At 71.3% G+C, this 55,426-nt stretch carries 53 protein-coding genes (2 of these 53 only partly in view); 28 read left to right on the top strand and 25 right to left on the bottom strand.

The features are described 5' to 3' along the window. Positions 1-319, top strand: the final stretch of a protein-coding gene (locus ABD331_RS50570; protein ID WP_344492891.1) for a flavin-containing monooxygenase. The gene continues 1,133 nt to the left of window position 1, outside the view; 319 of the gene's 1,452 nt are visible here — the last part of the coding sequence; the start codon falls outside the window, past its left edge; its stop codon occupies positions 317-319. Here ABD331_RS50570 and ABD331_RS50565 read toward each other — a convergent pair. Then, entirely contained in the window at positions 309-2,036 is a 1,728-nt protein-coding gene (locus ABD331_RS50565; RefSeq protein WP_344492889.1) for a gamma-glutamyltransferase family protein, read from the bottom strand. The two genes, ABD331_RS50570 and ABD331_RS50565, sit on opposite strands and share 11 nt — an antisense overlap. A 95-nt stretch (positions 2,037-2,131) precedes the next feature. Between ABD331_RS50565 and ABD331_RS50560 the strand changes: the two genes are divergently transcribed. Together ABD331_RS50560 and ABD331_RS50555 are read left to right on the top strand one after the other, a co-directional pair. After that, complete coding sequence (locus tag ABD331_RS50560; protein ID WP_344492887.1) at positions 2,132-3,238, top strand: sensor histidine kinase; 1,107 nt, start codon at positions 2,132-2,134, stop codon at positions 3,236-3,238. Then, entirely contained in the window at positions 3,235-3,882 is a 648-nt protein-coding gene (locus ABD331_RS50555) for a response regulator transcription factor (RefSeq protein WP_344492885.1), read from the top strand. The genes ABD331_RS50560 and ABD331_RS50555 overlap by 4 nt, the downstream gene beginning before the upstream one ends. On the opposite strand, the gene ABD331_RS50550 is transcribed toward ABD331_RS50555, so the two are convergent. After that, positions 3,863-5,296, bottom strand: a complete 1,434-nt coding sequence (locus tag ABD331_RS50550) for an FAD-dependent oxidoreductase (protein WP_344492883.1) — start codon at positions 5,294-5,296, stop codon at positions 3,863-3,865. The genes ABD331_RS50555 and ABD331_RS50550 overlap by 20 nt on opposite strands. 52 nt (positions 5,297-5,348) lie before the next feature. Between ABD331_RS50550 and ABD331_RS50545 the strand changes: the two genes are divergently transcribed. The 6 genes from ABD331_RS50545 to ABD331_RS50520 all read left to right on the top strand — a co-directional run bounded on the left by ABD331_RS50545 (position 5,349) and on the right by ABD331_RS50520 (position 9,514). Next, positions 5,349-5,552: a helix-turn-helix domain-containing protein gene (locus tag ABD331_RS50545; protein ID WP_080042755.1), complete on the top strand. Its 204-nt coding sequence runs from the start codon at positions 5,349-5,351 to the stop codon at positions 5,550-5,552. Further along, complete coding sequence (locus ABD331_RS50540) at positions 5,549-6,019, top strand: Clp protease N-terminal domain-containing protein (RefSeq protein ID WP_344492881.1); 471 nt, start codon at positions 5,549-5,551, stop codon at positions 6,017-6,019. Before ABD331_RS50545 ends, ABD331_RS50540 begins: the two co-directional genes overlap by 4 nt. Positions 6,020-6,066: 47 nt before the next feature. Next, positions 6,067-6,843 (top strand): class I SAM-dependent methyltransferase, encoded by a 777-nt coding sequence (locus ABD331_RS50535; protein ID WP_344492879.1) that lies wholly within the window; start codon positions 6,067-6,069, stop codon positions 6,841-6,843. Between the two features lie 117 nt (positions 6,844-6,960). Next, a complete protein-coding gene (locus tag ABD331_RS50530) occupies positions 6,961-7,161 on the top strand; it encodes a hypothetical protein (RefSeq protein ID WP_344492877.1) in 201 nt (66 codons plus the stop codon). 2 nt (positions 7,162-7,163) lie between these two features. Then, positions 7,164-8,075, top strand: coding sequence for an urease accessory protein UreH domain-containing protein (locus tag ABD331_RS50525; protein ID WP_344492874.1), 912 nt, complete (start codon positions 7,164-7,166; stop codon positions 8,073-8,075). Positions 8,076-8,128: 53 nt separating this feature from the next. Further along, on the top strand, positions 8,129-9,514 hold the full coding sequence (locus tag ABD331_RS50520; RefSeq protein WP_344492871.1) for a tetratricopeptide repeat protein: 1,386 nt from the start codon (positions 8,129-8,131) through the stop codon (positions 9,512-9,514). Here the strand turns inward: ABD331_RS50520 and ABD331_RS50515 are convergent, their stop codons facing one another. From ABD331_RS50515 to ABD331_RS50505, 3 genes are all read right to left on the bottom strand, one after another. Continuing rightward, positions 9,515-9,883 (bottom strand): VOC family protein, encoded by a 369-nt coding sequence (locus ABD331_RS50515; RefSeq protein ID WP_344492869.1) that lies wholly within the window; start codon positions 9,881-9,883, stop codon positions 9,515-9,517. A gap of 61 nt (positions 9,884-9,944) precedes the next feature. Beyond that, complete coding sequence (gene ald, locus ABD331_RS50510) at positions 9,945-11,054, bottom strand: alanine dehydrogenase (protein WP_344492867.1); 1,110 nt, start codon at positions 11,052-11,054, stop codon at positions 9,945-9,947. A gap of 52 nt (positions 11,055-11,106) precedes the next feature. Then, the gene (locus ABD331_RS50505) at positions 11,107-12,489 is read right to left on the bottom strand and encodes an aspartate aminotransferase family protein (RefSeq protein ID WP_344492865.1); all 1,383 of its coding nucleotides are present in this window, start codon (positions 12,487-12,489) and stop codon (positions 11,107-11,109) included. 253 nt (positions 12,490-12,742) lie between these two features. On the opposite strand from ABD331_RS50505, the gene ABD331_RS50500 reads away from it, so the two are divergent. Beyond that, on the top strand, positions 12,743-14,098 hold the full coding sequence (locus tag ABD331_RS50500) for a dipeptidase (protein ID WP_344492863.1): 1,356 nt from the start codon (positions 12,743-12,745) through the stop codon (positions 14,096-14,098). A gap of 180 nt (positions 14,099-14,278) precedes the next feature. Here ABD331_RS50500 and ABD331_RS50495 read toward each other — a convergent pair whose 3' ends face one another. Both ABD331_RS50495 and tgmC read right to left on the bottom strand, forming a co-directional pair. After that, positions 14,279-15,433 (bottom strand): AAA family ATPase, encoded by a 1,155-nt coding sequence (locus ABD331_RS50495; protein WP_344492861.1) that lies wholly within the window; start codon positions 15,431-15,433, stop codon positions 14,279-14,281. Positions 15,434-15,481: 48 nt separating this feature from the next. Then, complete coding sequence (tgmC, locus tag ABD331_RS50490) at positions 15,482-16,705, bottom strand: ATP-grasp peptide maturase system methyltransferase (RefSeq protein WP_344492859.1); 1,224 nt, start codon at positions 16,703-16,705, stop codon at positions 15,482-15,484. Positions 16,706-16,775: 70 nt separating this feature from the next. Here tgmC and ABD331_RS61170 point away from each other — a divergent pair, with 70 nt between their 5' ends. Genes ABD331_RS61170 through ABD331_RS50480 form a run of 3 tightly spaced genes read left to right on the top strand, consistent with a single transcriptional unit; the run spans position 16,776 to position 17,651 of the window. Continuing rightward, positions 16,776-16,901 (top strand): Scr1 family TA system antitoxin-like transcriptional regulator, encoded by a 126-nt coding sequence (locus tag ABD331_RS61170; protein WP_425566251.1) that lies wholly within the window; start codon positions 16,776-16,778, stop codon positions 16,899-16,901. A 22-nt stretch (positions 16,902-16,923) separates the two neighbouring features. Further along, a complete protein-coding gene (locus ABD331_RS50485) occupies positions 16,924-17,118 on the top strand; it encodes a DUF397 domain-containing protein (protein WP_344492857.1) in 195 nt (64 codons plus the stop codon). A gap of 53 nt (positions 17,119-17,171) precedes the next feature. Beyond that, positions 17,172-17,651: a hypothetical protein gene (locus ABD331_RS50480; protein ID WP_344492855.1), complete on the top strand. Its 480-nt coding sequence runs from the start codon at positions 17,172-17,174 to the stop codon at positions 17,649-17,651. Here the strand turns inward: ABD331_RS50480 and ABD331_RS50475 are convergent. Further along, entirely contained in the window at positions 17,615-18,100 is a 486-nt protein-coding gene (locus tag ABD331_RS50475) for a carboxymuconolactone decarboxylase family protein (RefSeq protein WP_344492853.1), read from the bottom strand. The two genes, ABD331_RS50480 and ABD331_RS50475, sit on opposite strands and share 37 nt — an antisense overlap. A gap of 177 nt (positions 18,101-18,277) precedes the next feature. On the opposite strand from ABD331_RS50475, the gene ABD331_RS50470 reads away from it, so the two are divergent. The 3 genes from ABD331_RS50470 to ABD331_RS50460 all read left to right on the top strand — a co-directional run bounded on the left by ABD331_RS50470 (position 18,278) and on the right by ABD331_RS50460 (position 21,665). After that, on the top strand, positions 18,278-19,219 hold the full coding sequence (locus ABD331_RS50470) for an RNA polymerase sigma-70 factor (protein ID WP_425566250.1): 942 nt from the start codon (positions 18,278-18,280) through the stop codon (positions 19,217-19,219). Positions 19,220-19,312: 93 nt separating this feature from the next. Then, complete coding sequence (locus ABD331_RS50465; protein WP_344492851.1) at positions 19,313-20,404, top strand: MerR family transcriptional regulator; 1,092 nt, start codon at positions 19,313-19,315, stop codon at positions 20,402-20,404. A 34-nt stretch (positions 20,405-20,438) separates the two neighbouring features. Then, positions 20,439-21,665, top strand: coding sequence for an MFS transporter (locus ABD331_RS50460; protein ID WP_344492849.1), 1,227 nt, complete (start codon positions 20,439-20,441; stop codon positions 21,663-21,665). Here ABD331_RS50460 and ABD331_RS50455 read toward each other — a convergent pair whose 3' ends face one another. Then, entirely contained in the window at positions 21,666-22,481 is an 816-nt protein-coding gene (locus tag ABD331_RS50455) for an MBL fold metallo-hydrolase (protein ID WP_344492847.1), read from the bottom strand. It abuts the gene before it with no gap. Then, a complete protein-coding gene (locus ABD331_RS50450; RefSeq protein WP_344492845.1) occupies positions 22,475-23,068 on the bottom strand; it encodes a dihydrofolate reductase family protein in 594 nt (197 codons plus the stop codon). The genes ABD331_RS50455 and ABD331_RS50450 overlap by 7 nt, the downstream gene beginning before the upstream one ends. Before the next feature lie 70 nt (positions 23,069-23,138). Between ABD331_RS50450 and ABD331_RS50445 the strand changes: the two genes are divergently transcribed. Beyond that, positions 23,139-23,633, top strand: a complete 495-nt coding sequence (locus tag ABD331_RS50445) for a winged helix-turn-helix transcriptional regulator (protein ID WP_344492843.1) — start codon at positions 23,139-23,141, stop codon at positions 23,631-23,633. Here the strand turns inward: ABD331_RS50445 and ABD331_RS50440 are convergent. Further along, complete coding sequence (locus tag ABD331_RS50440; protein WP_344492840.1) at positions 23,518-24,369, bottom strand: polyprenol monophosphomannose synthase; 852 nt, start codon at positions 24,367-24,369, stop codon at positions 23,518-23,520. The genes ABD331_RS50445 and ABD331_RS50440 overlap by 116 nt on opposite strands. A gap of 174 nt (positions 24,370-24,543) precedes the next feature. Here ABD331_RS50440 and ABD331_RS50435 point away from each other — a divergent pair, with 174 nt between their 5' ends. Both ABD331_RS50435 and ABD331_RS50430 read left to right on the top strand, forming a co-directional pair. Beyond that, the gene (locus tag ABD331_RS50435) at positions 24,544-25,230 is read left to right on the top strand and encodes an RNA polymerase sigma factor (protein ID WP_344492837.1); all 687 of its coding nucleotides are present in this window, start codon (positions 24,544-24,546) and stop codon (positions 25,228-25,230) included. A 3-nt stretch (positions 25,231-25,233) separates the two neighbouring features. Then, positions 25,234-26,187, top strand: a complete 954-nt coding sequence (locus ABD331_RS50430) for a CU044_5270 family protein (RefSeq protein ID WP_344492833.1) — start codon at positions 25,234-25,236, stop codon at positions 26,185-26,187. Between the two features lie 48 nt (positions 26,188-26,235). Here the strand turns inward: ABD331_RS50430 and ABD331_RS50425 are convergent, their stop codons facing one another. Next, the gene (locus ABD331_RS50425; protein WP_344492829.1) at positions 26,236-27,000 is read right to left on the bottom strand and encodes a TetR/AcrR family transcriptional regulator; all 765 of its coding nucleotides are present in this window, start codon (positions 26,998-27,000) and stop codon (positions 26,236-26,238) included. A 92-nt stretch (positions 27,001-27,092) separates the two neighbouring features. Between ABD331_RS50425 and ABD331_RS50420 the strand changes: the two genes are divergently transcribed. Continuing rightward, positions 27,093-27,491: an ester cyclase gene (locus tag ABD331_RS50420; RefSeq protein ID WP_344492826.1), complete on the top strand. Its 399-nt coding sequence runs from the start codon at positions 27,093-27,095 to the stop codon at positions 27,489-27,491. Between the two features lie 790 nt (positions 27,492-28,281). On the opposite strand, the gene ABD331_RS50415 is transcribed toward ABD331_RS50420, so the two are convergent. From ABD331_RS50415 to ABD331_RS50405, 3 genes are read right to left on the bottom strand one after another with little or no spacing between them, the layout of a single operon-like run. Further along, on the bottom strand, positions 28,282-28,872 hold the full coding sequence (locus ABD331_RS50415; protein ID WP_344492823.1) for an ArsR/SmtB family transcription factor: 591 nt from the start codon (positions 28,870-28,872) through the stop codon (positions 28,282-28,284). 49 nt (positions 28,873-28,921) lie between these two features. Then, positions 28,922-29,425: a pyridoxamine 5'-phosphate oxidase family protein gene (locus ABD331_RS50410; protein WP_344492820.1), complete on the bottom strand. Its 504-nt coding sequence runs from the start codon at positions 29,423-29,425 to the stop codon at positions 28,922-28,924. A 54-nt stretch (positions 29,426-29,479) separates the two neighbouring features. Continuing rightward, complete coding sequence (locus ABD331_RS50405) at positions 29,480-30,025, bottom strand: cysteine dioxygenase family protein (RefSeq protein ID WP_344492816.1); 546 nt, start codon at positions 30,023-30,025, stop codon at positions 29,480-29,482. Between the two features lie 104 nt (positions 30,026-30,129). Between ABD331_RS50405 and ABD331_RS50400 the strand changes: the two genes are divergently transcribed. The 3 genes from ABD331_RS50400 to ABD331_RS50390 all read left to right on the top strand — a co-directional run bounded on the left by ABD331_RS50400 (position 30,130) and on the right by ABD331_RS50390 (position 38,149). Further along, positions 30,130-30,990, top strand: coding sequence for a LysR family transcriptional regulator (locus ABD331_RS50400; protein WP_344492813.1), 861 nt, complete (start codon positions 30,130-30,132; stop codon positions 30,988-30,990). Positions 30,991-31,011: 21 nt separating this feature from the next. Then, on the top strand, positions 31,012-31,638 hold the full coding sequence (locus ABD331_RS50395; protein ID WP_344492810.1) for a LysE family translocator: 627 nt from the start codon (positions 31,012-31,014) through the stop codon (positions 31,636-31,638). A 100-nt stretch (positions 31,639-31,738) separates the two neighbouring features. Further along, positions 31,739-38,149, top strand: a complete 6,411-nt coding sequence (locus ABD331_RS50390) for a tetratricopeptide repeat protein (RefSeq protein WP_344492807.1) — start codon at positions 31,739-31,741, stop codon at positions 38,147-38,149. A 51-nt stretch (positions 38,150-38,200) separates the two neighbouring features. Here ABD331_RS50390 and ABD331_RS50385 read toward each other — a convergent pair whose 3' ends face one another. Continuing rightward, the gene (locus tag ABD331_RS50385) at positions 38,201-38,809 is read right to left on the bottom strand and encodes a TetR/AcrR family transcriptional regulator (RefSeq protein WP_344492804.1); all 609 of its coding nucleotides are present in this window, start codon (positions 38,807-38,809) and stop codon (positions 38,201-38,203) included. Between the two features lie 85 nt (positions 38,810-38,894). Here ABD331_RS50385 and ABD331_RS50380 point away from each other — a divergent pair, with 85 nt between their 5' ends. Further along, entirely contained in the window at positions 38,895-39,638 is a 744-nt protein-coding gene (locus tag ABD331_RS50380) for an SDR family NAD(P)-dependent oxidoreductase (protein ID WP_344492801.1), read from the top strand. Positions 39,639-39,799: 161 nt separating this feature from the next. Here ABD331_RS50380 and ABD331_RS50375 read toward each other — a convergent pair whose 3' ends face one another. From ABD331_RS50375 to ABD331_RS50350, 6 genes are read right to left on the bottom strand one after another with little or no spacing between them, the layout of a single operon-like run. After that, complete coding sequence (locus ABD331_RS50375) at positions 39,800-40,660, bottom strand: alpha/beta hydrolase (protein WP_344492798.1); 861 nt, start codon at positions 40,658-40,660, stop codon at positions 39,800-39,802. A gap of 30 nt (positions 40,661-40,690) precedes the next feature. Further along, complete coding sequence (locus tag ABD331_RS50370; protein ID WP_344492795.1) at positions 40,691-42,277, bottom strand: acyl-CoA synthetase; 1,587 nt, start codon at positions 42,275-42,277, stop codon at positions 40,691-40,693. Further along, a complete protein-coding gene (locus tag ABD331_RS50365; protein WP_185109891.1) occupies positions 42,277-43,425 on the bottom strand; it encodes a thiolase domain-containing protein in 1,149 nt (382 codons plus the stop codon). The genes ABD331_RS50370 and ABD331_RS50365 overlap by 1 nt, the downstream gene beginning before the upstream one ends. A 2-nt stretch (positions 43,426-43,427) precedes the next feature. Further along, positions 43,428-44,447, bottom strand: a complete 1,020-nt coding sequence (locus tag ABD331_RS50360) for a thiolase domain-containing protein (protein ID WP_344492792.1) — start codon at positions 44,445-44,447, stop codon at positions 43,428-43,430. Continuing rightward, on the bottom strand, positions 44,444-45,343 hold the full coding sequence (locus ABD331_RS50355; protein WP_344492789.1) for a Zn-ribbon domain-containing OB-fold protein: 900 nt from the start codon (positions 45,341-45,343) through the stop codon (positions 44,444-44,446). The genes ABD331_RS50360 and ABD331_RS50355 overlap by 4 nt, the downstream gene beginning before the upstream one ends. After that, entirely contained in the window at positions 45,333-46,877 is a 1,545-nt protein-coding gene (locus tag ABD331_RS50350) for an acyl-CoA synthetase (protein ID WP_344492786.1), read from the bottom strand. Before ABD331_RS50350 ends, ABD331_RS50355 begins: the two co-directional genes overlap by 11 nt. Positions 46,878-46,991: 114 nt before the next feature. Between ABD331_RS50350 and ABD331_RS50345 the strand changes: the two genes are divergently transcribed. From ABD331_RS50345 to ABD331_RS50335, 3 genes are read left to right on the top strand one after another with little or no spacing between them, the layout of a single operon-like run. Next, positions 46,992-47,801, top strand: coding sequence for a crotonase/enoyl-CoA hydratase family protein (locus ABD331_RS50345; protein WP_344492783.1), 810 nt, complete (start codon positions 46,992-46,994; stop codon positions 47,799-47,801). A gap of 46 nt (positions 47,802-47,847) precedes the next feature. Further along, the gene (locus ABD331_RS50340; RefSeq protein ID WP_344492780.1) at positions 47,848-48,126 is read left to right on the top strand and encodes a type II toxin-antitoxin system Phd/YefM family antitoxin; all 279 of its coding nucleotides are present in this window, start codon (positions 47,848-47,850) and stop codon (positions 48,124-48,126) included. After that, a complete protein-coding gene (locus ABD331_RS50335; RefSeq protein ID WP_344492777.1) occupies positions 48,119-48,523 on the top strand; it encodes a type II toxin-antitoxin system VapC family toxin in 405 nt (134 codons plus the stop codon). Before ABD331_RS50340 ends, ABD331_RS50335 begins: the two co-directional genes overlap by 8 nt. Positions 48,524-48,553: 30 nt before the next feature. On the opposite strand, the gene ABD331_RS50330 is transcribed toward ABD331_RS50335, so the two are convergent. Both ABD331_RS50330 and pgfA read right to left on the bottom strand, forming a co-directional pair. Further along, entirely contained in the window at positions 48,554-49,660 is a 1,107-nt protein-coding gene (locus ABD331_RS50330; protein WP_344492774.1) for an NAD(P)H-dependent flavin oxidoreductase, read from the bottom strand. 161 nt (positions 49,661-49,821) lie between these two features. Then, entirely contained in the window at positions 49,822-50,745 is a 924-nt protein-coding gene (gene pgfA, locus ABD331_RS50325; RefSeq protein WP_344492771.1) for a cell envelope lipid trafficking protein PgfA, read from the bottom strand. Between the two features lie 169 nt (positions 50,746-50,914). On the opposite strand from pgfA, the gene ABD331_RS50320 reads away from it, so the two are divergent. Then, positions 50,915-52,060: an acyltransferase family protein gene (locus ABD331_RS50320; RefSeq protein WP_344492768.1), complete on the top strand. Its 1,146-nt coding sequence runs from the start codon at positions 50,915-50,917 to the stop codon at positions 52,058-52,060. Here the strand turns inward: ABD331_RS50320 and ABD331_RS50315 are convergent. Beyond that, positions 51,987-55,426, bottom strand: partial view of an alpha-(1->3)-arabinofuranosyltransferase domain-containing protein gene (locus tag ABD331_RS50315; protein WP_344492765.1) — the 3' portion only. Its footprint extends 661 nt past the window's final position; 3,440 of the gene's 4,101 nt are visible here — the last part of the coding sequence; its start codon lies beyond the right edge, outside the window — the gene reads right to left on this strand; it ends in the stop codon at positions 51,987-51,989. The genes ABD331_RS50320 and ABD331_RS50315 overlap by 74 nt on opposite strands.

Raw genomic sequence — 55,426 nt, 5'->3', positions numbered from 1 at the left:
CCTCCTCGGCCCCAACACCGGGCTCGGCCACAACTCGGTCGTCTTCATGATCGAGTCGCAGGCCCGCTACGTCGTCGAATGCCTGCGCCTGCTCTCCCGCACCCAGGCCAGAGCCGTGGACGTGCGGCCGAAGGCGCAGCGGGCGTTCAACGACCGGCTGCGGGCCCGTCTCGACCCGCTGGTCTGGAACGCGGGCGGCTGCCACTCCTGGTACCTGGACGAGCACGGGGTGAACCGGACGATCTGGCCGGGCTTCTCCTTCGAGTACTGGGCGCGCACCCGCAGGGTGAAGCCCGGCGCCTACGAGCTCATCTACTAGCGGAGACCACCATCGCGCTGCCCCCGCCCCGGCGGGACGGCTCGGCCACGGCCTGGATCCGGTTCCTGCCCAGGAACTCCAGCGCCGTGGCGGCGCCGATCTCCGGGTTCGGCGCGAAGGAGTGCCCCTTGGCCTCCAGCTCCGCCTGGTACCTGGCCAGGAACGCCGGCTCGGCCTGCGTCTGCGCGGTGTTGCGCTGGGTGGCGCGCGGCGCGGCCAGCGCGTCGGGCAGGCTCATGCCGAACTCGTAGCGGTTGAGAAGGATCTGCAGCACGGTCGTGATGATCGTGGAGCCGCCGGGCGAGCCGGCCGCCAGAACCGGCCTGCCGTCGTCGAACACCAGCGTCGGCGCCATCGACGAGCGCGGCCGCTTGCCGGGGCCCGGCAGGTTCGGGTCGCCGGGGGCGGGGCCGAAGGTGAAGTCGGTCAGCTCGTTGTTGAGCAGCACGCCGCGGCCCGGCACCACGATGCCGTTGCCGCCGGTCGACTCGATGGTCAGGTTGTAGGCGAGCACGTTGCCCCAGCGGTCGGCGACGACCAGGTGCGTGGTCTCCGGGCCCTCCTGGGCGACCGGGGTGGCCGCGCCGGTGGCGGGCGGGCAGCCCTCGTACGAGCCGTCGGGCTGACCGGGCGCGGCCGGGTGCGGCATGGCGGTGTCGCCGACCAGGCAGGCCCGCTCCTTGGCGAACCCGTCGGACAGCAGCTCGCGCAGCGGCACGCCAGGGATGTCGCCGACGTACCTGCCGCGGTCGGCGAAGGCCAGCCTGGACGCCTCCAGGTACTCGTGCAGGCCGACCCGCGGCAGCGCCTCCAGGATGTTCAGCGCCTCGCCGACCGTGGAGCCGCCGGAGGAGGGCGGGGCCATGCCGTACACGTCCAGGCCCTTGTAGGAGATCTTGGTGGGCTCGCGCATGAGAGCGCGGTAGGCCCGCAGGTCGGACAGCTCCATCAGACCCGGCCTGACGTTTCGGGTGCTGCCGGGGGTGACCGGCGGGTTCTTGACGGTGGCGACGATCTCCTCGCCGAGCCGGCCGCCGTACAACCAGCCGGGGCCGCGCCTGCCCAGCTCCCGGTAGGTGGCGGCGAGCTCGGGGTTCCTGAAGACCGAGCCGACGGGCGGCGGGGCGCCGTTCGGCAGGTACAGCTTCGCCGTGGAGGCGATGTCCTTGAAGCGGGCGGCGTTGGCGTCGGTCTGGTCGTAGAACGTCTGGTCCACCACGAAGCCCTTGGCGGCCACCTCGATCGCGGGCTGGAGCGCCTGCTTGAGCGAGAGCGTGCCGAACCTGCGCAGGGCCAGGTCCCAGTTGGCGACCGTGCCAGGCACGCCCGCCGACAGACCGCTGGTGACGCCCTCCTCGAACGGGATGCCCTCCAGCGAGGTGGCCGTCATGGCCTGGGGAGCGGTCTCCCGCCCGTCGATCGTGAACACCTTGCGCTGCCTGGCGTCGTAGTACACCATGAAGCCGCCGCCGGCCAGGCCGGCCGAGTACGGCTCCGTGACGCCCAGCACCGCGCCCGCCGCGACGGCGGCGTCCACGGCGTTGCCGCCCCTCCTGAGCACGGAGATGGCGGCCTTGCTGGCGTCGAGGTCGACGGTGGCCACGGCGCCGCCGTACCCTTCGGCGACGGGGACCTTCTGCGGGGGCTGCGCCAGCGCGGCGGGCGCGGGCACGAGCGAGACGAGGACTGCTGCTGCGGGAATGATCGCACGGCGCATGCGTCCACGATGGCCCAGGTACGCCCGTCGTGGTAGGGCCTCCTCACACATAGGGATGATGCGCTGGTCAGAAGGGGTGATCTAGCGTGGGTGGCGTGCGCAGGAAGCTCGGGTTCGACCCCTATCTCGCCCTGATCGTGGCGGTCGCCCAGATGGTGATCGGCAGGGGCGCCTCGTGGGGGCAGCGGGAGGTGCGGGAGCCGCTCGACCTCTACGCGATCGGGCTGCTGCTGGTCGGCCCGCTGGCGGTGCTGCTGAGCCGCCGCTACCCGCTGCTCACGACCGCCGCCGGGCTGGCCGCCTGCGACCTGTTCCTGATCGGCGGGTACGCCTACGGCCCCAGCTTCATCAGCCCCGCCGTCCTGCTCGTCCTCCTCGTGCTGCGCGGCAGGAGGCTGATGGCCTGGGTGATGGCCGCGATGACGCTGCTGTCGTTCCTCGCCTACGCCTGGATGGTCGGCAACCGCGACGTCTTCCACAGCGTGTGGATCCTGACCTCCATCATGCTGCTGATGGTCGTGGCCGAGCTGGTCAGGACCGTCAGGGAGCGCAGGGCCGAGCGGGAGCGGGTCGCGGAGGAGGAGGCCAGGCGGCAGGCCAGCGAGGAGCGCCTGACGATGGCGCAGGAGCTGCACGACGTGCTGGCGCACAACATCTCGCTCATCCACGTGCAGGCCTCGACCGCGCTGCACCTCATCGACGCCAACCCCGAGCAGGCCAGAACCGCCCTGGCCACGATCAAGACGGCCTCCAAGGAGGTGCTCGGCGAGATGCGCTCGGTGCTGAACGTGCTGCGCGAGGGCGCTCCCCGGTCCCCCACGGCCGGGCTCGACCGGCTCGACGAGCTGATCGAGCGCTCCGGGCAGGACGTCACGGTCAGGCGCGTCGGCTCCCGTCCGCTGCCGTCGCAGGTGGAGCGGGCGGCGTACCGGATCGTCCAGGAGTCGCTGACGAACGCCGCCAGGCACGCGCCGGGCGCGGCGGTGAACGTGCGGCTGGAGTACGGCGAGCGCGAGCTGACCGTGCGGGTCGCCGACACCGGCTCGGGCGCTCCAGGCGCGCTGTCGGAGTCGGGCAGCGGCAACGGCATCCCCGGCATGCGCGAGCGGGTCTCCGCGCTTGGCGGCACGCTGGTCGCCGGGCCTTCCGGCGCCGGCTTCCAGGTCGAGGCCCGGCTGCCCCTACCCGAGGAGACGTCGTGATCAAGGTTCTGCTGGCGGACGACCAGGCGCTGGTCAGGGCGGGCTTCAAGGCGCTGCTCGACGCCCAGCCCGACATGACCGTGGTGGCCGAGGCGTCCGACGGCGCGGAGGCGGTCCGGCTGGCGGGCGAGCACCAGCCGGACGTGGTCCTCATGGACATCCGCATGCCCGGCACCGACGGCCTGACCGCCACCCGCCGGATGCCGCCCGGCCCGCACATCATCATCCTGACGACGTTCGAGCTGGACGAGTACGTCTTCGAGGCGCTGCGCGGCGGCGCCAGCGGCTTCCTGGTCAAGGACACCGAGCCGGCCGAGCTGATCCAGGCGGTGCGGGTGGTGGCGGCCGGCGAGGCGCTGCTGTCGCCCAGCGTGACCCGCCGGCTGATCGCCGAGTACGCCTCCCGCGCCAAGGAGCCCGTCACCGCCGACGGCCTCGACCAGCTCACGGAACGTGAGCGCGAGGTGCTCTCGCTGGTCGGCACCGGGATGACGAACGACGAGATCGCGGCCAAGCTGTTCATGTCGCCGGCCACCGCGAAGACGCACGTCAGCCGGGCCATGATGAAGCTGCACGCGCGCGACCGCGCCCAGCTCGTGGTGATCGCCTACGAGTCGGGGCTGGTCAAGCCCGGCTGGCTGTGACGCCCGCGCCGAACCAGCGCCCGGCCGCCTCGGCCAGCCCGTCGGCGCCCGCCCAGGCCACGTAGCCGTCGGGGCGGATCAGGAGCGCGTCGGCGGGCGGGGTGGCGCAGCGGGCATGCACGACGTCGATCCAGTCGTCGTCGAGGTCTGTCCCGCCTCCCAGATCGAGCAGCACGGGCCGGGCCTGGCGCATCAGGTCGGCCACCCTGCCGCCGCCCTCCAGCTCCAGATCGGGCACGAACCGGCCGACCAGCGGGTGCTCCCCCGGCCCGTACGGAACGCCGGCGTCCTGCAGCAGGCCGGCCAGGTGTCGGGCGGGCTCCTCGAAGGCGAACACCTCGCCGAGCAGCGCGCGCAGCGCCGCCCCGTCCTCGCCCTCCACCCGGTCGACGGCCGCCTGAGCCCTGGTGTGCAGGAGCGTGCGCTCCCCCACGGGCCGCCGCTCGGCGTCGTAGGTGTCGAGCAGGCTGTCCGGCAGGCGCCCCCGCAGCACGCCGCCCAGCTTCCAGGCGAGGTTCACCGCGTCCGTCATGCCCACGTTGAGCGCGGAGCCGCCCGCGGGGAACAGGTGGGCGGCGTCCCCCGCCACGAACACCCGCCCGGCCCTGTACCGCTCGGCCAGCCGGGCCTGGGCGACCGTGCTGGACAGCCAGATCGGCTCACCGAGCGGGAGGTCCCTGCCCAGCACGCGCCGCACGGCCGCGTGGAAGTCGTCCGGCGTGACGGGGCCGTCGGGCAGGCCGCCCCGCTCCCGCACGCCGGCGATGAGCACGCCGTCGTGCAGGGAGGTGAGCAGCACCCGGCCGTGCGGGGTGCGGTTCCAGCCGGGTTCGAGCCCGTCGGTCTCCAGGCTCTCGAAGACCTTGACGTCGGCCTTGAAGTGGCCGACGACCAGCCCCTCCTCGTCAGTGGTGCCGGGGAAGGCGATCCCGGCCCATTCCCGTACGCGGCTGCGCCCGCCGTCGCAGCCCACCACGTACCGGGCGCGCAGTTCCGTGTCTCCGGCGCCGAGCGTCACCCCCTCCTCGTCCTGCGTCAGCGAGCGCACCTCGCAGCCGCGCCTGATCTCGACGCCCAGCTCCCGCGCCCGCTCGGCCAGCAGGTGCTCCAGCCGGGGCTGCTGGATGAGCAGCAGCCGCAGCGGGATGTCGTCGATGCCCTCGAACCGCAGCGGCACCCCGGCGAACGGGAAGCCCGCGGCGCGGCCCGAGAACGGGCTGCCGGCGCTGAAGCGCTCCAGCAGCCCCCGATGGTCGAGCACGTCCACGATCTGGCCGCCCAACCCGTTGGCCTTGGGCAGGTCGCCCGGCGCGGCCCTCTTCTCCAGCACGACGGGGCGCACGCCGGCCAGGCTCAGCTCGCACGCGAGCATCAGCCCGACGGGGCCCGCCCCCACGATCAGCACATCTTCCATGTTTGTCAGGCTAGATTGACGAAATTCGCGCTGTCAAGCTAGCCTGACAACCGTGGACGTTACAGAGCTGACCGAGCGGATCCGCGCCAACGACCCCGCGATGGGGCTGCGCGCGGTCGGAGCGCTGCACCGGCTGGCCGAGCAGGTCGAGGCGGTGTCCGTGGCGCTGGCCAGGGAGCAGGGCTGGACCTGGGAGCAGATCGGCGACGCGCTCGGCATGTCGCGGCAGTCGGTGCACGCCAAGTACGGGAAATGAGGGGGCTGACGATGTTCGGCTGGCAGAAGAGCTCCGTGACGGTGATCGTCAAGGCGGCGTTCGAGGAGGCCAGGCTGCGCGGCGACCGGCGGCTCGGCACCGAGCACATGCTGCTCGGCCTCCTGCACCACGAGGAGTCCGCGCGGGCGCTCGGCGTCGACCTGACCGCCGCCCGCGCGGCACTGGACGACCTCGACAGGGCCGCGCTGCGCATGCTCGGCCTGGAGGTGGGCGACCTGCCCGACACGCCGCGCAAGCACCCGGCCGTCCCGGCCACCGCGCTGACCTCCAGCGCCAGAGCGGTGCTCAACGACGCCATCAAGGCCACGAAGGTGAAGACCAGGGACGCGGAGGCGCCCCGGCACCTGACGCTCGGCCTGCTGGCGCAGAAGCGTCCCGACCCCGTCGCGCAGCTCATCGACCAGCTCGGGATCGACCGCGCGGCCGTGCGTGAGCGCATCGCCTGATCGAAATCCGCTTGATCGGCCGGGCGGCCTCCTGACAGGGTCGGAGGATGCGCACCTACGACGAGCTGGTACGCGAGGCCGACACCGTTTCCGTGGACGGCTGGGACTTCTCCTGGCTCGACGGCCGGGCCACCGAGGAGCGGCCCTCCTGGGGGTACGCCAGGCTCCTCGGCGAACGCATGGCGAAGGCGCGGGCCGCGCTCGACATCCAGACCGGCGGCGGCGAGATCCTCGCCGGGCTGCCCGCCCTGCCCCCGGTGACCGTGGCCACCGAGTCGTGGCCGCCCAACCTGCGGCTGGCCGCCTCCCGGCTGCGCCCGCGCGGCGCCTGGGTGGTGGCCGACGACGAGGAGCCGCGCCTGCCGTTCGCCGACGCGGCCTTCGACCTGGTGACCAGCCGCCATCCGGTGGAGACGTGGTGGGCGGAGATCGCCCGCGTGCTCGCGCCCGGCGGCTCGTACCTCTCCCAGCAGGTCGGCCCGTGGAGCGTCGCCGAGCTGACCGAGTACTTCCTCGGGCCGTTCGACGGCGGCCACCGCGACCCCGCCCGCGCCAGGGAGGCGGCCTCGTCCGCCGGGCTGGAGGTCGTGGACCTGCGCTCCGAGCGGCTGCGGATGGAGTTCCGCGACATCGGCGCGGTGATCTACTTCCTGCGGAAGGTGATCTGGATCGTGCCCGGCTTCACGGTCTCGCGCTTCGCGGGCAAGCTGCGCGCGTTGCACGAGCGGATCTCCGCCGAAGGGCCGTTCGTGGCGCACTCCGCGCGGTTCCTGATCGAGGCGCGGAAGCCTGACGGCGAGATCGGGTCGCCCGCCGCCGGCTGAACGCCACAGCGGCGGTTCTTCCTAAACGTCACCATCAGTGCGACAAGTGTCACTGGTCGCAGTCAAGGGGTCGCGTTACCTTGCGAGTAACCGGCCCGAGAGAGAGTGGGGACGAGGATGCGGTCCATCGCCAAGTTCTGCGGCCAGTGCAGTTGCGGGTGCCCCGAGCTGTTCCTCGACGAGACGGCCCCCGCCGAGCGGCGGATCGTCATCGTGGACGACTTCGGGCAGCGCGTGGAGATGAGCCTCGACCAGCTCGGCTCGATCGTCGAGGCCGCCAAGAGCGGGTCGCTCGACGACCTGGCGCTCGCCCACTGACCGTGCAGACCCTCACCCTGCTGGCCGGCGGGGTGGCCGCCGGGCTGCTCGCGGGGACCGCCACCTGCACGGCGGCGCAGGGCGGGCTGCTCGTGGGCCTGACAGACGGCCGCCGGGGGCACGATCCCGCACTGGTGGGCTGGTTCCTGGCCGGGCGGCTGGTCTCCTACACCGCCGCCGGGGCCCTGCTCGGGCTGCTCGGCTCCGCCGTCAGCCTGCCGCCGCAGGCCAGGGCGGTGCTGCTGGTCATGGCCGGGATCACGGTCGTCGGCTTCGCGATCCGGCTCATGCGGCGTACGGGCTGCTCGGCCCCCGAACCTCCGCCCTCGTCCCGCTACCGGGCACCGCTGCTCGGCGCGGCCACCATCCTGGTGCCCTGCGGGGTGACGCTCGGCGTCGAGATGATCGCCGTCTCCAGCGGGTCGCCGCTGGCGGGCGCCGCCGCCATGGCCGGGTTCGTGCTGGGCACCGCGCCGGCGTTCGCGCTGCTCGGGTACGTGCTGCGGCGGGTCTCCCGGACCCGGCTGGCCCGCTGGGCCGGGCTGGTGGCCGTGGGCGCCGGGCTGTGGACGGTCGGGGCGGGCGTCAACCTGGGCGGCTGGCTCGCCGTCCCCGCCGCGCCCGCCTTGTCGGGGACGGGACCCTCGCGGCCGGAAGCGCCGGGGTACGTAACGGACACCGTCACCGTGTACGCCACCCGCGACGGCTACCGGCCGTCCACGGTGACCGCGCGGGCCGGAGTGCCCGTCCAGGTCGTCTTCAAGCTGGTCGACCGGGGCTGCACCGGCACCGTCGCGATCGGCGGGCGCGACGTCGCGCTGCCCGCCACCGTGCGGCTGCCACCGCAACCGGCGGGGTCCCTGCGCTACGTCTGCGGCATGGGCATGTACACCGGCTTCATCCACTTCTCTTAGAGGCTTCGGCGATTACGGTTCGCGATCGGGCGATCACGTGCCAGTCTGTCGCCATGTCCTGGCAAGGAGAGGTGGGGTGGCCGTCCGTACCGGCGCCGCGCGTGGGAGACGAGCCCGAGCTGATGGCCGCCGCGCAGGCGGGCGACGCCCAGGCCGCGCACCGGCTCGGCAAGCTCTTCGCCCAGCACGGCGACCGCGCGGCGGCCCGCCACTGGTGGGAGCGCGCCGCCGCGGGCGGTAACGTCGACAGCGCCTACAACCTGGGCATCTGGCACGAGAAACACGGCAGCCTGGAGGACGCCGTCACCTGGTACGAGGCCGCCGCCAGCACCGGCGACGCCGAGGCCGCCACGAACCTGGGCCTGCTCCTGCTGGAGCAGCGCGGCGACATCGGCGCGGCCAGGGTCTGGTTCGAGGGCGCCGCCCACGCCGGCTCCAGGACGGCCGCCCGCAGGCTCGCGCTGATGTGCGAGGACGCGGGCGAGCTGGGGCCCGCCCGCGAATGGCACCGCAGGGCGGCCGAGGGCGGCGACGCGGCCTCCGCCTGCGATCTGGGGTTCCTGGCGTACTGCGCGGGCGAGGACGCCGAAGCCGTCCACTGGTGGGAGTGCGCCGCCAGGGGCGGCCACGCCGACGCCGCCTACTGCCTGGGCCTCTACCTGCACGCCAGCCGCGACCCCGAGGGCGCCGAGGCCTACTACCGGCTGTCGGCCAGGAGCGAGCATCCGGGAGCCGCGTCGCGGCTCGGCGGCGTGGCGCTGTCCAGGGGCGATCTGCGGGCCGCGCGGGCCTGGTTCGAGCAGGCCGCGAGCGCCGGGCGCGCCCACGACCAGCGGATGGCCGGGTTCGTCTGCGTGGAGCTGGACGACACGGCCGCGGCCAGCCACTGGTTCGGCCGGGCGGCGGCCGGCGGGGACGCCGAGTCGGCCTTCAACTACGGGCTGCTGCTCATCGCCGAGTTCGGCGACCTGGCGGGCGGGCAGCACTGGTTCAGGCAGGCGGCGCGGGCCGGGCACCACCGGGCCGCCGTCGAGCTGGGCGGGCTGCTGTCGGTGGCCGGGCAGCACGGGGAGGCGCAGGAATGGCTGGCCGACCCGCCCCCGCCGTCCTGGGCCAGGCCCGCCGAGCCCGAGCTGACCGCCCGCGCCGAGCTGGCCGCGGCGGCCACCCGGCGCAGGGGCGGGGCCGAGCTGGAGGCGGCCGACCTGGCCGAGGTGCTGTCCACGTGGGACCTGGTCACCAGGCCGCTGCACGACCATTCCGAGGTGCTGGCGTGGCTGGTGGAGCGCAGCGGGGCGCACTCCAGCGCGGTGGAGCACCTGGCGTCGGTGCGGGGGGCGCTGGTGCGGCCGGGCAGCGCGCCGTGGCCCAGCCCCGGGGAGCTGCAGCACGTGCTGGTGACGGCCCGCGACCTGCGGTGGCGGCTCGGGATCCGCTGACTAACGCTGCCCCAGGTGGAACAGGTGCCCGTCGTCGTCCCTGAAGACGGCCGACCAGCCCCACGGCTGCTGGTTCGGCGGCTGGGTGAACTCGACGCCGCGCGCCACCAGCTCCTGGTGCGTCTTGACGATGTCGTCGGTGTGGAACATCACGTAGTTCGGCAGGTCCTTGACCAGCGCAGGCCAGCTCGGGTCGGCGTGGTGGATGACCAGCCGGGCGCCGCCCGCGGGCGGCTCGACCTCGATCCAGCGGTGCTCGCCGTACGGCATGTCGCGCACGACCTCGAAGCCCATCTTCCCGCTCCAGAAGTCGACCGCGCGCTGCTGGTCCTCGACGTAGACGGTGACCTGACTGATGCCGAGCGTCATCGCTCCTCCTCAGGTGGCCTCAGGCGGTGAGGGGCACGGCCGTGCCGTACCCCTCACTCCATCACACCACCTCGGCGACCGGCGTGTACGGCAGGCCGAGCGCCTCGGCGACCGGCTCGTTCGTCAGCTTGCCGTCGTGCGTGTTCAGCCCGCCCGCCAGGCCGGCGTCCGACTTGACCGCGTCCCGCCAGCCCAGGTTGGCGAGCTTCACCGCGTACGGGAGCGTCGCGTTCGTCAGGGCGTAGGTGGAGGTGTTGGCCACGGAGCCCGGCATGTTCGCCACGCAGTAGAAGACCGACTCGTGCACCTTGTACGTCGGCTCGGCGTGCGTGGTCGGGCGCGAGTCCTCGAAGCAGCCGCCCTGGTCGATGGCGATGTCCACGAGCACCGAGCCCGGCTTCATGCGCGCGACGAGGGCGTTGGAGACCAGCGTCGGGGCCTTGGCGCCGGGGATCAGCACCGCGCCGATGACCAGGTCGGCCTGGAGGACCTCCTGCTCGATCGCGTACGAGGTGGAGACCAGCGTCTTGAGTCGGCCCTGGTAGACGGCGTCGATGAAGCGCAGCCGGTCGATGTTGGTGTCGAGCACGGTGACGTCGGCGCCCATGCCGACGGCGATCTGCGCCGCGTTCAGTCCGGACACGCCGCCGCCGATCACGACCACCTTCGCCGGGGCCACGCCGGGCACGCCGCCGGGCAGGACGCCGCGCCCGCCGTTGAAGCGCATCAGGTTGTAGGCGCCCACCTGCGGCGCCAGCCGTCCGGCCACCTCGGACATGGGAGCGAGCAGCGGCAGCGCGTTGCCCACCTGCACCGTCTCGTACGCGATGCCCGTCGTGCGCGCGCCGAGCAGCGCGTCGGTGCACGGCCGGGAGGCGGCCAGGTGCAGGTACGTGAACAGCACCAGCCCCTCGCGCAGCCGGTGGTACTCCTCGGCGATCGGCTCCTTGACCTTGAGCACCAGGTCGGCGCCTGCCCAGACGGCGTCGGCGCTGTCGAGGATCTTCGCGCCGGCCGCGAGGTACTCCTCGTCCGTGATCTGCGAGCCCAGGCCGGCGCCCCGCTGTACGGTGACGTCGTGCCCGTTGCGCACCAGCTCGTGCACGCCCGCCGGGGTGGCGGCGACGCGGTATTCGTGGTTTTTGACCTCGGCTGGAACGCCGATCTTCATGGCGGTGGATCCTTTCGGGAACCGGCACTCCGTCGTACCGGATTGAGGGGTGTCAGAGCTGAGCCCAGGCTTCGGCGAGCACGCCGCGGAGGATCGCTCCGATCTCGTCGAACTCCTTCTGCCCGGCGATCAGCGGTGGGGCGAGCTGGATGACGGGGTCGCCGCGGTCGTCGGCGCGGCAGTAGAGGCCCGCGTCGAACAGCGCCTTCGACAGGTACCCGCGCAGCAGCCGCTCCGACTCGTCGGCGGTGAACGTCTCCTTGGTGGCCTTGTCCTTGACCAGCTCGATGCCCCAGAAGTAGCCGGCGCCGCGCACGTCGCCGACGATGGGCAGGTCGCGCAGGTCGTCCAGGGTCTGCTTGAAGCGCGGCTCGTTCGCCGTCACGTGGCCCAGCAGGTCCTCGCGCTCGAAGATGTCGAGGTTGGCCAGCGCCACGGCGGCGGAGACCGGGTGGCCGCCGAAGGTGTACCCGTGGGCGAACATGGTGTCGCCGTTCTTGAACGGCTCGAACAGCCGCTCGTGCGCGATCATCGCCCCGATCGGGGAGTAACCGCTGGTCATGCCCTTGGCGCAGGTGATGATGTCGGGCACGTAGTCGAACTTCTGGCCGCCGAACATGGTGCCCAGCCGGCCGAAGGCGCAGATGACCTCGTCCGAGACGAGCAGGACGTCGTACTCGTCGCAGATCTCGCGCAGGCGCTGGAAGTAGCCGGGGGGCGGCGGGAAGCAGCCGCCCGCGTTCTGGACGGGCTCGGCGAAGACGGCGGCCACCGTGTCGGGGCCCTCCATCTCGATGGCGCGGGCGACGCGCTCGGCGGCCCAGAAGCCGTACTCCTCGGGCGTCATGCCCTTGACGCCGGTGATCTCGTCCGCGCGGTAGTGGTTGGTGTTCGGCACCCGCACCGAGCCGGGCACCAGCGGCTCGAACATCTGCTTGAACGCCGGGATGCCGGTGATCGACAGCGCGCCCTGCGGGGTGCCGTGGTAGGCGATCTGGCGGCTGATGACCTTGTGCTTGAGCGGCTTGCCGATGAGCTTGTAGTACTGCTTGGCCAGCTTCCAGGCGGTCTCGACCGCCTCACCGCCGCCCGTGGTGAAGAAGACGCGGTTCAGCTCGCCGGGAGTGTAGGCGGCCAGGCGCTGCGCCAGCTCGGCCGCCTTCGGGTGGGCGTAGGACCACAGCGGGAAGAACGCCAGCTCCTGGGCCTGCTTGGCGGCGGCCTCCGCCAGCTCCTGCCGCCCGTGGCCCACCTGGACCACGAACAGCCCGGCCAGACCGTCGAGGTAGCGCTTGCCGTGGATGTCGTAGACGTAGGACCCCTCACCGCGCACGATGGTCGGGATCTCGGACTGCTGGTATGCGCTGTGCCTGGTGAAGTGCAACCACAGGTTGTCCTGCGCGGCCTGTAGGACGTCGTGTTCCGGCTGCGTCATGGTTATCTTCCCTCGTGTCTGAACTAGCCACAGTGTGACGGTTCACCTGCGGGTTTGCCAAGCGAATCGGTCGCAGCACTATGCAAGAAAATCGGTATCCGCAGAACCGCTATGTAACAACAACGAAATCCGCAGGTAGATTAGCCCGCGGGTCAAGGCCGTCCCAGCACCTCGTTTCCGCAGCACAGGGCCGGTTGTGATCCAATGGACGAATCGCTGTGAATAGGTGAAGAACGACCCCGGGGGACCCTCCGTGACTCCAGATCAGATCGAGAGCGCTGTCCGCTCCGCGATGCCACAGGCCGTCGAGGAGCTCAAGCGGCTCGCCGCCATCCCGTCCGTGGCCTTCCCCGGGCACCCGGAAGAGCCCGTGTTCGCCGCGGCCGCCATGACGGAGGAGCTGCTGCGCTCCACCGGCCTGCCGCGCGTGCAGCAGGTGCCCGTCGACGGCAGCTTCCCCGCCGTCTTCGGCGAGGCCCCGGCGCCTCCCGGCATGCCCACAGTGCTCCTGTACGCGCACTACGACGTGCAGCCGGCGGGGGACCCGGCCGCCTGGCGCACCCCGCCGTTCGAGCCGACCCTCATCGACGGACGCCTGTACGGACGCGGCACCGCCGACGACAAGTCCGGCATCATCTCCCACATCACCGCCCTGCGCAGCTTCCAGGGCCAGTTCCCCGTGGGCATCAAGGTCATCATCGAAGGCCAGGAAGAATACGCGGGCGACCGCCTGGAAGCCTTCGTCGAACGCAACCCCGACCTGCTGCGCGCCGACGCCATCGTCGTCGCCGACACCGGCAACCCGCGCGTCGGCGACCCGGCCGTCACCACCTCGCTGCGCGGCATGGCCGCCTTCACCGTCGAGGTCCGCACCCTGCGCGAGCCCGTCCACAGCGGCTCCTTCGGCGGCGCCGCCCCCGACGCGCTCGCCGCCCTCATGCGCATGCTCACCTCGCTGCACGACGACAACGGCGACATCCGCGTCCCCGGCCTGCCCCGCGGATCGTTCCTCGGGCAGGGGCCGTCGGAGGAGGAGTTCAGGCGCACCTCCGGGGTGCTCGACGGGGTGTCCCTCGTCGGCTCCGGCTCACTCGCCGACCGGCTCTGGTCCTCCTACGCCATCACCGTCACCGGCCTGGACGTCCCCACCGTGTCCGGCGCCGTCAACGCCGTCCAGCCCGCCGTACGCGCCCGCGTCACCGTCCGCGTCCCCCCGGCCGGCGACCCCAAGACCACCGTGAACGCGGTCGTCGAGTTCCTGCGCCAGGTCGCCCCCTGGGGCGTGCAGGTGTCGTTCGGCGACTTCACCGTCGGCTCCGGCTACCAGGCCGACTCGGGCGGCAAGGCCCGCGCCGCCCTCAACCGGGCCATGGAACGCGGCTTCGGCCGGCCGCCGCGCGACGTGGGGGCCGGAGGATCGATCCCGCTGGTCAACACGCTGCTGCGGCAGTTCCCTGCGGCTGAGATCCTGCTGTTCGGGGCTGAGGACGAGGAGGCTGCCATTCACGCGCCCAACGAGCGGGTGGACCTGGAGGAGCTGCGGCGGGTCGCCACGACCGAGGCCCTGTTCCTGAACGAGCTCAGCCTTCCCTCTGCGCTTGGGGTGTAAGCAGGGGTTACGGGGTGGGTCCCGCGAAAAGGGCTTCGCCGGGGGCGCTTCGCGCACTCAGCTCAGGCGCTTCTATTCAGGCGCCTCCGGCGCCTCTCGCCCGCCCCAATCCCCTTTACCGGGCTGGCCGTTGGGAGCCCACCCCGAAACAAGGGCTTCGCGCAGTCGCGCTCAGGCGCTTCAACCAGGCGCCTGCGGCGCAACCCCGGCGCCTTTCGGCGCTCTCGCGCACAGTTGCCCGATCACCGAACAGGCCACTTCATCCCCGCCAGCCGCCCCAAGCCGGGTCGCACCATCCGCCTTCTCAGCCAGCCACACTTCGTCCTTGCTCAGGTGATCGAGCAGGCCGGCGTCATGCGACGTGAAGACCATCTGCGCACCCTCCGGATTCGTGACCGGATCGCGGAACAGCGCGAGCAACCGCATGGACAGCGTCGGATGCAAGCCTTCACTAGAGCCGTCGAACAGCAGCAGCGAACCGGCCTTGAGCGCCCCCAGCACTGGGCCGATGAGATCGAACCACGCACGCATCCCCTCTGACTCCTGAGCGAAGTCAAGCGCTGCCTTCTCCTCAGCCGTCCGATGCACGAGACGTGTTCTGCGCCGCGTTCGCGGCCCCTCGATCAGCACGTCATCGATGCCCGGATCCACGAAGCGAAGCAGCTCCAAGGCCTGGGCCCGATCCGCTTGGGACGGCATGTCGGGTCGCTCCGGATCGAGCCACGACATGGTTCCTCCTGCCGGCGGGCCGCTGATCGGCAAGCCGAGAGTCCGGCCCGCGAGCAGGTGATCCGCGAAGCGGGACACCATGGGCTCGTCGAATCTTCGTGCGATCGACAGCGCCAGCGTGCGAGGCGTCAGGAGTCGCCGCGTACCGGACAAGTTGCCGAGGCCGCGCTGGAGCTTGAGATGCTGGGCGTCCCGCTCGAAGATCCGTCGGCGGTTCTTCCCCGAGTAGTGGAACAGGGCTTCGTAGTGCACCGCCTGGCGATCGAGTGCCACGGCATAGGCGTACCGCACACCAGAGACGGCGTACTCGACGGTGAACTCAGACAGGCGCTTCCGGCCCTCGGCGAATGCGAACGGCTCGACGGGAATCTCGTCGTCCCACAGGCGCAGCGACTCGCGTACGGCCTCGCGGAGCCAGGCGATGGCGGCGATGACGTTGGACTTGCCGGAGGCGTTCGGACCGAAGATCGCCGCAACCGGGAGCAGGCTCTTGCACAAGCCGGGCAGTGGGCGCGCCCCGGCCCGGCTCCGATCGATGGCCATCATCGACAACTCGACCGGATCAAGCATGGAGCGGAAGTTCGCCACCTCGAAGCGGATCAGCACAGCCACACCTTCCAGCGTCTACGCGGCAAGAGTGCCTTCCCTCCCGTCCTAAGCGATCTCTTCCATCGGGATCTGCCAGCGCCGATCACCAAGGGACACCGTCTGACCATCCGGACTCGCCTCAAAGGCGAAGTGCACCCAGCCGGGCCGCCCTTCGTTCTCCCAGACGGCGTGAGCCTCCTCCACGCGATCCCACAACCTCCGCCGCCCGCCCATCTCCACTCGGCGGCTTCCATCGGCGTCGGGCTGCTCCGCGACCCTGGCCCACGAACCATCGGGCGTCTTGACGCCGCTGGCATCCTGGCCGTCTAAATCCGTCGTCCAATACCGTCGCGCCTGCGGAAGGTACAGCTGTGCCAGGAACGCGAACGCCGCATCACCCAGCAGGTCAGGATCGATTCGGGTCCTCGTCACGGTTGACGTATCAGCGAAGGATTCTTCATGAGCCGTCGTGTGACGCGAAGGCATGAAGCCCGCCCACCGTTCCATGAACCGCCCTTGCGCGATGTTCCCTTCCCCCACCCGCGCCAGCAACATGGCTCCTCCGAGCCCGCCGGTGACGTTGGTCAGGATCAGACCTCCCGATCGGGTCTGCTCGATCCAGGCAGGGGGAACGTAGCCGAGCCCGCACGTGGCGAGGACACGGTCATAGAGGGCGTTCGGCGCGTAGCCTGCCCGGCCATCAGCGGTCACGATGGTCGGATGTAGCCCGATGGTCGCCAGCCGTTCGCGAGCGCGGCCAGTCAGCTGTGCGTCGATGTCGATGCTCGTCACTTGTCCGGCGCCCAGCCGTCTGCTGAGCAGAGCCGCGTTGTAGCCGGTCCCGGTCCCGATCTCCAGAACGCGCTGCCCCTCCCGGAGATCTGCGGTCTCCAGCATCCACGCCATCAGGCCCGGCTGGGTCGAAGAACTGGAATGCCGGCCGAACCCGCTGCCTCCGGCGAAGATCTCCTCCACCGGGCGTCCCTCCACCTGGGTCAGCAGAGTCTCGTTGGCGTAGACACCGTTCAGCCATTCGGCATGCTGATCGGGGTCGAGACTGCTGACCAGGTCGTAGCGGCTGCCCTGCGGCGTGTCCACGAGGTAGGCGAAGTGTGGGACGAGCACGTGGCGGGGAACACTCGCGAACGCCTCCCGCCAGGCCGGATCGCTGATGTCCCCGCTCTTGACCAGCTCGTCTGCGAGCCTCTCGGCCAGAGCCCACGCTCCCGGCCCGTCCTCGAACCTCTTCACGCTGCTTGTGGCCCCTTCCAGCAGGGAGGCGATCGGCACGCCGCACGTCGCCTCCAGCCAGACCCTCTTGCACGGTCCGGGGACATATTCGTCCGCGTCGTAGTCTGCCGTGTACCTGGAGGAGGCACACGAGGTCCGAGCCTATGAGGGTGTGTTCGACTACCTGCGAGCTGCGGCCATGAGCCCCAACGACTCCCGGTCTATGCTGATAGAGGCTTCGGAACAACTTCCGTGAAACCTGGACAAAAGGAACTGTGATGACCGAGCCGAATGAGTGGATCAAGAGCTCGTACAGCGGCGGGAATGGCGACTGCGTCGAGTTGGCCAGCGTCGGATCAATGATCGCCGTGCGGGACTCCAAGAACCCTGATGGCCCAAGGCTGTACTTCACCCGCTCGGAGTGGGACGCCTTCCGCAGAGGACTCATCGACGGCGAGTTCGATTCGCTCTGAGCGCGGTGAGCTCCCACCGGAGCCCAACCAACGTTCGTCTACAGCGCCTTGACGTGTCGGCCGAGACGGGTCGAGCGCTGGTGGTATTCGAGCGCATTTCGGATGCCACACTGCCCCTGGAGGATTGTCACAACATGGATCGGCAGGACGAGGCCTTGATGAATAACCTGGCCGAGGCCATCATGGGCATTCGCATTCCAGACGCCCCGACCATTCGGCAGGCTGCGGTCGAGCCGTACCTGGCCTCCGACGGCGAGGCGGCGCTCAAGGCCGTCATCATCGCGGACGCGCCGGACGAGAACGGCTGGTCGGCCGAGTTCACTCACGCGCTGCGCAGGCAGGTGAACACGCTTGCCGTCGAACACCACTTCGCTGAGCGCGTCTACGTCACACTCTTCACCCAGGAAGACGTCAGCGAGCTGGCGAAGGACAACCGTTGGCCAGGCTGCCCGGCCCCGGATCGGGATGACCCTGGGCCGGGATGGCGCCGGTCGGCTCAGCTCGACAACCCGCTGAACATGCCAGGCTCGTAAGCCCCGCCCTGATTCCGCAGAATCACATTGAGCCGATTAGCAGCGTTGATCATGGCGACCAACGCGACCAGCGCGGCGAGCTGATCATCGTCGTAATGCTTCCGCACCTGCTCCCAAGTCTCATCCGACACCCCAAGGTGCGCGTCGGCGAGCCGGGTGCCCTCCTCGGCGAGCGCCAGCGCAGCCCGCTCCGCCTCGGTGAAGACGGTGCTCTCGCGCCACACCGCGACCAGGTTGAGCCGGACCGCGCTCATGCCGTCGGCCGCGGCGTCCTTGGTGTGGTAGTCGACGCAGAAGGCGCAGCCGTTGATCTGGCTGGCGCGGGTCATCACCAGGTACTGCGTCTCCTTGGGCAGCGACGACTGCTCGATCACCGTGCTGACGCCGTACAGCCGCTTGCTGAACTTGGCGCCGAGTTCGTTGGCGAACATGTTGAACCGGAGGTCCATGGGGTCTCCCTCACTCACTGGTGGTGTCGTGTGCCTGATGACATGGAGATGCCGGTGACCGGGTTCTCGTGACAGTGCGGGTTTGTGATGTATGCCACCGACGGCGGGTGTCACAGGGCGGTGGGGAGCGGCATCTCGTGTGTGGGACGACCTAAGCGACGCGGGCAGGAGTCAGCCATGAGTGAGGAGCGGGCCGGCGGTCGCGTGGGCGCGGGTGAGCCGGCCGGTGGCGGGAGCCGTATGGACGCCGCGACCGAGGCGTTCGTCGCGCATCGCAGCCTGCTGTTCACCGTCGCCTACGAGATGCTCGGCTCGGCCGCCGACGCCGAGGACGTCCTTCAGGAGACCTGGCTGAGGTGGGTGGGCGTCGAGCTCGGCGAGGTGCGGGACCAGCGGGCGTACCTGGTGCAGATCACCACCCGGCAGGCTCTGGGACGGCTGCGGGTGCTCGGCCGCCGCAAGGAGTCCTACGTCGGGCCGTGGCTGCCGGAGCCGCTGCTGACCGCGCCCGACGTGGCCGAGGACGTCGAGCTGGCCGAGAGCGTGTCGATGGCGATGATGCTGGTGCTGGAGACGCTCAAGCCGACCGAGCGGGCGGTGTTCGTGCTGCGCGAGGTGTTCGGGCTGGACTACGAGGAGATCGCGGAGGCCGTCGGCAAGAGCGCGGTCACGGTACGGCAGATCGCCCGCCGGGCGCGGGCGCACGTGGCGGAGCGCCGGCCGCGCAGCGTCGCCTCCCCGGCGGAGTCCCGTGACGCGCTGGCGGCGTTCAAGCGGGCCATCGAGACGGGCGATCTGCGGGACCTGCTCGGCGTGCTCGCGCCGGACGTCGTCCTGCTGACGGATGGCGGCGGGGTCGTGCAGGCCGTGCCGCATCCCGTCGTGGGGGCCAGGAAGGTGGCTCATCTGCTGGACGTCGGCCTGCCCAAGCTCAGCGGCCGGGTGACGGCCACGCCGGCGCAGATCAACGGCTGTCCCGCGCTGATCGTCCGGATCGATGGGGAGATCGACAACGTGGTGGCGGTGCGGGTGGACGACGGGCTGGTGAGCGGGCTGTACTTCGTGCGGAATCCGGAGAAGTTGTCGCGGGTGCGGCGGGAGATCACGGTCAGCCGCTGAGCCCCGGCTGTGGCCGCGTGTTGACCTTCCCCCTGGGTGAAGCCGCACCATCATCGATACCGGTCGCGGTGGCCGGGACGAGGAGGAGTGGTGGTGCGGCTGCTGACGATCGGGTCGTTCGCCCGGGCGGCGCGATTGTCGCCCAAAGCGCTGCGGCTCTATGACGAGCTCGGGCTGTTGCGCCCGGCCGCCGTGGACGGCGAGTCCGGATACCGGTTCTACGATCCGGCGCAACTGGAGCGGGCCCGGCTGATCGCCTGGTTACGGAGGCTGGGCATGCCGCTGGCGCGGATCAGGAAGGTGTGCGACCTTCCGTCGGACGCCGCGGCCGGCGAGATCGCCGCGTACTGGGAGCAGGTTTTGGCGGAGACCGCCGCCCGTGGCGAGCTGGCCACCTTCCTCGTCGACTACCTGTCGGGGAGAGGGAGCACCGTGGAAGAGCTGCTCGGGATCCGCTACGCCGCCCGGTCGGATTCCGGGCTGGGGCGGACGAGCAACGAGGACACCGCCTACGCGGGCCCGCGCCTGCTGGCCGTGGCCGACGGGGTGCGCGGGTCGAGCGGCGACCTCGCCAGCGCCGCCGCCGTCGAGGCGCTCAAGCCGCTGGAGACGATGACCGTCCCGGCCGGGGACCTGCTCGGCGCCCTGGCCGAGGCGGTCGGGGACGCCGATCGGGCGCTGCGGGAGATCGCCGCTTCCGCGCCGTCGGGCGAGGCCGTCACCACGCTGACGGCGCTGCTGTGGTCGGGCTCGCGGCTGGCGCTGGTGCACATCGGCGACACGCGGGCGTACCTGGTGCGGGACGGCGAGTTGTTCCAGATCACGCACGACCACACGTATGTGCAGGCGCTGGTGGACGAGGGGCGGCTGACGGCGGAGGAGGCGGCCTCGCATCCGCGGCGTGCGCTGCTGGCGCGGGCGCTGATGGGGACGGGCGGCGTGCGTCCGCAACTGGCGCTGCACGACGCCGCGGCCGGTGACCGGTACCTGCTGTGTTCGGACGGGCTGTCCGCCGTGGTGCCCGCTTCGTCGTTGCGCGAGGTGCTGACCGGGGAGGGGGCTCCTCAGGAGGTGCTCGACGAGCTGGTCGCGCGGGCGTACGCGGCGGGAGCGCCGGACAACATCGCCTGCGTGGTGGCCGACGTGGTGAGCCTGGAGACGCCGGTCGCTGGAGGCGAGCAGTGAGGCGGCAGACGCCGACGGCCGGGGACGGCCGGTGATGGCGTCGCTCGGTGCTTACACGATCGACCGCCGCCCCCTGGCCGTCCCCGCCTTCAGAAGACTCTGGACGGCCTCAGCGGCAGGCGCGATCGGCGGTTCTTTCGGCGTCGTGGCCGTCCCCGCGCAGCTCTACACGGTGAGCGGCTCCTCGGCGGTGGTGGGCGCGGCGAGCGCGGTGTCGTTCGCGGCGCTGGTGGTGGCGTCGCTGTGGGTAGGCGCGCTGGCGGACGTGCGGGACCGGCGGTCGGTGCTGCTGGCGGCGCACTGCGGTCTGACGGCGACGTACGCGGCGCTGTGGCTGCAGGCGGTGCTGAGCGCGGGCTCGGTGCCGCTCCTGATGGCGCTGGTCGCCTGCCAGAGCCTGTCGCTGGGCGCGATCATGACGACGATGGGCGCGGCGGTGCCCCGGTTGGTCCCGGCCGAGCTGTTGCCCGCGGCGAACAGTCTCAGCTCCCTCACCCGTTACGCCGGCTCGATCGTCGGGCCGGTGCTGGCCGGCGTCCTGATCCCGGTGGCCGGGCTGAGCACGCTGTATCTCTGTGACGCCGTCGCCCTGCTGGCGGTCGTCTGGGCGGTCGTCAAGCTGCCGCCGCTGCCGCCCCGGCCAGGCCCTCGCGAGCGGACGGCCGGGGTGCGGCATCTGGCGGGCAGCCGGCTGCTGATGGCGGTGCTGCTGGTGGACCTGGCGGCGATGGTGTTCGGCATGCCGGTGGCGCTGTTCCCCGAGCTGGCCATGCACACCTTCGGCGGGCCTGCGGGCGGCGGCCCCGAGCTGGGGTTGCTCTACGCCGCCTACCCGGCGGGGGTGGTGGTGGCCGGGCTGATGTCGGGGACGTTCACCCGCGCACGCCGCCACGGCGCCGTCATGGCGGGAGCCGCCACGGCGTGGGGGCTGACGGTGGTGCTGCTCGGGCTGGCCGGGCACCTCTGGGCGGCGCTGGCGGCGCTCGTCGCCGGTGGGGCGGTCAACTTCGTGCTGAGCACCTTCCGGAACGCCATCACCCAGGCGCACACCCCCGACGCCCTGCGCGGCCGGATCCAGGGGTCGCTCACCGTCGTGCTGTTCGGCGGGCCGCACCTCGCGAACGTGTTGCACGGGGCCGCCACCTCGGTCCTCGGCCATCGGGTGGTGATCTGCGCCGGCGGGCTGCTCACCGTGGTGACCGTGGCGGTCGTCACGTGGGCGTTCCCGGAGCTGCGGCGGCTCGGCGCGGACACCAGGTGATCAGGAACGCTGGGCGAGGCGGTGCAGTTGCCCGTCGTGCACGTCGCTCACCCACTCCCAGCCGGGCTTGGCCGACGGGCCGATCCGCGGGTCCTCGGGATCACGCCCCTCACGCAGGGCGAGCACGTACGCCCGATCCAGCTCGATCCGGGCCTGCGCCTCGCCCGCCCCGCCGACCGACCCATGACCGGGGACGACGACCTCGACGTCACCCGCCACGGCCTCCAGCAGCCCCAGCGCGCGCAGGTACTCGTCGATCGGGTCGGCGGCGCCGTCGAAGTCGAGCATCGGAACCAGGACGTCGGACAGCATGTCGCCGGCCACGAGAACCCCGCGTTCCTCGATGAACAGCGCCGCGTGACCCGTGGCGTGCGCCTGGTGCTCGATGATCCGGGCCTGCGGGCCGTCCCAGGGGACCCGCGTCGCCTCGGCGGGCAGGGCGGTGACGAGGCCGAGCAGGTCCATCGGCACCTGCCCGGCGATCTCCGTCTCCAGCAGGTGGTCGGCGATGCGCTCCTTGGCGCCCGCCTCCGCGAGCTGATCCCGGACGGAGGCCGCGCAGCGCGCGGTGCCGTAGCGGGGCGGTGCGCCGAGCCGGGCGTGCCAGAGCAGATGATCCCAGTCGGGATGCGTGGAGAACCCCGCCACCACGGGCCGGCCCGACCCGCTGAGGTCGTCCGCGAGGCAGTCGAGCTCGGAGCCCGTCACCCCGGGGTCGATGAGCAGCACACCGGCCCGGCCCTCCACCACGACGGCGTTGCTCTGCACGAACTCGCTCTCGTGGACCAGCACACCCTGCGCGACCTGCCTCAGCACGAGCCCGCCTCCTTCGCGTCCTGAATGGCGTAGTGATGCATCGTGACGCCGTGCTCGAACGATCGCTGCTCGATCAGTTCGAGATCGATCGGCATGTCATAGTCGTCGAACAGCGGCCTGCCGAAGCCGAGGATCGAGGGATGGGTGAAGAGCAGCAGCTCGTCGAGCAGGCCCGCCCGGAGCAGTTGGGTGGCGAGCGACGCGCCGCCCACGCTGATGCTGCCGTCGGTCGCGGCCCGCAGGGCGGCGAGTTGCTCGATGGCGTCGTCCCCGCCGATGATCCGGGTGTTGTGATCGGCGCTGCGGCGGGTGCGGGAGACGAGCACCTTGGGCTTGGCGGTCCAGATCTCGCCGTATTCGCGCAGGAAGTCCGGCAGCGACGCGTCGTCGCACGCCCGTGGCCAGCACTCCATGACCTCGTAGTAGACCCGGCCGTGGACCATGAGGGCGAGCGACCGCGTCAGCGCGTTGGCCACGCGGTGCAGCTCCTCGCCGAGGCGCAGCCACTCGCCGGCGCCGTTGTCTCCAGGAACTTGCTCGATCCGCAGGTCGAGGGAAACCTGCATCGAGTAGACGAAGCGGCCCATAAGCTCCTCCTCCCAGAGTGATTGTATTCTGCAACTACTATCGGTAGGACGAAACCCCTGTCAAGGAGGAATGGTGGAACCACGGTCCGGATGTCCGATCAACGCCGCCGTCGAGGTGCTCGGGGATCGCTGGTCGTTGCTCGTGCTGCGCGACGTCATCTTCGGCGACCGCCGCTACTTCCGGGCGCTGCTGACCGGGTCGGTGGAGGGCATCGCCTCGAACATCCTCGCCGACCGCCTCGTGCGGCTCGTCGAGGCGGGCCTCCTCACCCGCGGCACCGCCCTGCGGGGGCAGCGCGCCCGCTACAGCCTCACCGAAGCCGGCATCCGGACTCTTCCCATCCTTTACGCCCTCGGCGACTGGGGGCTCGACTGGCGGCCGGGCAGCGCCGAGCTGCGGAGCCGGCAGCAGGTCATGCGCGATGAGGGGCCGGCGTTCATCGAGGAACTCATGGACGAGCTGCGCGTCCGCCACCTCGGCGCCCCGCCGAAGCCGCACGACGGTCCTGGCCCGTTCGAGCGTCTTGAGGCCGCTGCCTGCCGAATCTCAGGGCGAACGGAGTGAGCATCGACTCCAGCTGCACCGCGAAGCTGATCTTGCTGGACCCGGCGTTGCGCTCCTCGAAGTGGATCGGCATCTCGACGATCGCCCGCCCCAGCCGCTTGCACCGGTAGTTCATCTCCACCTGGAAGCTGTAACCGTCGCTGCGGATGGCGTTCAGGTCGATGGCTTCGAGCACGTCCCGATGCCAGATCTTGAAGCCTCCCGTCGGGTCGCGCACGGACAGGTGCAGGATCGTGTTCACGTAGAGGCCGGCGAACCGGCTCAGCAGCCGCCGGTGCCGGCCCCACTGCGTGGACAGGGAGCCGCCCGCCACGTACCGACTGCCGATCACCACCCCGGCCTGGGTGGCGAGGATCGTGCCGAGCAGGTGCGGGATGTACTCGGGGCGGTGGCTCAGGTCACCGTCCATCTGCACCACGTATTCGTCGCCGCGCCCGAGCGCCTCCTGCATCCCGGCGAGGTGGGCGCGCCCGATGCCCTCCTTGACCTTGCGGTGCAGCACCACCATGCGGTCGGGACGCTCCTCGTTGGCGCGCTTGGCGAGGTCGTCGGCGAGCGCGCCGGTGCCGTCGGGCGAGTCGTCGTCGGCGATGATCAGGCGGAGGTTGGGCAGGTCCAGGGCGAGGACGCGGTCCGTCAGCTCGCCGAGGTTGCCTGCCTCGTCGTACGTCGGCACCACGACCGCGACGCGCGCCTCCCGCCAGGGGGACGGCAGCGACCAGGCTCCTTCGTTCAAGACGCTCTCCTTGTACGGGCACGATGGCCCCAACACCCTACGGGCCCGCAAGATCACCCGCCTCCCGCTCTCCACGGCCGGGCTCGCGGGCACCTGATCGAAGAATCATGGAACCGCCGTCCCCGCCCGCGGCAATTACCCATGTCATGACAGCGAGCACCCGAGAGGCAAGACATGCGACACGAGAGCCGGGCGAACGCCTCGCCCCGGCCCGGCGCGGGGGTGAGCGAGGGCTCCGCGAGAAGCGGACCACCCTGGCCAGGCAGCCTGACGAACAGCCGCCGCGTGGAAGACCCGCGGCTCACCCATCCGGCGGAAGACCCGCCGCCCGCCACGGATCCCGAACGGTTCGCCAGGCTGTTCATCGACCACGCCCCCGAGCTCAAGCGGTACGTAGTGCGCCGCCTGGGCCTGGAACCGGCCGACGACATCGTGGCCGAGACGTTCGCCGTGGCCCTGCAACGGCTGGACTCCTACGACGGGCGGCGCGGCGACGAGCGCGCCTGGCTGTACGGCATCACCACGAACCTCATCGGCCGGCATCGCCGCCGCGAGATCGGCCTGTACAAGGCGCTGAGCCGGACGGGCGTCGACGCGGTGATCGAGCCGTTCACGGACGAGGTGGAGCAGCGGGTGGTGGCGGACGGGGCGCGCAGGCGGCTGGCGAAGGCGCTGGCCGGGCTGTCGCGCAAGCACCGGGACACGTTGCTGCTGGTGACGTGGACGGAGCTGACGTACGAGGAGGCCGCGGTGGCCCTCGGCGTGCCCGTCGGCACCGTGCGGTCGCGCGTGAACCGGGCTCGGAGCAGATTGCGCCGGGTGCTCGCCGGCATCGATCCAACCGTCGCGGACGAAGGATGACTGATGGTGAACGAGATCGAACTCCTCAGGGAGATGCGCAGCGAGGTCCCCGAGGGGATGAGCGTGGCGGAGGCGGAGCGGAAGCTGACCGAACGAACGGCCGGAGGCGTCCGTCCCGCCCGGCCGCTTCCGCGGCTCCGGCTGGGGGTCAGCGTGGCGGGCGCGTGCCTGCTCGCCGTCGCGGCCGTGGCCGTCCTGCGTCCCCAGCAGGCGCCCACAGTGCCTCAGCCCAGCGTGGCGGCACAGCCCAGCGGTACGGCGCACTCGAGCGGTACGGGACAGGCGGGTGGCACGGTGGCGATGCTGGAGCAGGCGGCGCTGGTCGCCGATCGCAGCGCCGCTCTGCAGATCCGGCCCGACCAATGGTTCTACGTCAAGGAATCGCAGCACTTCGACGGCGCCGACCTGCCGACCTTCGAGTCCTGGGCCAGGATGGACGGGAAGCGGCATGCCCTCAGGACGGAGGACGGCGAGCTCAAGTTCGGCAAGGAGAAGGGCCCGACTCACGTCGGGCGTACGCAGCAGGAGGTGGAGGCGCTGCCGTCGGACCCGGACGCGTTGCTGGCGCACTTCCGTGGGCTCGACCGCGAGCTGACTCCCCTGTCGGTCTGCCCGCTTACCTGCCCGCCGGAGATAGCGGAGGACGTCAAGGTGTTCGGGGCGATCGGGTGGTACATGAAGTTCGGGGCGATGATCCCGCCGGACACCGTCGCGGGGATGTATCGGGCGCTGGCCAAGCTTCCGCAGGTGTCCATCGAGGAGGGTGCCACCGACGCGGACGGGCGGCCGGGGATCGGCGTGGTGTTCGACGCCGGCGACGGCGTCAAGGCGTACTACATCCTGGATCCGGAGGACTACCACTACATGGGGGTGAAGATAGTGGGGAGTGACAACGGGACCATGGGGATGTCGGTCCTTGGGGCGGGGATCGTGGACCAGGCGGGCGACATTCCCTGATCCGTTCCCTGGTCTGTTCCCTGGTCTGTTCCCTGGTCTGTTCCCTGGTCACCAGTTCACCAGCGACAACAGGCGTTCGGCCTGGGTTCGGTCCTCCGCGGCCAGGGTGATGCCCTTGACCAGGGTGAGCAGGTCCCGTACGTCCAGGTCGGCGCGTACGTCGCCGGCGCGTACGGCGTCTGCCAGCAGGGATGATGCGGCGGTGAGCATGGCGCGGTGCCAGCCGGCGACCTGGTCCGTGTCCGTGTCCGCGCGGGGGAGATGCCGCCCCGTGGCCACACGGGCCGTGTGGCCGCTGGCCGCCTTCCGTCCAGCACCACCACGCGCCCCATTCGCGCCGCTCAGACCCCGTCCGGCCTCCTCACCCGCCGGACTGGACACATTTCGACCGGTCCCCTCATCCGCCGGGTTAGGCACATCCCGCCCGGCACCCTGACGCCCCGTCCCCTGATGCTCCGCGCCCGCGCTGACCACATCCCACCCTGCAGCCATGCGGGCCGGGGGTGCGAAGGCCAGGTCGGGCTTGGTGGCGACGTGGTCCATGAACAGGCGCAACCACTCGTGCAGCGCCTCCCGTGGCGAGGCGGCCTCCGAGCGCAGCGTTTCGGCGGACGCGCAGAGCTGCGTGACCTCGTCGGCGTAGACGGCGATCAGCAGGTCGGAGCGGGTGGGGAAGTGCCTGTACAAGGTGGCGTTCCCGACCCCGGCACGGCGGGCGACGTCGTCCAGCGGCGCGTCGGTGCCGCGCTCCGCGAAGACCTGCACAGCCGCCGCCAGGAGCAGGTCTCGGTTGCGCTGGGCGTCCACTCGCACCGATCTCTCCTTGCTAACCGGGGAACTCCCCACTTAGAGTAGCCGAAGTCCGAAAACGGGGAGTTCCCCGCTTACCTGGAGGAGGCACAGACATGACCGCTGGAGAGGTACATCGGCGAATCGTCGAGCTCTACCCGCAAGTGCTCGCGACCGGGCGGATGGACGAGGCGCTGGCCTTGATCGACCCGGACGTGATCGACCATCGGGGCGGCACGGAGGGCGACCACCACGGGGTGGAGGCGTGGCGCGAGAAGTGGGAGCGGATGATGTCCGGCGAAACCGGGTTCCATGATGTGTCGGTCGAGGTGGAGCGGAACGTGGCGGATGGTGAGCTGTCGTCCAACGTGTATCTCAGCCGGGGCACGCACACGGCGACGGGCCGGAGGTACGAGGTGCGCGGTCTGGACATGATCCGCGTACAGGACGGCAGGATCGTCGAGCACTGGGCTGTGAGAGACGCGGTGGCCATGCGTCATCAGCTCGGGCAGTGACACGCGGAGAGCCGGCGCGGTCGAGCACGGACGTCAGCCGGTTCGCTTGATTTCGCGACGCCAGCCGGGCCGGTTGATTTCGCGACGCCAGCCGGGCCGGTTGATCGCAGACGACCTGGTGGTTCAGGTGACAACCTGCCGCGACTCCACGTGCCCGCCCCTCCGCCTGAATGCCCGCCCAACTGCGTACCTGCGCGCCCGTCCCCGCCCTGGCGCCTGCCCGCCCATCTGAGCGCGCGCCCGCACGTCGGCACCCTCCCGCATGACCGCCCGTCCGTCCATTCACGCGCCTGCGCGCCTGGCACCCTCCCGAGCGACTAACCGCTCGCCTGTCTGCGTGCCCGCCCGCCTGCCCCGCGCAGTTGCCCATTTGCCAGCCCAGCGCGCCCGCCCGCCGCCTCGCACACCACTCCCGTGGACGCAACCTCGCACACCTGCCGGCCTGCCCGCACACCTGCCGGCCTGCCCGCTCGCCTGCCTAGCCCAGCTGCCAGTGAGCCAGCCAGTCAACCCGCCACGCAGCCAGCCAACCCACCACCCAACCGCCCAGGTCGAGCACACTCGATCGTTCCACTGAGTCAATACCGCGCGACCAAGCGCAGCCCTGTCTCCACAAGGAGCCAGCCAACCCGCTGCTCCCACGTACCGGACGCAGATCGTGACCGGCGGGCCAGGCGGTGACGATCGGCCTCCGCCCGCAGCTCGCGGCCCCTCTCCCGCTCGACATACAGGTACAAGTCAGGATCTAACATCGAACGCCCTCAATTCCTGATGGCCGATGGTTGATGGGTCAGGCGCGGAACGGGAAGCCGTACGTCTGGACGGCGACGTTCTCCCGCCCCTCCGTGTCCCCCGCGTCCCGCGCCGCCTCCGCCCGCACCTGATAACCCCGCACCAACTCACCGATCTCCGCACGCAGGGAGCGCAGTTCCGCCACGTTGAGCGGCATCAGCGACTCGGAGGAGAAGGCGGAGTCGCGCCAGTCGTCGCTCCACGCCCCCTTGGCGTCGAGGTAGCTCTCGTACAGTTCGACGCGCTGCCGGGCGTACACCCGGGAAACGGCGGTGTGGACGGCGTTGCGCTCGGGGGCGTCGCGGAAGTCCTCGTCCATGGAGGACATGCTGGTGACCACCGGCCGCCACCATCGCTGCCTGGCGTCGCCGCCGGGCCCCTCGAACTCCTCGATGATGCCGTGCTTGGCCAGTTTGCGCAGGTGGTAGCTGACCAGCGACACGGCCTCGCCCACCTGGTCGGCGAGTTGTGAGGCCGTGGCCGTGCCCGCGACGTAGAGCGCGCGGTAGAGCTTGATGCGCAGGGGGTGGCCCAGGGCTTTGAGCGTGTCGAGGTCGGTGATGCGGCGGGTCTGTTCGGGGGAGGACATGACTCCACCCTAGATACGAAAGAAAAATTGCGCAACTTTTCTTTCGTATCTAGCGGAAGAGCCACCGGGTCTGGGCGTAGTCGCCCTTGCGGAACCCCAGCACCTTGGCCGGAGCCACCGCGAACACCATCGCCTCTCCCCCATGGGCGTTGACGAACCCCTGGTCCCCCACGTCGAAGTGCCACTCCGCGGTGTACTTCGCCTCCCACGCGTCAGCCAGCCGCTTGAGCCTCACCGGGTCGGTGACGCGCTCGGCCACCCCCTCCACCATCAGGTCCAGCCCCTCGTGCAGAGCGCTGGCCCCCGTGGTCAGCACACAGTTGCGGTTGCCCTCCAGGTTCCTGGCCTTCTGCTCCTCCGCCCCCGTACAGAAGTGCAGGGCGTCGTCCTGCCAGACGCCCATCAGCGTGGTGACGTGCGGGCGGCCGTCGGCGCGCACCGTGCTCAGCCAGTACGTCTCAGCGTTCGTGAGCTGCTCCCTGGCCTCGGCCCAGGGGGTCGCGGCGGCGTTCTGGGCGCTGAAGCGGGCATCAAGCTGCGTCGTGGGTTCCATGGTCGCTCCCTCGGATCGGCTGTCTCCAGGACAGACCGGCGGAGCCCCCGGAACTCATCGCGTCGAGAGGACCGGCAGGTCGTAGACCCGGCGGACGCTGCTTCCGAGCCTGCTCACGTCCGCCCCGTAGACGTGCAGCGACACCCCCGTCTCCGAGCTGGTGTTGCGCACCTTGTGGATGTCACCGGGCGGCGCGAACCCGCTGACCTCCCCCGGACGGTTCTCCGCCCGCCCGATCTCGACGAGATGATCGCCCAGGTCGCGGTAGAGCGTCTCGTTCTCGATGCCGCTGAGGATGCCGAACGTGCACCACGACACGTGGTCGTGGATCACCGTGTCCTGGCCGGGGCGCCAGACGACGCCGACGACGGAGAAGTGCTCCTCGGCGTGGAGGAGGTGGGAGACGTACCGTTCGGGCGAGCCCGCCCGCTCCTGCGGCGTGAGGATGTCGAGGCTGGGGAGGTGCTCGCGGAGCAGGGCGGCGACGGCGAGCGCGGTCTCATGGCCGTCGAGCCGGCGGCCGACGATCCGCGACACGCCCGAGACGATCGGTTCGAGCCCGGGCCTGGCGACTGTGGTGGCGGCCACATCCATGGTCATCCCCTAGGAAGAATCAGCAATCTGCCTTCCCCTCCTACGGTCCTTCATCTGCAACGATAGGTCCAACAGAAGTCTTCTGGGCGACCTATAGATACGATTGATGAATGCTGGATGTCGTACGCCTGCGCGTCCTCGTGGCCGTCGCCCGCAAGGGCTCGCTCACCGCCGCGGCCAAGGAGCTGCACTACTCGCAGCCCTCCGTCAGCCACCACCTGGCCCGCCTGGAGGCCGAGACAGGAGCCAAGCTCATCCAGCGGGCCGGGCGCGGCATCCGGCTCACGGAGGCGGGCCGGCTGCTCGCCGAGCGGGCCTCCGACATCATCGGCCGCCTCGACGCCACCGCCGAGGAGCTGGCCGCTCACGTGGGGCTGCGTTCCGGACGCGTGCGCCTGGCCGCCTTCCCCTCCGCGCTCGGCACGTTCATCCCGAAGGCCGCCGGCCTGATGGCCGCCGCCCACCCCGGCCTGCGCCTGCAGCTCACCGAGACCGAGCCGCCGGAGGCGCTGCGGCTGCTGCGGGCCGGGCGCGTGGACGTGGCGGTGATGTTCCGGTACGACGACACCGCCCCCGAGGACGGCGGCCTCCACCTGCTCCACCTCCTCGACGACCCCAGCTACCTCGTCTCCGGCACGACACCCGGGGAGCTGGCCGACCACGCGGAGTCGGCGTGGATCGCCGGGTGCGACCGGTGCCGCAGCCATCTGCTGGACGTCTGCGACAAGGCGGGGTTCGAGCCGCGGATCGCGTTCACCAGCGACGACATCGTGGCCGTGCAGGCGCTGGTGGCTGCCGGGCTGGGCCTGACCATGCTGCCGGGGCTGGCGCTGGCCGCGCACCGGCATCCGGAGGTCGAGGTGACGGAGGTGCCGGGGTCCACCCGGCATGTGTACGCGGCGGTTTACGGTGATCCGCCCCATCCCCCGGCCACCGAGGCGCTGCTGACCGCTCTGCGGGAAAGCCTTTGACGCCGGTTCTAGCATGGCCCCATGCCGGACATCTCAACACTCGCCATCTTCTGCGTGGCCACCCTCGGGCTGCTGCTCGTCCCCGGGCCCGCCGTCCTCTACATCGTCACCAGAAGCGTCTCCCAAGGCCGCACCGCCGGCCTGATCTCCGTGCTCGGCATCCACACCGGCTCGATCGTGCACATCGCCGCCGCCGCGCTGGGCATCAGCGCGCTGCTGGCCGCCTCGGCCACGGCGTTCACGATCGTCAAGTACGTGGGCGTGGCGTACCTGCTCTGGCTCGGCGTCCGCAAGCTCATGCAGAAGGGCGGCGGCGAGGAGACCATCGAGCTGAAGGTGCAGTCGCGGCGGCGGCTGTTCTGGGAGGGGTTCGTGGTGAACGTGCTCAACCCCAAGACCGCGATCTTCTTCCTGGCCTTCCTGCCGCAGTTCGTCGTCCCCTCGGCGGGGCCGGTCTGGCTGCAGATCCTGGTGTTCGGCCTCGTGTGGCTGCTGCTCGGGATGGCGTCGGACGGCACGTACGCGATGCTCGCCTCCGCCCTCGCCGGCCGCATCCGGAGCTCGGCCCGCGCACGACGGCGGCTGGACGTCGGCAGCGGACTCGTGTACCTGGGACTGGCCGCCTGGCTCACGACCGAGAAGGCCTGACAAGCCAGGAAATTTCCCCGCCTTGATGCGATAGTGAGAGGGAGATCAGGCGCTGATCGGGAGCTTCCTCTTCCGTACGTAGCTGACAGGTAGCGGACCTATGGACACGCCACCACACCGCCTCGGGCTCGAACGAGTCGTAGAGGTCTTTTCCGGTCATGACGACCTCGTCGGCACGACCGGCTCCGGATACGCGATCGGTGCCGACCTGGTGCTGACCTCCGGGCAGGTGGTGGCGCCCTGCCAGGTGCGGCCATCGTGGTCCGGACGCTGGCTCACGGCCGAGCCGGTGTGGCGGGGGCGCGGCGGCGCGGACGTGGTGCTGCTCCGCGTGTCCGAGGCGGCCTGGGGCGAGCTGCCCGGGATCTCCCACCAGCGCTGGGCCAGGGTGGCGGGGGGCGGCTCGTATCGGCTGCGGTGCGTGGCCCGAGGTTTCGCGCAGGCTGGGGAGCGGGGCGGGCTGCGGGCCGCGCAGACGCTGTCCGGGCTGGTCAGCCCGCCGACCGGTGCGGTGTCCAAGGCGATGGTGGTGAGCGTCCTCTCGCCCGACCTCGACGCGACGCCCACCTCGGCGTCACCTTCGCCCTCGCCGTCATCTTCGCCCTCGCCGTCACCTTCGCCCTCCTCCGGGCTCGACGTCGCGCCCGACCCCCTCTGGCTCGGTATGTCGGGTGCCGCGCTGCTCGCCGAGCCCGCCGGCCAGCTCGTCGGCGTGGCCCTCCCCCGTTCCGGTGGGTACGCGGAGCGCCGCCTGGACGCCGTGCCCGTGACCGCGCTGCTGCGCGATGCCCGTTTCCGCGAGCTGGCAGGGGTGCCGCCGGGGCCGGTGGAGACCGTGTCCGAGTGCGACCGTTCGGTGGCTCTGCCCGCGCTGCTCGTACCGGCTCGCGAGCCGCTGCCGCCCGACTGCCCTGACTGGGTGCTGTTGATGGCGCGGCACGCGGTGGTGCCGTTCCTGGGGCGGGGCGAGGAGCTGGATGAGCTGCGTGCCTGGGCCGCCGAGCCCGGGCCGCTGTCGATCGCGGTGCTGAGCGGGCGCGGGGGGACGGGGAAGACGCGGCTGGCGGGCGAGCTGTGCGTGGAGTTGACGGAGGCGGGGTGGGATGCGGGGTTCCTGCCCTTGGAGGTGGTGACGCGGCTGCTGTCCGGGGAGCGGGTCGCGGCGCAGGTGTCGGGCGGACGTGCGGAGCAGCAGGCGTCGGGTGGGCGGGCCGTGGGCGGGGCGGCCGGTGAGGTCGTGACGCTCGACGCGGTGCGGCCCACTCTGGTGGTGGTGGACCGGCCGGAGGCGTCCTCGCCGGTGGTGGGCGAGCTGGTGCGGCGGCTGGCCAAGCACGGGCACAACGCGCGGGTGCGGTTGCTGCTGGTGGCGCGGGAGCCGGGCGAGGCCGAGTGGTGGCGGCGGCTGGACACGGCGGCGGGCGGCTGGCTCAGACGGCTCAACACCACCACCGTGCAGCTCAACGCCCGTCCACTGACGCTGACCGAGCGGAACGAGCACGCGCGGGCGGCCATGAAGGCGTTCGCGCCGAGCCGGGCCGCGCTGCCCACGCCACCGAAGCTCGACGATCCGGAGTACGGCCTTCCGCTCCATGTCCACCTGGCCGCGCTGCTGCGGCTGTGCGATGGCGACGGGGAGCCGGGGGGCGCGGGTGGCGGCGGGCTGATCGGGCGGTTCCTGGCGCGTGAGCGGTGTCAGTGGGGACGGGTCTGGCCGGACGACGAGGAGCACCTCAGCGAGGCGACGGCGCAGCAGGCGGTGGCGGTTCTCACGCTCACCACGCCGACGCCCGCCGAGCTTCCCGGCCTTCTGACAGCCGTCCCGGGGCTTCGTTCCCGGGTTCCCGGCCAGGCGAGTGACGTGTCCCCTCCTGACGCCGACGTCCGGGACGGCACGCTCACCGTGGCCCGCTGGCTGACGCACCTCTTCCCGACCCCTCCCGACCAGCTCCGTGGCGGACGGCCCGCGCCGCTCGGGCATGACCTGGTGGCCGAGCAGCTCCTGGCCGAGACCGAGGACCTGGACGCGCTCGTGCTCGCCGTGCACGACCATGAAGGCCGCACGGTCCATCACCTCGTACGCCTGCTCGACGTTCTGCGGCTGTCGGCGGCCAGGAAGCCGGTCAGGGCGGCGCTGTGGTCGTTGATCGCCAGCCGCCTGGGCAAGCTGGCCGGGGAGGCTGTGGCGAACCCCGCCACCGGGCTCGGCGATGCGCTGAATGCGGCGCTCCTGCTGTTCGCGGGCGACAGGCAGCTCGCCGAGATCGTGGCTGCGCTGCCGATCGCGGCGCGGGCGCCGCAGGCCGGGCTGGGGTGCCGGGCGCTCAATGTGACGCTGGCCGAGCTGGCCATACGTCATCGGCGGGGCAGCGGGGGGCGGCTCGCGCTGGCCGGGGCGTTGACCTGGCTGTCGAGTGCGCTGGCGGCCGTGGGCAAGGTCGGGGAGGCGGTCGTCGCGGCGGCCGAGGCCGTGGAGACGTATGCGGGCGCTCCCCCGTACGAGGAGGCTGCCGGACGGGCGGAGGCGCTGTTCGGGCTGGGGGCGTGTCTGCTGCTCGGTGGGGAAGCGGGCGGGGCGTTCAAGCCCGCGCAGGAGGCGGCGGCGCGGTACCGGATTCTGGCCGAGGAGGATCCCCGTTTCGCGGAGCCGGCGCGCAGGGCGCACTACAACGTCGCCTGTGCGTTGCTGGAGCTCGGGCGGCTGGGTGAGGCGGTGGAGGCGTTCGAGGCGGCGGGTGGGAGTGGCGAGTTCGCGTCTCACGTGAGAGGGATTCTGGCTGTGCTGCCCGAGTCGGTCATGGCTCGGCGTGCTGGTGAGGTGGTGGCGGGGGTCTTCGGAGCGCGCACGCCGCCGACCGCGACCACAGCCACGACCAGGACCGGCGGTGAGGGCGAGGGCGGAACTGGAGGCAAGGCTGCGGCTGAAACCGGGCCCGGAGCCAGAGCTGGGGCTGAGCCTGGGCCTGGGCCTGGGGCTGGGGCTGGGCCTGGGGCTGAGCAGCGGACGGCGGCGTTTCAGTCGCCTGGCCCGCTGACCTCGTTCGAGGAGACCGCCGTTGATGACGCGCTGCCCGACCTGGCCGCCTGCCTGGCCGCAGCCGCCACCACAGCCGTCAAGAACACCGCCGCCACCAGCAGAAACGTGGCCCACCACCTCCACCGCACCGCCACCTGGCTGGAGGCGAACGACAGACCGGCAGAGGCGCGCGCCCCGGCCGCCGAGGCAGTCGCGCGACTGCGGGCACTGGCCGCCGAGGAGCCGGGCCTGCGGGCCATGCTGGCGTCGGCCGCGGCGGCGCTGTCCAGGTTGCACGCCCGGCTGGAGGATCTGGACGCCGCCGTGCGTTCGGCCGCTGAAGCCGTACGGAACCTGCGCGCCCTCGTCACGCTGGAACCGGACGAGCACCGCCCCGCCCTCACCGGCCGGCTTCTCGACCTCGGCGAGCTGCTGCTGATGGACGACCGTCCCGACGAGGCGCTCGCCCCGCTGCAGGAGGCGATGACCGTGGCGGCCGAACGGCGCACGGCCACCCACGCCAGGGGCAGGCGGCTGCTCGGTCTCTGCCTGGACGAGCTGGGCAGGACCGCCGACGGGCTGGCGCACCTCGAGATCGCCGCCGAGCTGTACGACGTGCTGAGCCTCGACGACGACTCCTACCTCGCCCACCTCGACGAGGCACGCGGACGGCTGGAGTCGGCCCGGCAGCCCGACCCTCCGGCGGCGGAGCCGTGGCTGCCGTCCAGGTCCCGGTCGGAGGAGGCCGCGCAGCCCTGGTTACCGTTTAGGTCCCGGCCTGAGGAGGGCGCGCAGCCGTGGTTGCCGTCCAGGTCCCGCCCTGAGGAGGCCGTGGAGCGGGCGGAGCGGCGGCTAGCCGAGTGCAGGGAGGCCGTCGAGGGCGACGATACGCCGGGGATCGAGCAGATTCATGCGTACCTGTCCGCGCAAGCCACGCTCGCCCAGGCCTGGGCGGACGCGGGCCGGCCAGGGGACGGGTTCGCGCTGGCGATGCAGGCCGCCGAGCTGCTGCAACGGCACGCCGGGGCCGACCGGCCGCACGCGATCGCCGTCGGCATGGTGGCCGCGGCGCTCGGGCGTTCGCTCGTGGGCCTCGGACGGTACAAGGAGGCCATTCCGCACCTGCTCACGGCCATCGAGTCGTACGAACCGCACGCCGCGGCGAGCGCCGAGTTCCGTACGGAGCTGGCGCGGCTCATGGTCCTGGAGACCCTCGCCCTGTCGCGCGCCGCCTGCCCGTCCGACGCGGAGGCCGCCGCGGATCGGGTGGTGGGGCTGTACGAACGGCTCGTGTCCGAACGTGCTGAGGACCCGCTGGCCCTGGCCGGGGCGCTCCGGTTGCAGGGCGGGATCCGCTTCGCCAGGCAGAGCCCTGACAGTGCGCTGCGATCGGTCACTCGTGCGCTCGAACTCGTCCCGTCTCCCTCCAGCGTCGAGGAGCGGCTGCTGGCCGCCACCTGTCTGGAGCTGGCCGGGCTGTGTCTGGCGGAGCTGCACGAGAGGGACACCGCCCGCGACCGGCTGGCCGAGGGAACGGCGGCCATGGGACGGATCGGGACCGTTCCGCACGATCTGGTCGGCGTGCATCTGCTGGCGTTGGTTCGGCTGGCCGGGATTCGGGTGGCGGAGGAGGGGCCGGGGGCGGGGGTAGCCCTGTATGCGCAGGTCCTCGGGTTGCGGCCGGTGCCTGGGGCGCCGGTGCTGGACGACGTCGTGGAGGAGCTGGCTCGGTTCGCGGGGCAGCCTGGGGTGGTGGTGGATGGGCTGGTGGGGCCGCTCACGGCGTTCACGGAGGCGTTGGAGCGGGAGGTGCCGCTGAGCAGCGGGGCGGTGGAGACTTACGGCCGGTACGGGCGGTGTCTGGTGCGGCTCGGTGCTGGGGCGGCGGGGGTGGGTGACGGTGCGAGTGCCGTCGCGGTCGCGGAGTTGGCTGTGCGGGTCTATCGGGGGCTCGCGTGTGTGGCGCCCGCCTTTCGGGAGGCGCTCGCCTCGGCCCTCGCGACGCTTGCCGCCCTGCCTGATGACCGGGCCGATGCGGCGGGGCTGGCGGTGTATGAGCAGGCCATCGACCTGCTGACGCAGCACGTGGCCGGTGAGCGCGGCGACCACGGCCCGCACGTTACCGATGAGCGGCCGGCTCGGATGCTCGCCGACACCCTCCACCGCTACGCGGCCGAGCTGCTCGACCGTGGCCGGGCCGTGGAGGCGCTGGCGCACTGCGAGCGAGCCGCCGACCTCTGCGACGAGCTGGACGACCCGGCCCTCGCCGCCGTCACCTACGCCCAGCTCGGCTCCACCCTGGCCGCACTCGACCGCCCCCAGGCCGCCCTGGAGGCGATGGCCTGGTCACTGGCCGAACTGGACCGCGCAGGGGAGACGGAACACGAGCCGGACCACGCTGGTGTAGCGGGACACGAGCTGCGCCGTCCCGGAGAGGCGGGGCACGAGCCCAACCGCCCCGGAGAAGCAGGACATGGGATGCCGGGCGGCAGCGACCCGAGGCGGGTGCGGGCGCAGGCGATCCAGGTCAAAGGCCGGGTGCTGCGCACGTTCGGCCGCGACCAGGAGGCGATGGCGCACCTCGTGGAAGCCCTGCGCCTGTTCACGGACCTGCACGAGCCGCTGGCCGCCGCCGAGACCGCCGCCCTGATCGCCGACGACCTCCTGGCCGCCGGACGCCCGCAGGAGGCCGCCGAGTACGCACGTACCGCCACGACCGGCCACGAGCCGGGCACCGTGAAGCACGCCCTGGCCACTCAGCGCCTGGCCAGGTGCCACATGATGCTGGGCGAGCTGGCCGCCGCGAACACGCTGGTGGAGGGCCTGATCCCGCTGGCCAGACGCTCCCCGGACGACCTGACGCACCGGGCGATCCTGGCCGACTCGCTGGCGCAGAGCTCGGAGCTGATGCCGCTGCTGCGTCTGGACGGCGGCGCGGAGGCGGAGACGCGGGCACGTGAGGCGATCGCGATCTACGACGAGCTGCTGACGACGGGCATGAACGCGCAGGCCCTGCACACCAGCCGCGCCGGAGCCTGCCTCACGCTGGCTTCTGCGCTGCGGATGCGGGACCTGGCGGCGGAGGCGATCCTGCCGTTGCGGGAGGCGGTGGCGGCGCTGGAGCGGTTCTCACCGGGGAACCCGATGCAGGCCGGGCTGCTGTCGCGGGCGATGCTCATGCTGGGTGACGCGCTGATGGAGGCGGGCCGGGCGCTGGAGGCCGGGCTGGTCTTCCACCGCAGCACGCAGGTGACGCGGGACGAGCTGACCAGGGCGGTGGCGCACGCCAGGCTCGGCTTCTGCCAGCAGGAGCTGGGCAGGGACGACGCGGCCGACGCCGCCCTGCGCGTCTCCGCCGATCTGCTGCGTGAGCTGCCGGTGGCGGAGCCGGACCTGTTGCGTGACGTGCTGGCCGGACGGCTGAAGCTGCTGGAGAAGGCGGGCCGGACGCACGACGCGAAGGCGGTGGAGGCCGAGCTGCGCCGCCTGAGCTGACTCAAGGCAGGGGCCGGAGGGAAGCGCCGCCTGAGCTGACGGCCGGTTCCGTCAGATGGGCGGCCACTGCCGTAGGGCCATGTCGGCCACCAGGTGGAGCTCGTCGCCAGTCGCGCCCCCGGCGGCCTGGACGGCGATGCCGTTGGCGACGGCCATGAGGTAGCGGGCGAGCACCTCGGGATCGGCCTGTTCAGGCAGGTCGCCCTCGTCAACGGCCCGCTGGAGCCGTTCCCGCAGGAGTGAGACGCCGTGGTTGCGCCAGGCCGTCAACGTGTCGCGAGCGCCGAGCCCCGCCTCGCCCGCCGCCAGGGAGCCCTGGACGCCGAAGCACCCGGCAGGACACTCCGGATCGGTGGTGGCCCGGACGGAGCCGTGGAGGAAGGCCGAGGCCACCTGCGCCGCCGTCGGCTCCTCCACGGCCCGGGGGACGTAGGCGGCGGGGCCGTCGGTGTAGCGCTGCAGGGCCTTGTGGAACAGGTCGTCCTTGCTGCCGAAGGCGGCGTACATGCTGGTCCGGCTGATGCCCATGGCGTTGGTCAGGTCGGTGAGGCTGGCGCCCTCGTAGCCCTGCTCCCAGAAGACGCGCATGGCCGCGTCGAGCGCCTTGTCGGCGTCGAAGCCGCGCGGCCGGCCGATCGGCGCCTTGCTCCGGGTGGTCATGTGGTCGATCATATCCCCTTTTGTACCGATCGGTTCCGAAGTGATACGGTACCGATCGGTACAGAAGTATGACGAGGTGAGAAGCATGGGACAGTTCGAAGGTAAGACCGCCGTCGTCACCGGCGGCGGAACGGGGATCGGCCTGGCGACCGCCGTCCGGCTGGCGGCCGAGGGCGCGCACGTCTTCATCACCGGCCGCCGCAAGGAGGTCCTGGACGCGGCGGTGCAGCGCATCGGCTCGGCGACGGCCGTGCGGGGCGACATCGCCGACCCGGCCGACCTGGACCGGCTCTACGCCGCGGTCCAGGCCCGGGGCAGGGGCCTGGACGTGCTGTTCGCCAACGCCGCGTACGCGTCGTTCGCGACGCTGGAGCAGACCACCCCGGAGCACTTCGACGAGACCTTCGGCGTCAACGTCCGTGGCACCCTGTTCACGGTGCAGAAGGCGCTGCCGCTGCTCAACGACGGCGCGTCGGTGATCCTGAACAGCTCGGTGCGGGCCGGCGACGGCGTCGCGGCGTTCGGCGCGTACGCGGCGTCCAAGGCGGCGGTCCGTTCCTTCGCCCGGACCTGGGCCAACGAGCTCAAGGACCGGGGGATCCGGGTCAACGCGATCTCCCCGGGCACCATCGACACCCCCGGGCTCGACGGCGTGGTCGAGGGGGGCGACACGCCCGTCAGCAAGTCGGACTTCGCCGCGGCGGTCCCGCTCGGCCGGATCGGACGCCCGGAGGAGGTCGCCAACGTGGTGGCCTTCCTCGCCTCCGACCAGGGCAGCTTCTTCCTGGGCGCCGACCTGGTCGTCGACGGAGGCGAGATGCACCTCTGAAAGAGGCGCCGAGAAGGCCGGCGGGCCGCCGCTGAGGGCCCGAGGAGGGCAGGGCAGGCCCACGCCAAAGACGCAGGAAGGCCCGCCAGGGCCGCCGCCAAGACGGAGGAAGGCCGCACAGTCCCGCCGCCAAGACGGAGGAAGGCCGCGCAGGCCCGCCGCTAAGGGCGGAGGAAGGCCAGCAAGGCAGCCGCCAGCTCCTCCGGCGCCTCCTCGGCCATGTGGTGCCCGCTGTCGATCACCTGCCCGGTCACCTCATCGGCCCACCCCCGCCAGATCTCCAGCGGGTCCTCATACAGCTCCTCCATGTCGTCCTTGGCCGACCAGAGGAACAACACGGGACAGCCCAGCCGCCGCCCCGCCCGCCGATCGGCGTCGTCGGCGGCCCGGTCCACCGTCAGCCCCGCCCGGTAGTCCTCGCACATGGCGTGCACGGTCGCCGGGTCGTGGATGGCCCGCCGGTAGTCCTCGTACGCCTCCTCCCCCATCTCCCCGGCCGTCCCCCGGTACCAGCCGTCCGGGTCGGCGTTGATCACCCGCTCGGCGGGCTTGGCGGTCTGCCCGAGGAAGAACCAGTGCCACCAGGCGGCGGCGAACCGGGCGTCGGCGCGGGCGAGCGCCTCGCCGATGGGGATGCCGTCCATCACCACCAGGCGGGTGACGGCGCCGGGGTGGTCGGCGGCGAGGCGGTGGGCGACGTACGAGCCGCGATCGTGTCCCGCGACGGCGAAGCGTTCGTGCCCGAGCGTCCGCATGAGGGCCACCATGTCGCGGGCCATGGCGCGCTTGGAGTAGGGCTCGTGGTCGGGGGTGGTGCGCGGTTTGCCGGAGCGCCCGTACCCGCGCAGGTCCGGACAGATCACCGTGTGGTGCGGGGCGAGGAGGGGGGCGACGCGGTGCCAGGTCGCGTGGGTGCGGGGGTGGCCGTGCAGGAGCAGCAGTGGGCTGCCGGAGCCGCCGTACCGGACGAACAGCTCCGTCTCGCCCACGCTGATCAGGTCGCTCTCGAAGTCTTCGAACATCCGGCCGCCCCTACCCCCGGGGCGGCGAGGTCAGGCGTCCGCTTGGGCCGCCGTCTCGCGGGCCCACCGGTAGTCGGCCTTTCCGGCCGGTGAGCGCACCATCTCGGTGACGAACGCGTACGTGCGCGGCACCTTGTACCCGGACAGGAGCTGCCTGCAGTGCGCGTCCAGGTCGGCGGCGGTGACCTCGACCCCGGGGCGGGCCTCGATGACAGCCGCGACCTTGTTGCCCCACCGCTCGTCGGGCACCCCGGTCACCACCGCGTCGAACACCGCCGGATGCCCCTTGAGCACCGCCTCGATCTCCTCGGGGAACACCTTCTCCCCGCCGGTGTTGATGCACTGGGAGCCGCGGCCGAAGATGTTCACGGTGCCGTCGGGGTCGACGGTGGCGAGGTCGCCCGTGAGCAGCCAGCGGGTGCCGTCCTCGTCGGTGACGAAGGTGCGGCTGGTCTTGTCGGGGTCGTTGTAGTAGCCGAACGCCACCCGCCCCGACCTGGCGACGGTGCCGAGCTGGCCGGATCCGGGCTCCACGGGCCGGCCCTTCTCGTCGAGCACGGCCAGCTTGACGACGGAGTTCGGCTGGTAGCGCAGGCCCTTCTCGGGTGAGGAGCCGGCCACGCCTGAGGCGGTGTAGCCGGACTCGGTGGAGCCGAAGCTGTCGAGGATCATGATGTTGGGCAGCAGCTCCTGAAGGCGGTCGCGGACGGCTCCGCTCAGGATCGCGCCGGTGGAGCTGATCACGAACAGCGAGGAGACGTCGTACGAGCCGCGCTCCAGGGCTTCGGCCATCGGCCTGGCCATGGCGTCGCCGGTGATGCTGATGGTGATCGCGCGTTCGGCCTCCGCCGCCCGCCACACCGCGTCGGCATCGAACTTGCGCACGAACACGATGGTCGAGCCCATCCACCAGGTGAGGAACATGGCCATCTGGGCGGCCCCGTGCATGAGCGGCGAGGCGGCCAGCATCACGGTGGGGTTGGCCTTGACGGCCTCGTCGATGACCTCCTGCGGGCTGGTGCGCGGCTCGCCGTACGGGTTGCCGCCGCCGAAGCCCATGAACAGGTCCTCGACGTGCCACATGGCGCCCTTGGGCATGCCGGTGGTGCCGCCGGTGTAGATGATGTAGACGTCCTGGCCGGAGCGCGGCTCGAAGCCCCGTTCCGGCTTGCCGCGCTCGATGGCCGTCCCGTACGGCACCGCCGACTCGATGGACGGCGGCCCGCCCGCGACGATGAGGTGCTGGAGCAGCGGCGCCTGCTCCAGCACGGCGCTCACCCTGGGCTCGAACTCGACGTCGTAGATCAGCGCCCTGATGTCGGAGTCGCGGTAGAGGTAGAGCAGCTCGGCCTCGACGTAGCGGTAGTTGACGTTGATCGGTACGGCCCGGATCTTGAGCACGGCGAGCATGCCGGCGACGTACTCGATGCCGTTGTAGAGGTGCAGGCCGACGTGCTGGCCGGGCTGGATGCCGAGGTCCAGGAGGTAGTGGGCGAGCCGGTTCGCCTCGGCTTCCAGCTCGGCGTAGGTGCGGCGCTCCTGGCCGCAGACGACGGCCGTGCGCTCCCCGATCGTGTCCGCGAGGCCTTCGAACAGGTCAGCGTGGTTGAACTCCATCAGGGTCTCTCCCGTCCGACGATCCACATCGCGAAGAACTGGGCTCCCCCGCCGTACGCGTGGCCGAGCGCCGTACGAGCGCCGTCCACCTGGTGCTCGCCCGCCATGCCGCGCACCTGAAGCGCGGCCTCGGCGAACCTGATCAGCCCCGACGCCCCGATCGGGTTGCTCGACAGCACCCCGCCTGAGGCGTTCCACGGGGTGTCGCCGTCGAGCGCGGTGGCGCCCGACTCGGTGAGCTTCCAGCCCTCACCTTCCGCCGCGAACCCCAGGTTCTCCAGCCACATGGGCTCGTACCAGGAGAACGGCACGTACACCTCGGCCACGTCGATCTGCCGTCGCGGGTCGGCGATGCCGGCCTGCCGGTAGACGTCGGCGGCGCAGTCCTTGCCCGCCTGGGGGCTGACCGTGTCGCGCCCTGCGCGGAAGATCGGCTCGGAGCGCATGGCGGTGCCGTGCACCCAGGCGGGGGTGCCGGTGGCGGCCGACTCCGACGACAGGACGATCGCGCAGGCGCCGTCGCTGGACGGGCAGGTCTCCAGGTAGCGGATGGGCTCCCAGAGCATGGGCGTGGACTCGACCATCTTCTGGTCGATGCCGGGGATCTTGAGGTGCGCGTACGGGTTCTTCAGCGCGTTCAGCCGGTCCTTGACGGCCACCAGCGTGCCGATGTGGCCGGGGGCGCCGGACCTGCGCATGTACTCGCGGATGTGCGGCGCGAAGTAGCCGCCCGCGCCCACCACCAGCGACGCGCTGAACGGCAGGTGGGTGGACAGCGCCCAGGTGGCGTTGGACTCCGACTGCTTCTCGAAGGCGACCACCAGCACCCGCTCGTGCACGCCGCCCTGGATGAGCGAGGCGCCGACCAGGGCCGTGGAGCCGCCGACGCTGCCCGCCGTGTGCACGCGCATCATCGGCTTGCCGGCCGCGCCGAGCGCGTCCGCGAGGTACGCCTCCGGCATCATCACGCCCTCGAACAGGTCGGGCGCCTTGCCGATGACCACGGCGTCGATGTCCTTGAACGTCAGCCCGGCGTCCTCCAGCGCGCGCAGCGCCGCCTCGCGCACCAGGCCGGCGATCGAGACGTCCCTGCGCTTGGTCGTGTAGTGCGTCTGGCCGACGCCGATGACCGCACACCGGTTACCCATGGTCATGCCTCCAGGACGGTCACGAGGTTCTGCTGCAGGCAGGGGCCGCTCGCGGCGTGCGCGACCGTGCGGCCCGCCGTCCCGTCGTGGATGCGGCGGGCGGCCTCGCCGATGCGGATGAGGCCGGTGGCCATGACGGGGTTGGCGGCGAGCGGGCCGCCCGACGGGTTGATCACGGTGCCGCCGCCCAGTTCGAGCGCCTCGCGCAGGATGACCTCCTCGTGCGGGAACTGGGCGTGCAGCTCGGCCACCTCGACGGGCCCCTTGCCGACCCCGGCGGCGCGGGCCGCGTCGGCGGCGGACGCCGACCTGGCCAGGTCGCGCAGGCCCAGGTAGTGCGGCTCGGTGCGGTGCGCGATGCCCCTGATGTAGGCGGGGCGCGGGCTCAGCTCGGTGGCCAGGTCGCCGGCGGCGAGCACGATCGCGGCGGCGCCGTCCGTGATGGGCGGCACGTCCGTCTTCTTGAGCGGCTGTACGGCGAAGTCGTCCCCTTCGGGTTCGGGCAGGTCGAACGCGTACGGGTTGCCCCGGCCGTCGGCCCTGCTGCGCCGGACGATCTCGTCGAGCTCCTGCCGGTCGGCGCCCACGGCGGCGGCTTGGAGCGCGGCGTAGGAGAGCTGGTCGAGGCCGAGCGGGGCCAGGTAGTACGGGTCGAGCTGCAACGTCATGATCGTCCGCAAATCGCCGAGCGACGACTTGCCGAACCCGTAGACCAGGGCGGAGTCGACGTCGCCGTGCTGGAGCCGCACCCACGCCTCGTACAGGGCCCAGGCGCCGTCCATCTCGACGTGGCTCTCGGAGATCGGCGGCCAGGCGGCCAGCGCGTCGAGCGCCGAGACGAACGAGAACGGCGCGCCCGCCAGGTAGTCGCAGCTTCCCGAGCAGGTGAAGCCGAACCGCTTGAGCCCGGTGCGCTCCTTGACCTCGCTGATCACGGGGTGGATCAGCTCGTGCTCGCTCAGCCCGGTGTCGGTGCCGGTGTGCCGCGTCTGCGCGAACGCGACGATGGCCACGTCTCTCATGCCAGCTCCACATCAGGCTCGCCGGTGGGGGCGAACCAGCGGATGTTCGCCATGGACGCCGTGCGCTCGCTCTCGGGCACCCAGACCGCCCTGACCCGCATGCCCTGGCGCACCTCGTGCGCGGGCACGTCGCCGATGAGGGCGATCATGGGGATGTCGGCCCCGTCGAGCAGGATGTACGCCGACACGAAGGGCACCTCGGGGGCCCGGGGGTCGGGCAGGTTGTTGATGGCGAAGGTGGTGATCGTGCCGGTGTCGGGGAGTTCGAGCGTGTCGGGGAGGTTGTTTCCGCATTCGGGGCAGGCCAGCCGGAGCGGCACGTACACCTTCTCGCACTGCTCGCAGCGGCTGCCGAGCAGGACTCCGCGCTCGACGCCCTCCAGGAAGACGCGCAGCGCGCCCCCCGCCTGGAGGCGGTATTCGGCGCGCACGCCGGACACGATCTTCGTGACCTCGGGGGCGAAGTGTGAGATGTCGGTGATGTGGCCGGTGGGGCTGTCGCGCCAGACCGGCCAGACCCGGGTGCCCGGGGCGAGCGCCTTGGGGTTCTCCGCTTCGACGGCGTGCAGGAGGTCGGTGCCTGCGCCGTCGAGCCGGATCAGCGCCCAGGCGAAGGGGCGGTCGAGGGGGTGGCCGTCGAGCGGCTCGTCCACCCAGGCCGAGGTGGTGACCGTGCCGGCGGGGCCGACCTCGACGTACTCGCCGGTCACTGGCTCGCCCGTCGCGGGGTCGTACTCCAGAGGGGGGACGAGCACCCGCCCCTCCGCCGTCCGCACCCCGACGATGCGGCGGGCGCGCAACTCGCTGAGGAACCGGCCGATGACCGGCCCGGTCGTACGCGTGTAGCCGCCGGGGAACTCCAGGACATGCTGAGCGACCAGCGGATCAGATGGCACGGTCGTGTCCCTCCCAGTACGGGGCGCGAAGCTTGCGTTTGAGCAGTTTTCCGTTCGGCTCGCGGGGCATCTCGGCGATGAAGTCGATGCTCTTGGGCCACTTCATCCTGGCCAGCCGGCCGTCCAGCGAGGCCAGCAGCTCGGCGGCCAGCTCCGGGCCAGGCTCGGCGCCGGGCGCGGGCTCGACCACGGCCTTGATCTGCTCGCCCCATTCCTCGTCCGGGATGCCGAACACGGCCACGTCGGCGACCTTCGGGTGGATCATGAGCTCGTTCTCGATCTCGGCGGGGTAGATGTTCGTCCCACCCGAGATGATCATGTCGGCCTTGCGGTCGCAGAGGTAGAGGAAGCCGTCCTCGTCCAGGTATCCGATGTCGCCGACGGTGAAGTGGTCCTTGAGGCGGTTCGCGGCGGTCTTGGCGGGGTCACCCTTGTACTCGAACTGGACGCCCATCATCTTCATGTAGATGGTGCCGGGGGTGCCGGTCGGCACGGGCTCGCCCTGGTCGTCGGTGATGAGCAGCTCGCTGATCGGCCAGGCCTTGCCGACGGTGCCGGGATGGGCCTTCCAGTCCTCGGGCGTGGCCAGGGTGCCGCCGCCCTCGGTGGCCGCGTAGTACTCGTACACGCAGTCGCCCCACCAGTCGAGCATCGCCCATTTGACGGGGACGGGACAGGGGGCGGCGGCATGGATCATCCACCGCAGCGACGACAGGTCGTACTTTTTCCGGGTCTGTTCGGGGAGCGCGAGCAGGCGCTTGAAGTGGGTCGGCACCAGGTGCGAGTTCGTGACGCCGTGGCGCTCGCAGAGCGCGAGCATCTCCTCGGCGTCCCACTTGTCCATGTAGACGAGGGTGTGCCCCATGTGCAGGGCCGTGCCGCCGAACTGGGTCACGGCCGTGTGGTAGCTGGGCGAGGTGACCAGGTGGGCGTTCGGGCGGCCGGGCGTGATGCCGAACAGGGTGAGCAGGAACGTCATGAGCTCGGCGGCGTCGTCCGGGTCCAGGCCGCTGAGCGGTCGCCTGACGCCCTTGGGCTTGCCGGTGGTGCCCGAGGTGTAGTGCATGGTCGCGCCGGCGGTGCGGTCGGCGGGCGCGGTGCCGGGCTGCCCGTCGGTCAGCTCGGTCACCGATCTGAAGCCGTCACCCTCCCCCAGCATGAAGCGGCGCTCGGGCGCGATGGCGTCCGCGCCCCTGGCGCCCTCCTGGGCGAAGCGGGGGTGCACGAAGAACGCCTTCGCCTCGCTGTCGGAGACGATGTAGGCGATCTCCGGCCCGGTCAGGTGCCAGTTGATCGGCGTGTAGTACCAGCCGGCCTGCAGCGCGGCCAGGTAGAGGACGAGCCCGTCGGCGCCGTTCGGCACCAGCCCGCAGACACCGTCTCCGGGCTGGAGACCTAGCTCGCGCAGCCCGTGCACGAGCCGGTTCGAGCGGGCCAGCAGGTCGCCCGCGCGGTGCCGGGTGCCGTCGGGGTCCACGGCCGCGATCCACTCGGGATCCGCCTGCGCGAGCCTCCAGAAGCCGAGCGTGCCCATCTGATCTCCTCAGCGCGGGAGCGAGAAAAATAGGAACCTGTTCTCTTTTTTTGGGAGCGTATCCCGGCCCATACTTCGTAGCAAGCGCTTGATCTAGTCACTCTGGAGGCGTCCGTGGAAGTCCTGCCGATCAGCACCCCGCACTGCCGGATCGAACGCGACGGCCACGTCCTGATCGTCACCATGAACCGGCCGGAGGCCCGCAACGCGCTCTCCTCCGACATGCTGATCGGCCTGGCCTCGGCGTGGGCGTACGCGTCGGGCGAGCCCGGTGTGCGGGTCGCCATCCTGACGGGCGCCGAGGGCACCTTCTGCGCCGGCGCCGACCTCAAGGCCATGGGCCAGCCGTCCACCGACCCCGACGTGCAGGCCCGCGCGGCCCGGATCCCCAACTTCCACTGGAAGGGCCTGCTGCGCGAGGACCTCCCGACGAAACCGATCATCTGCGCAGTGGAAGGCTACGCGGTGGCCGGCGGCACCGAGCTGCTGGTGGGCACGGACCTGCGGGTCGTCGCCGAGTCGGCCACCCTCGGGCTGTTCGAGGCCAAGCGGGCGCTGTTCCCGATGGGCGGCAGCGCCGTCCGGCTGCCCCGGCAGATCCCGTACTGCCACGCCATGGACCTCCTGCTCACCGGCCGCCCCATCACCGCCGCAGAGGCGCTGTCGATGGGGCTGGTCAACCGGGTGGTGCCGGACGGGCAGGCGCTCGCGGTGGCACGCGAGGTGGCCGAGGACGTGGCCTCCTCGGGGCCGCTGGCGGTGCAGGCCATCTTGCGGACGTACCGGGACACGCTGGGGATGCCGGAGGTGGAGGCGTTGAAGGTGTCGGACGAGCTGGGGTGGCCGGTCATCGGGTCGGAGGACGCCAAGGAGGGCACGCGGGCCTTCCGCGAGAAGCGGCCGGCCGCGTACGAGGGGCATTAGTCTGAACACGTAGCACACCGAGCTACGCAGGGCTACGATTGGTTTCATGATGAAGGTAATCACCCAAAGGGAGTTCCGAAACAACTCCGCCGCTGTCATGGATCAGGTCGAGGCGGGTGAGACCTTCCACATCACCCGCAACGGCGTCGAGATCGCAGAGTTGCGGCCGCTACCACGCAGACGCCGCTTGAGCGCAGAAGAGCTGGTCGCCAAGCATCGCCTGCTGCCCCGGATCGACTACGCCGAGATGCGCCGCGAGGCCGATGAGCACTTCGGCACCGAGGATCGCGTGGACGACGATCCGTGGGAGCGCCGTCATGGCTGAACGTCACGCCAGCGGGGTCATCGACACGTGCGTGTACATCGATCTCGGCGAGATCCCCGCGGAGGCCCTCCCCGCTCAGCCGGAACTCACGGCGATCACCCTCGCCGAGTTGCATCAAGGCGTGGCCATGGCGAAGGACGAGGCGACCCGGGCCGCCCGCGTGGAGAGGCTCGGGGCCGCCGTGGCCGACTTCGAACCCCTGCCCTTCGACGCCGACGCGGCGGCCCGCTACGGCTCCCTCGTCGCACTCACCAGAGCGGCCAAGCGCGACCCCCGGCCGAGGCGCATGGATCTCATGATCGCCGCTGTCGCCTCCAGCCGGGGCCTGCCGCTGTACACCCGCAACACCGACGACTTCGTGGGCCTGGAGAGCCTGATCACAGTCGTGCCCGTCTAACCGTCAGTCGCCCGTGAGGCGTTCCAGCGCCTAGTCGTCCGTGAGGCGCTCCAGCCGTTCCAGCGCCTCCCCGTACTCCTCCACCAGCCCGAACACCACGTCCTTGGCCGACCGCACGGAGTTCATCACCCCGATGATCTGCCCGGCGGGGAACGTGGCCAGCTCGGAGGCGTCCGAGCGCCCGATCCGCCGCAGCGCGTCCGACACCAGCATGAACTGCAGCGGCATCGGCAGCGTCCCCGGCGACTCCTCCGACTCCCACGCCTCGGTCCACTCGTTGCGGAGCAGCCGGGCGGGCTTGCCCGTCCAGCTCCGGGAGCGGACGGTGTCGCGGGAGGTGGCCTCCAGGATGCGGCGCTTGGCCATCTCCGGCGTGTCGGCCTCCTCGACGGTGAGCCACAGCGAGCCGGTCCACACGCCTTCGGCCCCCAGCGCCATCCCGGCGGCCATCTGGCGGCCGTTGCCGATGCCGCCGGCCGCGAGGACGGGCGCGTCCACCGCGTCCACGACCTGCGGGATGAGCACCATGGTGGAGATCTCGCCGGTGTGCCCGCCCGCTTCCGTGCCCTGGGCGACGACGACGTCCACGCCCACCTCGACCTGTTTGAGCGCGTGGCGCGGGGTGGAGGCGAGGGCGGCGACCTTGACGCCGTGGGAGTGCGCGAGGTCGACGACGTCGGCGGGCGGCGGCCCGAGGGCGTTGGCGAGCAGCGCGATGGGGTGGCGCAGGGCGACCTCGACCTGGGGCCGGGCGGTGGCGTCCGTCCAGCCGAGCAGGACGCGACCGGCTTCGGCGTCGCCCGACAGTTGCGGGACGCCGTGTTTGGCCAGGAGGTTCTCGACGAAGGCGCGGTGGCCTTCCGGGATCATGGACTGCAGGCGGCCGACCAGTTCCCCGGCGGCGAAGTCGGCGCCCTCGTAGGAGGCCGGCATGACGACGTCCACCCCGTACGGCTTGCCGTCCACGTGGTCGTCGATCCACTTGAGCTCGGTCTCGAGCTCTTCAGGCGTGAAGTAGAGCGCTCCGAGCACCCCCATGCCGCCGGCCCGGCTCACGGCGGCGACCACGTCCCTGCAGTGACTGAACGCGAAGATCGGGAGCTCGATTCCGAACATGTCCGTGACGCGTGTCCGCATGGCCCGACAATACGTCCGCGACACAGCGAACTGCAACGCGTTCTAGACTAGAACCTTTCGTCTGGTACCGGTGAGTAACCTTGGACTATAACTAGTTCTAGTTAAGATTCCTGGTCAATAAAAAAGGGCCCGTTTTCACGGGCCCTGAATTGCGTCGCTCTTTACTCGATCGACTCCCTGCGGCGGCGGCCGACCACCACCCCGGCCACCACGAGCACCAGGCCCACGATCAGCAGCACCAGCGGGATGACGTTGCGCAGCAGGTTGATGGTGTTCTTGCCGGACTGCGCGTTGTCCACCAGGTCGTTCACGGTCGCGTCGGTCATCTTCGCGGTGGCGATGAAGGCCGCCGTGCGCTCCACGCCGTCCTGCGTCTTGAGCACCTCGTGCCGCTGCACCTCCTGGCGGACCGGCGAGCCAGTGACCGGCTCGATCCAGTACGTCGTCTTGCCGTCGTACCAGCGGTCCACCTGCACGTCCCCGGTCTCGCCCGTGATGCCGAGCACGTTGGCAGGGGCGGTGCGGGTCTCGGTCTTGGTCGGCGGGACGCTCTGCTCGAAGACGTAGACGGGCAACCCGTTGACGTTGTCCTCGCGGACGAAGGTCGCGTCGTACGCCTTCTGCGCCGTGGCGTTGAACACCTTGTAGGTCTTCTTCTCCACGTCGAAGGGGAACTTGTAGATCTGCCCCTCCAGCGTCACCGGCGCCTTCTCGATGTTCACGGCGCAGCAATTCACCGCCACGCCGGTGTACTTGTTGAAGGCGCTGCGGCGCTCGGAGATGTCGATCTGCGGCCGGCTGTTGGTCACGTCGTTGACGACCGTGGCCTCGTCCCAGACCACGTGGTCGTCCTTGGCCTCCTTCACGTCCCCGCGCGTGGTGACGATGATGTCGAGGTCACCGGTCAGCACCTTGAGGTCCTGCATGGAGAAGTACTGGGCGCTCTTGGCCTCCAGCCGCGAGATGCCGAACTGGTTGGCCGGCGCCGAGATGATCTGCTCGGCCGCCCAGAATTTCAGCAGGGGCGCCAGCGTGATGAAGAAAGCCCCGAACCCGATGAGGACGAGCGTGGAGATACGACCCATCGAGGCCTCCGCATTTTGTAGAACATGTTGTCGTTTGCATACGATCGTCGAGGAACAAAGTATGACAGGGGGTGATGTTCGTCACCGGCGGCCCTACCACCGCAACCAAATCGATAGAAACAAGTTCTATCGTGGTTTCGGCATCGGCGGACAATGAGTGGGAGCAGCGATGAGGAGCAGGGACGCCGCGCTCGACGGCATCCGCGCGATCGCCGCACTCGGCGTCTGGCTGCTGCACGTCGGGAGCAACACGGGTGTGATGTACCGCGAGGGCATGCTCCCCTGGATGATGAGCCGCCTGGGCATCGCCGTACCGATCTTCTTCCTCCTGTCGGGCCTGCTCCTGTACCGCCCGTGGGCGCGCGCGGTGATCGAGGATACGGCACGGCCGCGGCCGGCGCGTTACCTGTGGCGCCGGATCATGCGCGTCATGCCGGTCTACTGGCTGGTGACCGGCCTGGCCCTGTGGGCGTGGAGCTCCTTCGACTGGACCGGCTGGCTGAAGTGGATGCTGCTCGCGCAGAACTTCTTCCCCGCCGACCCCACGCCCGACGGCCTCTACCAGATGTGGACGCTGCCCATCGAGATGTCGTTCTACCTGCTGCTGCCGATCATGGCCTGGCTGCTGCACCGCTTCGCGCGCGGCGGCAACCGGCCGGTCCGGCTGCTGATCGGCATCTCGGTGCTGCCGGTGATCTGCGTGGCCACCGTGGCCGTCACCCGGCTGTACGGGCTGCCGCAGCTCGCGTTGCTGCTGCCGTACCATCTGATCTATTTCGCCTGCGGCATGGCCATGGCGGTGCTGTCGGTGTGGATCGGGCACAGCCGCGTGATCGACTCGCTCGCGCCGCAGCTCCTGGTCCTGGCGGGCCTGCTGTACGCGCTGCTCAGCACCGGCCTCGCCGGCCCCCGCACGCTCACCCTGCCGACCCTGTCGCAGTCGCTGTGGCGGATCACCCTGGAGGCGGCGGTGGCGGTGCTCGTGGTGGCCCCGTTCGCGCTGGCCTCCCGCCCGGACTCGGCGCGCAACCGGGTGCTCGGCAACCCCGTCAGCGCCTACCTGGGCCGCATCTCCTACAGCTTCTTCCTCTGGCACGCGCCGGTGATCACGCTGCAGCTCAAGCTCACGGGCGCGCAGCCGTTCCAGGGCGACTTCGTCAGCGTGGCGGTGGTGTCGTTCATCGTGACGCTGCTGCTGAGCATCGGCAGCTACCACCTGATCGAGGTCAGCGCGCTCAAGCTCAGTGGACACCGGTCAGCACCTGCTCCGCGGCGGCCGGCTCCGGCTCCGCAGCCGGCCGCGCCGGCTCCGTGACGAGCTGGCCGAACAGCACGCCCATGGCCGCCACGGCGGCGAGCTGCGGTATCTGGTCCATGAGCAGCTCCACGCCGACGCCGTGGTCACGCAGCACCATGGCCGCCGCCAGCGACGCCGTGGCCGCGCCGAAGACCCCGGCCGCCGCCCAGTGCGCGGGCAGCTTGCGGGCCCGCAGCAGCAGGGTCACCAGCACGGCGGCGAGCACCGCGACCATGCCCTGCCAGCTCGCCGCCCAGCCGCCGAACGCCAGCGCGAGCACGACCACGACCGGCGCGCGCGGCCGGGACAGCCGGGAGGCCGAGGCGGCGGCCGTCTCGCGCACGTGCTCGGGCCTCGGCCCGCGCAGCGCCAGCGCGACCAGCGCCAGCAGCGCGATGCCCGCCAGCCCGAGCAGCAGCGCCAGCCGGTAGGGGCGGTCGGGCAGGTATGCGAGCCTGGCGGTGCCCTGGGTGCCCGCCGGCAGCTCCCAGCCCTGCTTCCAGCCGTCGATCCGTACGGGTTTGAGCGTCTTGCCGCCGACCTGGGCCCGCCAGCCGGCGTTGTAGTTCTCGTTGACGACGAGGAAGGAGTCCTTCGGCGCGCTCACCGTGACCTCGCGCGCCGAGGTCGTCCAGGTGCCGCGCACCGCCGAGCCCTCCACGCCGTCCGGCCGGCGCGGCAGCGTGCCGAGCACGAGCGAGTCGATCGTGTACGGGTCCCACCCGGCCACCCGCACCCGGTTGTCGCCCTCCGCCAGCTCGGCTTTGGAGCAGCCGAGGATCTGCACGGGCCGCTGTTCGAGCAGGTCGGCGTGGGTTCCGGCGACCTTGGTCGGGATGGCCCGGCCGTTCACCTCGATCCGCGGCCCCAGCCCGCAGCCCAGCCTGAGCGGGATGTCGGCGGGCCGCCCCACCGGGTCTACGCCGGGGATCACCAGCTCGGTCACCTGCAGCCGCTTGGAGAAGGGCGCGAAGCGGAGCTTGAGCCGGGAGGTGGACATCGCCTTGAAGGTCAGGTTCCCTTCCGGGTCCACCCGGCCGCCGCGCACCTGGCCGCCGTCGCCGCTCACGATCACGTCCAGCGCCTGCTGGTCGCTGCTCGGGCGGCCGATCTGGATGCGGGAGACCTTCCGCTTGCCCTTCCAGGCAATGGTGAGCGTGGGCTCGGTGTCGCCGGACTCCGGGATCCAGGTGGTGGTCGGGTCCGCGTCGAACGCCGACCTGGGTGAGACCACCGCGTCGTCGCTGAGCTGGGAGGAGCCGGTCACGGTGGTCAGGTCCGCACGGACCCGGGTGAAGCGGTCGACCAGCTCGGGATCCCTCAGCACGGCGGTTCCCCGCACGTTCGCGGTCTCCTCGGACGCGGCGCTGAAAGTCCGGTCGAACCCGGTCTCCTCGCCCTTCCTGGCCAGCGTCACCTCGTTGCACACCCATCGGGACGGGTTGCGCATGCACGCGGGCCGCTCGTCGAGCCCCCGGTCCATGACGTAGACGTCGCCCTGGCCGGGCAGCCTGACGGTGCGACTCGCCGTGACGCCCGGGATGGACAGCTCGATGACGCCGATCCGCTGGCCGTAGCTCCACTCCGCGGACGCGGTCGCCACCACCTTGAGCCGCACCCAGGTCGTGGGCCCTTCGGGCACCCGCAGCCGCTGCGGGTCGGTGCTGCCGGTGACGTCCTGGACCAGGCTGCCCGCCTCGGTCTCCACCGCGATCCGCCTGACCGACTGGCCGAGCAGCAGGTCGGGGGCGAACATGACGTCCAGGTACGGCAGCCGCATCCGCCCGGCGAGGTCGATGCGCAGCCACTCGCCCCGCGGGGCCGTGGAGCCGTCGTTCTGCCAGCCGGTCTCGACGTTGCCGTCCATGGCGGCCCACGGGCCGCTGCCGGGGCTGCTGATCCCGGCGATCGCGTACGGGTCGGCGACCGAGGAGGAGGCGCTGATGCCGGCGATGCCGTCGTACTCGGCGACCGCGGTCTCGTCGAGCCAGCCGTCCTCCAGCAGGTCCAGCTCCCTGACCCCGCCGAAGTCCGCCTTCTTGTCGGCCGTCAGCGTGGGCGACCAGTTCGACCTGATCTCGCCGAACGAGCGCTCGCGCAGCCGCAGCGCGTCGCTGACCACGGTGGGCGTCTCGCGCGTGCCCGCGTCGCCGTTGACCAGGACAGGGCCGTCGTCCAGCAGGCCGAGGTCACCCATCGCGAGCAGCGAGTCCGGCCCGCCGCGCACGGCCAGCGCGTCGGCCGCGGGCTGCACGGAGACCAGGTCGGAGCTGCCGGACACCTCGTACAGGTCGAGTGCGGGGAACGGCGCGTCCACCTGGTTGACCGCGTCGTCGGTCTCGCGGTCGCCGACCACGTCGCCGAAGGAGCGCACCTTCCTGATACCGGGTGACTCGCGCAGCGCCTCGTACATCCTGGACGGCCAGGCGCCCTGGAGGTTCGCCCTGTTCAGGTCGTTCCTGACGAGCAGGTAGCGCACGCCCAGCCGGCGCAGCACGGCCGTCACCCCTGCCGAGCCGTGGCCGGCGGTGAGCCGCTGGTCGACGGCGTCGAGCAGCCTGGTCAGGCCGACGGAGCCGGGGGGCGTGATCTGCCTGGTGGTCCAGCGGGCGGTGGACAGGGCCTGCAGCGGCTCGTCCAGCGGGCGGCCCCAGACGTACTCGCCGAACTTGGCGCCCGGCACGACCAGCACGCCGTCGTCACCGGCGTTGCGGTTGAGCCAGTCGGCCGCCTCCCGCCAGTGGGACGGGATCTGCTGGAAGTCGCCCGGCGCGGCCAGGCCCTGGTTGAAGACGGGCAGCACGAGCGCGACGAAGGCCGCGACGGCGGTGGTGCGCAGCGGGATCCTGGCCCTGACCAGCAGGTGGGCCAGGCCGAAGGCGAGCGCGAGCCGGACGAGGGGGTCGAACTTGCGCAGGTTGCGCAGCGGCGCGAGCGGCCCGTCCAGCAGCCAGCGCACCGGCTCGGCCACGACCGGCTCCAGCGCTCCGGCGTGCCCGGCGACCAGCGCCACCACGCCGACCAGGAACATCGCCACCACGAAGCCCTTGGCGGGCAGGTCGCGGCGCGACAGCCCGGCCAGGCCGAGCGCGGCGATCAGGCCGGTGACGACGACCATGGTGGCCGAAGTGGCGATCGCGAAGCCGGGCGGCTGCTCGAAGACGCCGCTGAGCGGCAGGTAGCGCACCCAGTCGGAGGCGCCGCGCAGCACGTTGGTGAGCGAGGTGACGGCGGTGGTGGTGTCGGCGGTCTCGGTGTACGGCAGGAACGAGAACGCGTACCGGCCGACGAGCAGCAGCGGCAGCGACCAGAACAGGGTGGCCACCGCGACGGCGCCCGACCACCAGGCCAGCAGCCGCCAGCGCGGCACCGGGTGCGGCCTGG

Origin of the sequence: Nonomuraea monospora, assembly GCF_039531895.1 — a bacterium.
Taxonomy (GTDB): Bacteria; Actinomycetota; Actinomycetes; order Streptosporangiales; family Streptosporangiaceae; genus Nonomuraea; species Nonomuraea monospora.
This window is presented reverse-complemented; position numbering and strand designations above follow the sequence as displayed.

Bases quoted from the DNA above. Each gene is read 5' to 3' on its own strand.
- pgfA (WP_344492771.1), bottom strand. From the start codon at position 50,745: ATGGGTCGTATCTCCACGCTCGTCCTCATCGGGTTCGGGGCTTTCTTC.
- ABD331_RS50505 (WP_344492865.1), bottom strand. From the start codon at position 12,489: ATGACGCAGCCGGAACACGACGTCCTACAGGCCGCGCAGGACAACCTG.
- ABD331_RS50360 (WP_344492792.1), bottom strand. From the start codon at position 44,447: ATGAGAGACGTGGCCATCGTCGCGTTCGCGCAGACGCGGCACACCGGC.
- ABD331_RS50395 (WP_344492810.1), top strand. From the start codon at position 31,012: ATGCCGGACATCTCAACACTCGCCATCTTCTGCGTGGCCACCCTCGGG.
- ABD331_RS50550 (WP_344492883.1), bottom strand. From the start codon at position 5,296: ATGGAAGATGTGCTGATCGTGGGGGCGGGCCCCGTCGGGCTGATGCTC.
- ABD331_RS50515 (WP_344492869.1), bottom strand. From the start codon at position 9,883: ATGACGCTCGGCATCAGTCAGGTCACCGTCTACGTCGAGGACCAGCAG.
- ABD331_RS50380 (WP_344492801.1), top strand. From the start codon at position 38,895: ATGGGACAGTTCGAAGGTAAGACCGCCGTCGTCACCGGCGGCGGAACG.
- ABD331_RS50460 (WP_344492849.1), top strand. From the start codon at position 20,439: ATGGCGTCGCTCGGTGCTTACACGATCGACCGCCGCCCCCTGGCCGTC.
- ABD331_RS50470 (WP_425566250.1), top strand. From the start codon at position 18,278: ATGAGTGAGGAGCGGGCCGGCGGTCGCGTGGGCGCGGGTGAGCCGGCC.
- ABD331_RS50390 (WP_344492807.1), top strand. From the start codon at position 31,739: ATGGACACGCCACCACACCGCCTCGGGCTCGAACGAGTCGTAGAGGTC.
- ABD331_RS50330 (WP_344492774.1), bottom strand. From the start codon at position 49,660: ATGCGGACACGCGTCACGGACATGTTCGGAATCGAGCTCCCGATCTTC.
- ABD331_RS50415 (WP_344492823.1), bottom strand. From the start codon at position 28,872: ATGTCCTCCCCCGAACAGACCCGCCGCATCACCGACCTCGACACGCTC.
- ABD331_RS50520 (WP_344492871.1), top strand. From the start codon at position 8,129: ATGTCCTGGCAAGGAGAGGTGGGGTGGCCGTCCGTACCGGCGCCGCGC.
- ABD331_RS50535 (WP_344492879.1), top strand. From the start codon at position 6,067: ATGCGCACCTACGACGAGCTGGTACGCGAGGCCGACACCGTTTCCGTG.
- ABD331_RS50320 (WP_344492768.1), top strand. From the start codon at position 50,915: ATGAGGAGCAGGGACGCCGCGCTCGACGGCATCCGCGCGATCGCCGCA.
- ABD331_RS50410 (WP_344492820.1), bottom strand. From the start codon at position 29,425: ATGGAACCCACGACGCAGCTTGATGCCCGCTTCAGCGCCCAGAACGCC.
- ABD331_RS50475 (WP_344492853.1), bottom strand. From the start codon at position 18,100: ATGGACCTCCGGTTCAACATGTTCGCCAACGAACTCGGCGCCAAGTTC.
- ABD331_RS50445 (WP_344492843.1), top strand. From the start codon at position 23,139: ATGGTGGAACCACGGTCCGGATGTCCGATCAACGCCGCCGTCGAGGTG.
- ABD331_RS50385 (WP_344492804.1), bottom strand. From the start codon at position 38,809: ATGACCACCCGGAGCAAGGCGCCGATCGGCCGGCCGCGCGGCTTCGAC.
- ABD331_RS50565 (WP_344492889.1), bottom strand. From the start codon at position 2,036: ATGCGCCGTGCGATCATTCCCGCAGCAGCAGTCCTCGTCTCGCTCGTG.
- ABD331_RS50450 (WP_344492845.1), bottom strand. From the start codon at position 23,068: ATGGGCCGCTTCGTCTACTCGATGCAGGTTTCCCTCGACCTGCGGATC.
- ABD331_RS50485 (WP_344492857.1), top strand. From the start codon at position 16,924: ATGACCGAGCCGAATGAGTGGATCAAGAGCTCGTACAGCGGCGGGAAT.
- ABD331_RS50435 (WP_344492837.1), top strand. From the start codon at position 24,544: ATGCGACACGAGAGCCGGGCGAACGCCTCGCCCCGGCCCGGCGCGGGG.
- ABD331_RS50400 (WP_344492813.1), top strand. From the start codon at position 30,130: ATGCTGGATGTCGTACGCCTGCGCGTCCTCGTGGCCGTCGCCCGCAAG.
- ABD331_RS50420 (WP_344492826.1), top strand. From the start codon at position 27,093: ATGACCGCTGGAGAGGTACATCGGCGAATCGTCGAGCTCTACCCGCAA.
- ABD331_RS50335 (WP_344492777.1), top strand. From the start codon at position 48,119: ATGGCTGAACGTCACGCCAGCGGGGTCATCGACACGTGCGTGTACATC.
- ABD331_RS50365 (WP_185109891.1), bottom strand. From the start codon at position 43,425: ATGGGTAACCGGTGTGCGGTCATCGGCGTCGGCCAGACGCACTACACG.
- ABD331_RS50350 (WP_344492786.1), bottom strand. From the start codon at position 46,877: ATGGGCACGCTCGGCTTCTGGAGGCTCGCGCAGGCGGATCCCGAGTGG.
- ald (WP_344492867.1), bottom strand. From the start codon at position 11,054: ATGAAGATCGGCGTTCCAGCCGAGGTCAAAAACCACGAATACCGCGTC.
- ABD331_RS50540 (WP_344492881.1), top strand. From the start codon at position 5,549: ATGAGGGGGCTGACGATGTTCGGCTGGCAGAAGAGCTCCGTGACGGTG.
- ABD331_RS50405 (WP_344492816.1), bottom strand. From the start codon at position 30,025: ATGACCATGGATGTGGCCGCCACCACAGTCGCCAGGCCCGGGCTCGAA.
- ABD331_RS50370 (WP_344492795.1), bottom strand. From the start codon at position 42,277: ATGGAGTTCAACCACGCTGACCTGTTCGAAGGCCTCGCGGACACGATC.
- ABD331_RS50375 (WP_344492798.1), bottom strand. From the start codon at position 40,660: ATGTTCGAAGACTTCGAGAGCGACCTGATCAGCGTGGGCGAGACGGAG.
- ABD331_RS50530 (WP_344492877.1), top strand. From the start codon at position 6,961: ATGCGGTCCATCGCCAAGTTCTGCGGCCAGTGCAGTTGCGGGTGCCCC.
- ABD331_RS50430 (WP_344492833.1), top strand. From the start codon at position 25,234: ATGGTGAACGAGATCGAACTCCTCAGGGAGATGCGCAGCGAGGTCCCC.
- ABD331_RS50340 (WP_344492780.1), top strand. From the start codon at position 47,848: ATGATGAAGGTAATCACCCAAAGGGAGTTCCGAAACAACTCCGCCGCT.